We start from the raw sequence: 57,671 nt of genomic DNA, 5'->3' as shown, positions 1-57,671 counted from the left end.
ACCACCGCGAACGTCATGCCGATCGCCGCACACCCGAAGCCCAGGTGGTAGTTGATGTGCTGGCCGATCCAGCCGGCGGTCAGCGGCGCCAGGAAGGCGCCCATGTTGATCGCCATGTAGAACACCGTGAAGCCGGCGTCCCGCCGCTTGTCGTGCTCGTGGTAGAGCCCGCCGACCTGCGCGGAGATGTTCGGCTTGAGCAGTCCGGTGCCCAGCACGATCAGCCCCAGCCCGAGGAACGCCGTCGCCGAGGTCGGGACGGCCATCACGTAGTGGCCCAGCGCGATGATGATGCCGCCCCACAGCACCGAGCGTCTGGCGCCCCAGATCCGGTCGGCGATCCAGCCGCCGGGCACCGCCATCAGGTAGACGAGGCTGTTGTAGATGCCGTAGAAGCTGTTGCCGGCCTCCTGGGAGAGTCCCAGGCCGTGGTGGGCCGCGGTGTCGGTGAGGAACAGCACCAGCAGCCCGCGCATGCCGTAGAAGCTGTACCGCTCCCAGAACTCGGTGGCGAACAGCGTCTGCAGACCTTTGGGGTGACCGAAGAACGCTCGGTCCTCATCCTGCGGGGGCAAGCCCTGGGCGGGGGACGGAACGTTGTGGGTCGTCATGCGTTCGGTGCTTCCCGGACCAGATCGCAGCATTACAGACAATGCTCCGGATGGGGGAGCGACAGCCGGTCCACCCCGATTACCATCACACTCATGACCCGAGTACTGCTCGCCGAGGACGACGCCGCCATTTCCGAACCGCTGGCGCGGGCGCTTCGACGTGAGGGCTACGAGGTCACCGTCCGCGCCGACGGTCCCGGGGCCCTGTTGGCCGGTCAGAGCGGCGTCGACCTGGTGGTTCTCGACCTCGGCCTGCCCGGCATGGACGGCCTGGAGGTCTGCCGCCGGCTGCGCGCCGACGGCCACACCTTCCCGGTGCTGGTGCTGACAGCACGCGCCGACGAGGTTGACACCGTCGTCGGTCTGGACGCCGGCGCCGACGACTACGTCACCAAGCCGTTCCGCCTGGCCGAACTGCTGGCCCGGGTCCGCGCGCTGCTCCGGCGCGGCACCCCGGACCTGGGCAACGGCGTGCACGGCGTCCGGATAGACATCGAGTCGCACCGCGCCTACCTGGGCGACCAGGAGCTGAACCTGACCGCCAAGGAGTTCGACCTGCTGCGGGTGCTGGTGCGGGAGGTCGGCCGGGTGGTCACCCGGGACCAGCTGATGCGCGAGGTCTGGGACACCACGTGGTGGTCCTCCACCAAGACCCTGGACATGCACATCTCCTGGCTGCGCAAGAAGCTCGGCGACGAGGCCTCGCGCCCCCGGTTCATCACCACGGTGCGGGGCGTCGGCTTCCGCTTCGAGCGCGGTTAGCGCGCGGGCCCGCCTGCTGTGCGCCGCCGCCTGGTCTCCTCCACGTTCCTCGTGGTGATGATGGTCGTCATCCTGCTCGGCGTGCCGCTGGCCGTGCTGGAGGTGCGCTCGGTCGACACCAGCACCAAGACCGTGCTGGCCACCGAGGCCCGCATGCTCGCCCGGACGGTGTCCATGCAGGTCAGCAAGGCCAGCCTGGACGGCACCAACTCCGGGCCGCTGGGCAACTACGTCTCGAACATGCAGCAGATGGTCGCCGCCGACCACACCGCCACGATCAACGTCGACGGCCAGAGCCCGATGCAGGTCAACCCGCTGGCGATCGCGCCGGGCGCGCCGACCTTCACCGCCACCTTCAACGAGGACGGCGTGCTGCGCAACGTCGGCGTGCACGTCACCGTGCGGGCCCCGCGCGAGCCGGCCGACAAGCAGATCCGCAGCTCGATGTACCTGATCGGGGGCGTGGCGCTGGCCGTGCTGGTCGCCGCGACCGGGCTGGCCTACCTGCAGGCCCGCCGCCTGACCAAGCCGCTGGAGGAGCTGGCCGCCACCGCCGAGCGCCTGGGCTCCGGCGACCCGCGGCCCCGGCACCGCCGCTACGGCATCAGCGAGCTGGACCGGGTCGCCGAGGTCATCGACAGCTCGGCGGACCGGATCTCCACGATGCTGGGCTCGGAGCGCCGGCTGGCCGCCGAGGCCTCGCACGAGCTGCGCACCCCGCTGGCCGCGCTGTCCATGCGGCTGGAGGAGATCATCACCCTGGCCGACGACCCGCAGACCGTGCGCGACGAGGCCGAGGTGGCGCTGTCGCAGGTGGAGCGGCTGACCGACGTGGTGCAGCGGCTGCTCACCACGGTGCGCACGCACCGCCGCTCGGACCTGGCGGTGCCGATCGAGGTGGACACCGTGATCCGCCAGCAGGTCCACGAGTGGCGCCCGGCCTACCAGTCCATGCGCCGCGGGATCGTGGTCTCCGGCGAGCGGCGGCTGATGGCCATGGCCACGCCCGGGGCGTTCTCCCAGATCCTGTCCACGCTGCTGGAGAACTCGCTGATCCACGGCGCCGGCACGGTCACCGTGCACACCCGCGCGGTCGGCGGCTCGGTGGTGATCGAGGTCGGCGACGAGGGCGATGGCATAGCGCCGGACCTGGAGGCGAAGCTGTTCGAGCGAGGAGCCTCCTCTCGCGGGTCCACCGGGCTGGGCCTGGCGGTGGCGCGGGAGTTGGCCGAGGCCGACGGCGGCCGGCTGAACCTGGTGCTTCAGCGGCCGGCGGTGTTCGCCGTGTTCCTCACGGAGCACTCGCCGTTGTCGGTGATTGCGCGCTGAAGCCGTCGTCGGGGTCGGCGCCCTGGTTGGGGAGGGCGTCGTCGCCGTTGCTCGGCGTGGAGCCCGCGGGAGTCTCCGCAGCGGTCCCGGCGGCCCCGGCAGCCTCGGGGAACACGAACAGGTGCGAGGTCGTGAACCGGAACACCCCGGCGACCGGCAGGCCCAGCACGAACTTCGCGACGTTGGCCGCGGCGATGCTGTGGAAGCCCAGCACCCGGTCCCCGACGAACACGAAGCTGTTCTCGATGATCAGGCCTATCAGGCTGATCAACGCGAACATCGCCATCTCGCGGCGGCGGGCGTCGGCCGGGCGGTCGCGGAAGACCCAGTAGCGGTTGCCGATGTAGGCGGTGACGGTGGCCGCACAGGTGCCGCCGACGGAGGCGACGGTGTGGCTCAGCCCGGTGTACTTCCACAGCAGGTTCGAACTGCCGACGTCGGAGGCCACCCCGATCGCGCCGACCACGCCGAACTTGAGCATCTCGGCGTAGAGCTTGCGGACTGTCGAGGTGACCTTGGCAACGAGCACAGGAGGATTATCTACGCGTGAGGCGGGAGCGTACTCAGCGGCTCGCGGTCTCCGGGATCGGGCGCTGGTGGACGTGCGCCTGCTGCACATGTGCCTGCTGGACATGGGCCTGAGGGGTGTGCGCCGGGTAGCCGTTCTGCACCGGGTGGCCGGCCGGGTACAGCGGCGCGGTGGCGGCGGCCGGGACGACCTCGGGCTCGGCACCCTCGGGGAAGACGAAAGTCCGGTAGCAGTACAACCGGAACAGCATTCCGATCGGCATACCGAAGACGTACTTGGCGATGTTGACCGCCAGCGTGCTGTCCTCGCCCAGGCCGTACTTCGCGATGAAGACGAACATCACTTCGATGACCGCGGCGACGCCGTTGATCAGAAAGAAGAAAAGCATCTCCCGGTGACGGTCGATCTTGTCGCGGTCCTTGTACGTCCAGTAGCGGTTTCCGACGTACGCCACGCAGGTGGCCACCACGGTGGAGACGATGGTGGCGACGATCTGCTTGTCCTTGACGGCGAGCAGCATCCCGTTCAGCACGGCGATGTTGACCAAGAGGGCTGCCGCGCCCACGACTCCGAACTTCGACAGCTCGTGGACGAGGTGTTCGAAGCGGTTGTACAGAGAACGCACGACCGTCACGCCTGCCACCTGTCTTCCATCGGTTTTCTCCTAGCGACCCGAGGGTACCGTCCCTTTCTGAGCCACTTCGACAGCTGAGTGGGAAACCTCCGTTAAATCTACTCATCGCGACGTAGCTGTGACATCGGGCCGCACCCATTCGTGGAGTTTGGCCGGATTTCCGCCACCGATTGTGTCCAGGTGTGCAACCGAATCGGCGCAGGCCGCGTCAAAGGCGCCGCCGCTCCCGCCTTAGACTCAGGTGGTGAGCTTTCCGGTGGTAGGAGTCGTGGGCGGCGGCCAGTTGGCGCGCATGATGCAACAGGCCGCGATCGGCCTCGGGGTCGAGCTGCGCGTCTTGGCGCAGCAGCCGGACGATCCCGCGGCGCAGGTCACGCCGGGCACCGTGATCGGCGACCATCACGACTTCGAGGCGCTGAAGTCCTTCGCCCTCGGCTGCGACGTGCTGACCTTCGACCACGAGCACGTCCCCACCGACTTCCTGCACGAGCTGGAGGCCGCCGGCGTCGCCGTCCGCCCCGGCCCGGACGCGCTCGTCCACGCACAGGACAAGGGCCTGATGCGGCAGCGGCTGTCGGCGCTGGGGCTGCCGTGCCCCGAGTGGGCCCTGATCGCCACCGACGCCGACCTCGCCGACTTTGGCGCCACAGTCGGCTTCCCCTACGTGCTGAAGGCCACCCGCGGCGGCTACGACGGCCGCGGCGTGTGGATGGTCGACGACCTGGCCGCGGCGCGGGCGGTGCTGGCCGGCGCCGCCGAGCGCGGCGTGCGCCTGCTGGCCGAGGCCAAGGTGCCGTTCGTCCGCGAGCTCTCGGCCCAGGTCGCGCGCTCGCCGCACGGCCAGGCCGCGGCCTACCCGGTGGTCGAGTCGCTGCAGATCGACGGCGTCTGCCGCGAGGTCTACGTGCCGGCCCCGGGGCTGTCCGAGGAGGCGGCGCTGGACGCGCAGCGGATCGCGCTGACCGTCGCCAAGGAACTCGGCGTCACCGGGATGCTGGCGGTGGAGATGTTCGAGACCGCCGACGGCGCGGTGTTGATCAACGAGCTGGCGATGCGGCCGCACAACTCCGGGCACTGGAGCATGGACGGCGCGGTCACCGGCCAGTTCGAGCAGCACCTGCGGGCCGTGCTGGACCTGCCGCTGGGGCAGGTGAAGCCGGTGGCGCCGGTGGTGGTCATGGCGAACGTGCTGGGCCTGGACCTGCCCGAGGTCTACCCGGCGTACAAGCACGTCATGGCGCACGACCCCGGGGTCAAGGTGCACATGTACGGCAAGGCTGTGAAGCCGGGCCGCAAGATCGGGCACGTGAATGTCCTGGGTCTGCCGGGCAGGTCGTTCGAGGACACCGTCGAACGCGCCCGGCACGCCGCCGCTTACCTGCGAGGAGAGATCGATGAGTGAGGCGGCCGCGGGCCCCCTGGTGGGCGTCGTCATGGGCTCGGACTCCGACTGGCCGGTGATGAAGCTGGCGGCCGAGGCGCTGGAGGAGTTCGGGATCGCCTACGAGGCGGACGTGGTCTCGGCCCACCGCATGCCCCGCGAGATGATCGCCTACGGCGAGAAGGCGGCCGGCCGCGGCCTGAAGGTGATCATCGCCGGCGCCGGCGGCGCGGCCCACCTGCCCGGCATGCTCGCCTCGGTCACCCCGCTGCCGGTGATCGGCGTCCCGGTCCCGCTGAAGTACCTGGACGGCATGGACTCGCTGCTGTCGATCGTGCAGATGCCGGCCGGCGTCCCGGTCGCGACGGTGTCCGTGGGCGGCGCCCGCAACGCCGGCCTGCTCGCCGCCCGGATCCTGGCGTCCCACGACTTGGAACTGCTCGGCGCCATGCGCGCCTTCCAGGATGACCTCAACGCCCAGGCCACAGCCAAGGGTGCGGTCCTGCGTGCGGTTAGGGCAGAGTAGGCCGGGCGCATAGCGGGGCACACTCGTCTGGTATCCGTTGTCCATGCCCTACGTGGGTGACTACCGTCCGCTGAAGAGAGGACAATCACCTCACGCGCGCGACGACAATGGGGGAGCAGTTCAGTGGAGGCCAACCGACCCGCTCCGGGGCCCGGCGGCTACGGCGGCCTCGGTGCCGGGAGCATCGTCTCGAAGAACATCCAGCCGCTGCTGGAGGCCGACCCGCGGCAGATCGGGCCGTACGCGGTGCGCGGGCGGCTGGGTCAGGGGGCGATGGGCAGCGTCTACCTCGGGTTCGCGCCGACCGGGCAGGCTTTCGCGCTGAAGGTGCTGCGGCAGGACTTCGCCGCCGACCGGGACTTCCGCAAGCGCTTCGCCCGCGAGATCGCGGCGGCGCGGGCGGTGCACTCGCCGTTCGTGAACGCGGTGACGGACGCGGATCCGAACGCCGCGACGCCGTGGTTGGCGTCGTACTTCATACCGGGGCCGCCGCTGAGCGCCGCCGTGCAGCTCGCGGGGCCCTTCTCGCCGCGGTCGGTGGCGCATCTCGGGGTCGGTATCGGGCTGGCGTTGCAGGCCATCCACACCGCGGGGATCGTGCACCGGGACCTGAAGCCGGCGAACGTGCTGGTGGCCTCGGACGGGCCGCGGGTCATCGACTTCGGGATCGCCCGCGCGACGGACGCGAGCATGCTCACCGCCACCGGCATGCGGCTGGGCACGCCCAGTTTCATGGCCCCCGAGCAGGTGGCGGGGGCGGATGTGGACGCCCCGGCCGACGTCTGGGCGGTCGGCGGAATGCTGATCTACGCCGCGACCGGCCGCACGCCGTTCGGCCTCGGCGACGCGATGGCGATCCTGTACCGCGTCGAGCATCACGAGCCGGACCTTGAGGGGCTCGAACCGGCGTTGGCGTACATCGCCGCGCGGTGTCTGACGAAGGATGCTGCTGCGCGTCCCACTCCGACGCAGCTGGTTGAGATGTGCCGGGCCGCGCTCGACGGCGGTTTGCAGGGGCATCCGGCACTGCGGGGGTCGGACGTCACGGGGTGGCTGCCGTCCGCGGTGTCGCGCGATCTGGCGGCGCGGGCGGTGGAGCTGGCGAACGTGGGGCAGGTGGTTCCGGGGCCCGGGCCCGCGCCGGCTCCGATAGCTTCGCCGACGGCCGGGGCCGGCGACACCGGCCTGGGCACCGGCGCCGGCGGCAAGACCGGCGGGCTCGGCGGATTCTTGCGACGGAAAGGCGGAGGGCAGGCGACGAACGCCGGCTCCGCGACGGGGGCGGCTTACAGCGGGCAGCCCATTGGTCAATACAGTCAGGGGACTGCGATGAGTGGCGGGCAGGGTCAGTACGGGCAGCCGGGCGGCCAGACCGGCGGCGGACAGTACGGGCCTGCGCCGGGGCAGGGGCAACCGCAGGGCGTCCCGGAGCCGGACGAGCAGGACCCGAACGGGACTGGTGGGCAGTACGGCGCCGGCGCGGGTCAGACACCGCCGGGGCAGGTGCCGCCAGGGCAGGTGCCGCCGGGACAGTACGGCGGCCAGCAGCACGGGGCACCTGGCCAGTTCGGCGGGCAGCAGTACGGTGCGTCGGCTCCGCAGGGTTACGTCCAGGCCGGCGGCGGTGCGCAGCAGCCCGGGCCTCCGGCGTGGGGGCCGTCCGGGCCCTCGGGCAGCGACATGCCGACCATCATCACGCCGGCTCCGGCTGCGGCGCCGGCTCCGGCCCCGGCGCCCGAGCCGCAGGAACCGGCTTGGCGTGCCGCAACGTCGTCGCACGCGCCTGTTCCGGCGCAGGAGCCGACGCCCGAGCCGGATTCGGCAGGGCTGGCCGGGCTGCCGGCGGGGTTCACGCCGATCGGTGAGGAGGCCAAGCGGCTTGCCGCAGCGGCCGAAGCAGCGGATTCGATAGCCGCGGCCACCAATGCGCCGGACGAGAACTCGGGTTCTGGGCAGCAGCCGTCTGCCGAACCTGCTCCCGAGCCCGAGCCCGCCACGCCCGAATCCGCCGCGTCCGACGTCGATGCCGCCTTCGGCCCGCCGAAGCCGGCCAATCCCGGCGTCCCGCAGATCGCCGAGCCGACGTTCGCGACCAACTTCAACATCCCCGCCGTCACCCCGCAGTCCGAGGCCGGGGCCGCGCCGCCGGCGGCGGCGCCCAAGCCGTCGATCGGGATCCCGCAGATCGCCGAGCCCACGTTCGCCACGAACTTCAACATGCCGGTTGTCACCGCGGCGTCCGGCGCCGGCGACTCCGAGGAATCCGAGGGCGGCGCACCCGCGCCGGCGTCGAGCGGGGTCACGGTCCCGCAGATCGCGGAGCCGACGTTCGCGACCAACTTCAACATCCCGGTGGTCACCGCCACCGACCCGAACGCCGATGGCGATGACGCGCCCGCCCCGCGCACCGGCCCGCCGCAGGTCAGCGTCCCGTCCATCGCCGAGCCCGGCTGGGCGACCGGCTTCGGCATGCCCGCGGTCACCCCCGGGGCTCCGCCGCCGGACGCCGCGCCCTCCGCCGACGAAGACGCGGCCCCCAAGCCGATCACGCACGCCCCGCCGATCCCGCCGCACCTCCAGCAGCCGATGACGCCGCCTCCCGGCTTCGGCGGCCCGGCCACGGCGGCGAACCGCCAGCAGCCTCCTGCCGCGCCGGGCCAGCAGCAGGGCCAGCAGCCGGGTCAGCAGCCGTTCGCGCCGTCGCAGCCTTCGACGCCGAGCTCGCCGTTCGCGCAGACCCAGATCCAGAGTCCGCAGGGTCAGCAGCCGTTCGGCTCCCCGCCGCAGCCGCAGGGCGCGCAGGGCCCGCAGGCTTTTGGTTCCGCGCAGCCGCAGGGTCAGGCTCAGGGCGCGCAGGGTCAGCCTTCCTTCGGCTCCGCGCCGCAGCCGCAGGGCCAGCAGTCCCACCAGCCCTTCGGTTCCGCCCCGCAGTCGCCCTTCGCCGGACCCCAGGGCCAGGCTCAGCAGCCCTATGCAGCGCAGCAGCAGGCGCCTTACGCCCAGCAGCAGCCGCCGCAGGGCTATCAGCAGCCACCCCAGGCCGGCTACCAGCAGCCCCCCGCGCAGGGTTACCAGCAAGCCCCGCAAGGCTTTCAGCAGCAAGGCTTCCAGCAGCCGCCCCAGGGCTTCCAGCAGCAGCCTCCCGCCGGCCAGCACCAGGCCTACCAGCACCCGCAATCCCAGCCCCAGCCGCAGGGCCAGCCCAACCCCCAGTTCGGCTACGCACAGCAGCCCCCCGCACCGCTCCAACAGCACAACCCCCAAGTCGGCGGCATGACGATCGTCCCCCTCCCGCCGTCGATGGAGTCCCCGTACGGCGTCCCCGAACGCCCGCACGGCCCCACCCCGACCCTCCTCGACACCAGCGTCCACAAGGGCTGGTCCTCCTGGTCCGGCACCAAGCGCATCATCGTCCTCGCGGTCGCGGGCATCGTCGTCATCGGCGTCGTCGTGGGCGCGATCCTCGCGCTGTCCGGCGGCAGCTCCTCCAAGTCCGGGGCCGGCGCCCCGCCCGCCGCCGCTGTCGGCGACGCCGCCGCCACGACCGCGGCGGCGGCCGGGCCGATCGGTGCGCAGCAGGGGGCGCCGGGCGCGCGCGATGTCGTTCTGCGCGGGCTCTACGGTGCCGCCGCAGCGCACGACTTCCAGACCGTCTGCGCCTCCCAGACCGTCGGGGCGCAGCAGGGTGCCGCCAAGAGCGCGGGCTGGAACGGGCAGGGCGACCCGATGCCGCAGTGTGAGAAGTACTTCCAGGACCACTGGTCGAACATCAGCGCCGACTACCTGCGCGGCCGCCAGGTGACCGACGTGAAGCCCGGCTCGACTCCGACGACCATGACCGTCACCGTGAACGATCCTCCGGCTTCCGGCAGCGGCACCACCCGCAGCTTCACCGTGGTCTGGCAGGACCCGCACTGGCTGCTGGAGGCGGCCAGCGCCTGATCCACGCCGCGGACGGACGTCGGTCCACCAGTCCACTGGACGGCGCCGTGCTCAACGCAGCCCGGCCGGACCACTAACCTGTCAGTCATGACAGGGCATGGACCGGCCGTCGCAGCGGTCGGAAACGCGGCGGGCACAGGGAGTAATGGTACGTACTTCAGTGCCTACTCCGTGGTCGGGATCCTCCTGCTCCTGGGAGTGGCCTTCGTGGCGACGGCGTTCGGGGCCAACCGCTTGTTAAGCCCCCACGCGCCGACCCCCGAGAAACTCCTCACCTACGAATGCGGCGTCGACCCGGTCGGCGAGGGGTGGGCCCATACGCAGGTCCGCTATTACGTATATGCGTTCCTATACGCCATCTTCGCTGTAGACGCCGTATATCTGTTCCCCTGGGCGACCATCTTCGCGGCGCCCGGTTTCAAGGGGACGACGCTCGTGGAGATGTTCGTCTTCCTCGGCTTCCTGGCGGTCGGCTTGCTGTACGCCTACAAGAAGGGTGTGCTCGCATGGCTGTAGACCTCCCCATTCCGCGCGTGGGCGCCCCTGCGCAGAGCTCTGCAGAGGGAACCGGAGCGGCTCTGGGACTCCTCAACAGTGCCGCCCCGGCGCCGATGCGTGTCGTCCTCAACTGGGGACGCCGCTACTCCCTCTGGGTCTTCAACTTCGGCCTGGCCTGCTGCGCGATCGAGTTCATCGCCACCTCCATGGCCCGCCACGACTTCATCCGTTTGGGCGTCATCCCCTTCGCGCCGGGACCGCGCCAGGCGGACCTGATGGTCGTCTCCGGCACGGTCTCGGACAAGATGGCCCCGGCCGTGAAGCGCTTGTACGACCAGATGCCCGAACCCAAGTACGTGATCTCCTTCGGGTCCTGCTCCAACTGCGGGGGCCCGTACTGGGACTCCTACTGCGTTACCAAGGGCGTCGATCAGGTCATCCCGGTGGACGTCTACGTACCGGGCTGCCCTCCGCGTCCTGAAGCGTTGCTTCAAGGAATCATTAAGCTGCAGGAAAAGATTGCAGCCGAAGATCTCTCGGCGCGCTATAGCGGACGCGACCCCCGGAACGCTCCGCGGCTTCCCTTTATGCGTCGCTCTCCTAAGCATCTCTCCGCAGGGGCCATAGGGTCTACCGACGCTAAGGGATCCCCAACCGTCGCCGACACGAAGACCATCGCGGACATCCTCGCGACGGCCCAGGCGCCGGTCTCTCTGCTCCCTCCGCGCGAGGACGCCCCGACGGTCCTGCTCCCGATCGTGGAGAAGCCGAAGCCGCCGAAGCTCTTCTACCGGCGCTACCCGAAGGAGCTGCGGCGCTCCCGCGACATCGGCCTCAACATCCTCAACCAGAAGCCGGACGCCGACGATGACTGAGACCGAGACCTGGGACGACGTCCAGGAGACCTTCGGCGAACGGACCGTCACGGTCGCCTCTGAGAACTGGCTGGCCACCCTGGAGCGGGCCCACGGGCTCGGGTACACGTTCTTCGACTGGCTGACCGCCGTCGACGAGGAAGCCGCCGGATTCGACGTCTTCGCGCACGTCGCCAAGGTCGAGGGCGACGACCGGGCGACCCGCCTGCTGATCAGGACCCGCATTCCGAAGGACAAACCCGAGCTGCCCTCGGCCGTGCACGTCTATCGCGGCGCGAACTGGCACGAGCGCGAGACGTTCGAGATGTTCGGCATCACGTTCACCGACCACCCGAACCTGGTCCCGCTGCTCCTGCCCGACGGTTTCGACGGGCATCCGCTGCGCAAGGACTTCGTGCTGGCCGCGCGGGTCGCCAAGGAGTGGCCGGGGGTCAAGGAGCCGGGGGAGGGCGGGCCTTCGCACGCGGCTCCGGCCGGGCGCGCGACGCGCCGCCGGATGGTTCCGCCGGGCGTTCCGGACGGTTGGCTGAAGCCGTTGCCAGAGGACGGGGTCGACGAGTCCGGCGAGTCCGCGGGATCTGCCGAATCTGCCGCGTCCGCCGAATCCGAGACTCCCGGGCAGGAAGGCGGAGCATGACCGTCACCGACGCCGTCGTCCGGCTGGCCGTCATCCTGGGCTTCTTCCTGGTCGTGCCACTGGTCGTCGGGCAGATGGAGCACAAGGCCATGGCGCACATGCAGTCCCGCGTGGGGCCGATGTACGCCGGCGGCTTCCACGGCTGGGCGCAGCTCGTCGCGGACGGCGTGAAGTTCGCCCAGAAGGAGGACGTGGTCCCGGCAGCCGCCGACCGCCGCGTGTTCCAGCTGGCGCCCGCCGTCGCGCTGATCCCGTACCTGGTCGTGCTGGTGACGATCCCGATCGGGCCGGGCACGCAGGTCGGGCGGAACCTGGACGCCGGGCTGTTCTTCGTGCTGGCGGTGCTGGGCGTCGCCGTGCTGGGCTCGCTGATGGCAGGCTGGGCCAGCGCGAACAAGTACTCGCTGCTCGGCGGCATCCGCAGCGCGGCGCAGCTGATGGCGTACGAGCTGCCGATGATCCTGGCGGCGTCCTCGGTGGCGATGGCGGCCGGGACCCTGTCGCTGACCGGCATCGCCGAGGCCTGGCACTGGTACTGGCTGCCGTGGCAGCTGATGGGCCTGTTCGTGTTCTTCGTCTCGGGCCTGGCCGAACTCCAGCGGCCGCCCTTCGACATGCCGGTGGCTGACTCCGAGATCATCTTCGGGGCCTACACCGAGTACACCGGCATCCGCTTCGCCCTGTTCCTGCTGGCCGAGTACGCGGGCATCGTCGTGCTGTCCCTGCTGACCGCCGTGCTGTTCCTCGGCGGCTGGAAGGGCCCGTTCTACTTCGGGCTCGGCGAGGCCGGCTTCGGCTGGTTCTGGACCCTGGCGAAGACCCTGGTGCTGGCCTTCCTGGTGATCTGGCTCCGGGTGAGCTACCCGCGCCTGCGCGAGGACCAGCTGCAGAAACTGGCGTGGACGACCCTGATCCCGCTGGCGTTGGCGCAGATCGCGCTGACCGGAATCCTGAAGGTGGTCTGAACCAGATGAGCGCGGACAAGCGCGCCCTGCCCGGCGCCGGCCTGGCCAAGGGCCTGGCCACGACCCTGAAGACGATGACCCACCGCTCCGTCACGGCGCAGTACCCGGACGTGAAACCGGAGCTCCCCCCGCGTTCCCGAGGCGTGATCGCCCTGCTGGAGGAGAACTGCACCTCCTGCATGCTCTGCGCCCGCGAATGCCCCGACTGGTGCATCTACATCGACTCCCACAAGGAAGTCGTCCCGGCCACCGAGCCGGGCCAACGCGACCGCACCCGCAACGTCCTCGACCGCTTCGCGATCGACTACAGCCTGTGCATGTACTGCGGCATCTGCATCGAAGCCTGCCCCTTCGACGCCCTGTTCTGGTCCCCGGAATTCGAGTACGCCGAATTCGACATCGTCGACCTCCTCCACGAGAAGGACCGCCTCCGCGACTGGATGTGGACGGTCCCACCACCCCCCTCGCACGCCGCGAACGCCGAGCCGCCGAAGGAGATCGCCGCCGCCCAGAAGACGGTCGAGAAGCAGGCCGCGGCCGAGGCCAAGGCGGCAGCCGACCGCGCGGCGGCGGAGGCGACGGCGGTCGCGACGGCCCCAGCTGCCAAGCCGGCCACCCCCGCGTCGGCGCGGACCCAGCCGCTGCCGCGTCCCGAGGCGCCCGCGCCGAAGCCGGACGGAACGGTGCCGCTGCCGAAGCCGGAGGTCGACGACACTGCCGAGATCCCGAAGATCACGGCCCCCGACGCGTTGACGGACACGACGGAACTGCCGAAGGTCGAGTCGGCGGAGCCTCGCGCGCAGGCTGGGGACGACTCGAAGCTTTCGGCGACGCTGGCCGCTGAGATCGCGGCCGCTGAGGCTGCGGGCAAGGCCGAGCCGGAACCGACTCCTGCGGCTGCCGAGGCCAAGACCCAGCCGATGCCACTGATCGAGTCGGCCGCCGGGCCTGCCGTTGAAGCGCCGGCTGCCGAGGCCAGGACTCAGCCGCTGCCTCCGATCGAGTCGGCTGCCGAGCCTGCCGCTGAAGCGCCGACTGCCAAGGCCAAGACCCAACCGCTGCCTCCGGTCGAGCCCGCTGCCGGGCCTGCCGTTGAAGCGCCGGCTGCCGAGGCCAAGACCCAACCGCTGCCTCCGATCGAGCCGGCCGCCGAGCCTGCCGCCGAAGCTCCGCAAGAAGCTGCCGCCGAAGCTGAGGCTGAGTCGCCGGCTTCGAGCGAGCCAGCTGCTCAAGCCGAGCCGGCCGAGGCCAAGACCGAGCCGCTGCCTCCGATAGAGCCTGCTGCCGAAGCCGCGCCAGAAGCTGCGGCCGAAGTGCCAGCTCCGAGCGTGCCTGCTGCCGAGGCCGAGTCTGCTGCTGAAGCTGAGCCGGAAGCTCCCGCCGAAGCATCAGCATCGGCATCGAGCGAGCCCGCCGCCGAAGCAGCTCCCGAGCCGGCAGCCAAGCCCGCGGCCCGCTCGCGCAAAACCGCCGCATCCAAGACCACGAAGTCCACCGCCAAAACCACACCCCGCCGCCCCCGCAAGACAGCATCATCCGACTCCACCGACTCCACCGAGTCTCCCGACTCCACCGAGCCCAAGCCCCAACGCCCCCGCAAATCCGCCGCCCCCAAGCCCGCGGCACCAGCCCCAGCGCCCGACTCGGACCCGGCCCCCGACTCCGCCCCCGACACCCCGGAGGCCGCCGGATGACCACCACCCGCGCCCTGAGTTCCACCACCGGTGTGGAGATCACCTTCGTGCTCGTCGGGTTGCTGACCTTCGGTGCCGCGATCCTCACCGTGACCGTGCGCAACCTTGTGCACGCCGCGCTCTGGCTCGTCGTCTCGCTCGGCGGGCTCGCCGGGTGCTATCTGCTGCTCGCCGCCGAGTTCGTGGCGTGGGTGCAGGTGCTGATCTACGTCGGGGCCGTCGCCGTGCTGCTGCTCTTCGGGTTGATGCTCACGCGGGCGCCGATCGGGCGTACCACCGAGCTGGATTCCGGGAATCGGTGGGCTGCGGCGGTGGTGGGGTTGGCGACCGCCGGGGTGTTGGTCAGTGTCGTCGGCGACGCTGTGCGGACGACGTGGTTCGATCCGCGCCAGGCGGTCGTCAACGGCACCGCGAAGGCCGTCGGCTCCAGCCTGTTCCGCTACTGGGTGCTGCCCTTCGAGCTCCTGTCGGTGCTCCTGCTGGCCGCGCTGGTCGGGGCGATCGTCCTGTCCCGGCGGGACGTGTCCGCGGACGCCGAGTTCGCCATGGATGCCGCCGACGCCGAGACGGAGGCCGAAGCCTGACATGCACGCCATCTACCCCCTCACCCTCGCCGCGCTGCTCTTCGCGGTCGGCGTCTACGGCGTCCTCGCACGCCGCAACGCGGTGGCCGTCCTCATGGCGATCGAACTCCTCCTGAACGCGGTCAACCTCAACCTCGTCACGTTCTCCAGCCTCCTGCGCGACCAGTACGGCATGGGCCAGGTCTTCACGATCTTCCTCATCACCGTCGCCGCCGCCGAGACCGGCCTGGGCCTGGCCATCGTCCTGCTCCTCTACCGCAACCGCGGCACCGCGGCCATCGACGACGCCCGCGAACTCGGCGAGGACGGCGCCCTGGGCCTCAAGCGGGTCCCGCCGCAAGCAGACGGTGACGGCAACGGCAACGCCGACGCCGCCAACACCGCCACCGCGACAGCCGCCCGAACCCCCAAGGCGGTGACCAAATGAGCACCCTGGCCCTCTGGATCCCCCTCCTCCCCCTGCTCTCCGCCGCGGCCCTCGCGGCGGTCTCGCTGTCCGGCCGGGGCCGCCGAACGGTCCCCGCCCTGGCCGTCCTCCCCATCGCCGCCGCGGCCGTCCTCACCTTCGTCGTCCTGGTCGGCCACGGCACCGGCGCCGCCACCGAGTCCCGCATCCGCTACGCCGCGACCGGCGGCCCCGAGCTCTGGCTCGGCGCCCGCGTCGACGGCCTGGCCGCCCTGATCGCGGTCCTGGTCGGCGTCGTGGCCACCGCGGTCCAGCTCTACTCGGTCAGCTACATGGCCCACGAGGAGCGCTACACCTCCTACTCCGCCCTCATCTCGCTGTTCACGGCGGCGATGCTGGTCGTCGTCTACTCCACCGACCTGCTCGTCCTGCTGGTCGGCTGGGAGGTCATGGGCGCCTGCTCCTACTTCCTCATCGGCCACCACTGGGAACGCCCCGAGGCCCGCGGCGCCAGCATCAAGGCCTTCCTCGTCACCAAGTTCGGCGACGTCCCCTTCCTGCTGGGCATCCTGTTCCTGGCGCACGGCGCGGGCACCTTCCGCGTCCAGCCGATCCTGCAGCACGCGATCCAGCAGGGCGGCCACGGCTACACCGCCGCCGGCGCGATCCTGCTGATCGGCGGCGTCATGGGCAAGAGCGCGCAGGTCCCGCTCCAGACCTGGCTCCCGGACGCGATGGCCGGCCCGACCCCCATCAGTGCCCTGATCCACGCGGCCACCATGGTCGCCGCCGGCGTCTACGTCGTGGCCCGCCTCTACCCGGTGTTCCTGGTGACGCCGGCGGCCTTGTGGATCCTCGCGATCGCGGCGACCCTCACCACCGTGACCGCCGCGCTCTCCGCCTTCGCGCAGCGCGACCTCAAACGCATCCTCGCCTACTCCACGGTCAGCCAGCTCGCGCTGATGGTCGCGGCGCTCGCGGCCGGCGGCCGGGACGCGGCGGTCTTCCACCTGATGTCGCACGGCGGATTCAAAGCCCTGCTGTTCCTCGGCGCCGGCGTCATCATCCACAAGGCCGGCACAGGCGATGTGGACGAGCTCAACACCCAGGACCTGCGCCGCAAACTGCCGGTCACGTTCATCACCATGACGATCGGCCTCGCCGCGCTCGCCGGCGTCCCGCCCTTCTCAGGGTTCTTCTCCAAGGAGTCGATCGCCGGCGCGGCCTACGACACCGCGACGCACAGCGGCCCGACCAAGTCCCTCCTCGGCCTCACGCCACCAGCCGGCATCGGCTGGTTGGTCCTCGTCGCCACGCTCCTGACCGGCTTCCTCACCGCCGCCTACGCCCTGCGCACCTGGCTGATGCTCTTCGGCCCGCTGGAACGCGGCTGGTTCCGGTCGGCCGTCGAGCTCTCGCAGCGCCAGCCCCAGGCTCCGGCACCGTCCGGCGTGAGCATGGCTGAGGCCGAGGCCAAGGCCGAAACTGAAGTCGCGCCCCCGACGGCAGCCGATGCCGCCGCAGGCAGTGAGTGGGCCCTGGAAGCACTTGTCGCGGAATCCATCCGCGAGAAGACGGCCGCCGAGGTCGCCGCGGCCGCCGACGCCAGCGCATCCGCCGAGGCCGCGAAAGCCACCAAGGCCAAGACCAAGGTCAGGACCGGCCCCGAAGCACCACGCGCCGAACTCCTCCCGCTCGTCGTCCTCGCCGCGGTCACCACCGTGTTCGGCTTCGCCGGCCTGAACCTCGGCTGGTTCGCCTCGTGGCTCGGCGACGCGGACGGCAACGCCTACCACGCCAAGGCAGCCGAAGCGGGCAAGCTCATCCAGCCCGCCGACGCCTACCACCTGGGCCCGGGCCTGCTGTCGATCCTCTTGGCGCTGCTCGCCCTGGCCCTCGGCCTCGGCGTGGTCCTCGTCGCCGCCCGCGCCAAGCCCGGCACGGATCCGAACCACGTCCTCGGCTTCCTGCGCAAACCCGCCTTCCTCGGCTTCCGCGCCGACGACCTCCAGGACGCGGTCGTGGTCCGCCCGACCCAGGCCGCCGCGGACGCCGTCGGCTTCCTCGACACCGAAGTCGTGGACGCCTACGTGCGCGGCAGTGGGCACGCGGCCCGCCTGCTCGGCGAGGGGCTGCGCCGGATCCAGACCGGCAACGTCCAGCTCTACCTGACCGGGGTGCTGACCGGAGTCGTCGTCATCGCCGCCGCCCTCGGATTCGGAAGGTAGGGAAAGGGATGAAGGCCCTTCTGCTGGCGATGCTGCTGGTCCCGCTGGCCGGTATCGCAGTGCTCTACCTCCTGCCGCGGGACGTCGCCGAACGCTCCGCAACACGCGTCGGCTTCTACGCCGGCGGTGCCGTGCTGGTGCTCGCCGCCGCACTGGCCTGCGTCTTCGACTACACGAAGACCGGATACCAGGCGGGCGTCAACTGGAACTGGATCCCGGCTCTGCACATCCGGTTCCAGCTCGGCGTCGACGGCATCTCGCTGCCGCTGGTACTGCTCACCGCGCTGCTGTCGGCGCTGTGCTTCTTCTACTCGATCCGGCACATGCCCGACGGCGGAAGTCAGAGGTCGTACACGGCCCTGCTGCTCCTGCTCGAAATCGGCATGCTCGGGACCTTCCTGGCCGCCGACCTGATCCTGTTCTTCGTCTTCTTCGAGATCGTGCTGCTGCCGATGTGGGCGCTGATCGCCTACTGGGGCACCGACGGGGCGAAGGCGGCGGCGAACAAGTTCATCCTGTACACGCTGCTCGGCTCGGCGGTGATGGTCGTCGGCTTCCTGGTGCTCTTCGCCTACGCCGACAGCTTCGACATGGCGTGGCTGACCGCGCACGCCCGGGGCGACGTACCGAAGGGCGCCGCCCTGACGGCTTTCGCCTTGATCGCGCTCGGATTCGCGGTGAAGACGCCGATGTTCCCGCTGCACACCTGGCTCCCCGACGCGCACACCGCCGCACCGACCACCGGATCGGTGCTGCTGGCCGGAGTGCTGCTGAAGATGGGGACGTACGGGTTCGTCCGCATCGCGGTGCCGATCCTGCCGCAGGCCGCGCCGACGTACGCGCCGGCACTGGCGGCGTTCGGCGTCGTGGGCGTCATCTACGGCTCGCTCGCCTGCCTGTCGATCGCGCGCAAGCCCGACGGGGATCTGAAGCGGCTGATCGCCTACTCCTCGATCGGCCACATGGGCTTCGTACTGCTCGGCATCGGTTCACTGACCACGGTCGGCATGAACGCGGCCCTGTTCGCCTCGGTGGCGCACGGCCTGATCACCGGCTTGCTGTTCTTCCTCGTCGGCGGCCTCAAGGTGCGCGTGCACTCGGCGAAACTCGACGACATCGGACGGGCCCTGTACCGGCGGGCACCGAAGTACGGCGTGCTGATCGCCTTCGCGGCCATGGCTTCGCTGGGCCTGCCCGGACTCGCCGGATTCTGGGGCGAGGTCCTGGCATTGTTCTCGGCGACCAGGCCGGGCACCGGACTGACGCAGGGCTCGTACATCGCGATGGCCTCGATCGCGGCGGTCGGCCTGGTGCTGACGGCGACGTATCTGCTGGCCGTGGTGCGGCGGGTGTGCATGGGCCCGGCCGCGACGCCGAGCGAGCAGCCGGTGACCGAGCTGACCGCGGTGGAGACCGCGACCTGGACGCCGCTGGTCCTGTTGACACTGCTCGCCGGCCTGTGGCCGGCGCTGCTGTTGGGCATCACCAATCCCGCTGTCCGCGTCCTGATGAAGGGAGTCTGACGTGACGATCTCCTCCCTGGTCCAGAACGTCTCGTACGCGCAGATCGCCGCCCCGCTGATCGTCGCGGCGGGAGCGGTGGCGGTGCTGGTGGCGGAGGTCTTCCTGCCGCCGAAGCGGAAGCCGCTGGTGTCGTGGCTGTCGTTGCTGGTGCTCGCCGGGGCCGCAGCCCCGGACATCGCCTTGTGGCCGGGGCGCACGATCGGCACGTTCTGCATGCCGCAGAGCGCCGCCGGCCTGTACTCACTGGGGATCGGCGAGCCGCACGGCATGCCGAGCACGTGTTCTTACGTCGCCGACCGCTTCACGCTCATCTTCCAGTTCATCGCCCTGGCCGGCGCGTTCATCGTGGTCCTGATGTCTGCCGCCTCGATGAAGCGGGACCGGATCCCGACGGGGGAGTACCACTTCCTGCTGCTGTCCTCAGTGGCAGGCGTGCTTGTCCTCGCCGCCTCCCGGGACCTGATCACGCTGACCATCGCGCTGGAGACGGTGTCGCTGCCGGCGTTCGCACTGGTCGGGCTGAAGCGCTGGAGCGGCCGGTCCTCCGAGGCGGCCCTGAAGTTCTTCCTGGTATCGGTGGCCTCGACAGCGGTGATGCTGTTCGGCATCAGCCTGGTCTACGGCGCGACGGGCAACGTGCACTTCGGCCCGGTCGCACTGCACCTGCACGCGCTGACGGGCGCGACCGGCGGGACCAGCGGCCCGATCCGGCACCTGGCCTACCTCGGAGCAGGGATGACGCTGGTCGGGTTCGGCTTCAAGGTGTCAGCGGTCCCGTTCCACTTCTGGACGCCGGACACCTACGCCGGCGCACCGGTACCGGTCGCGGCGTACCTCTCGGTGGTCTCGAAGGCGGCGGGCTTCGCCGGACTGATCCTGTTGACCGGCACGGCTTTCAGCCCCCTGCTGAACAAGACCGGCCCCCTGCTGGCGGTGCTGGCCGCGCTGACGATGTCACTCGGGAACCTGGTCGCACTACGCCAGCGCGACGCGGTGCGACTACTGGCCTGGTCCACGATCGGGCAAGCGGGATACATCCTGGTACCACTGGCGGCGCACGATCCGACGTCGTACACGAAGCACATCAACGCCTCGGTGGCCTACATCATCATGTACGCCGCGATGAACCTCGGCGCATTCGCGGTAGTGCACTCGGTGCACAGCACGAGCCTGGACGCCTACCGCGGTCTGGCGAAGACACGGCCACTGGCCTCAGCGGCGCTGGCCTTCTTCCTACTCTGCCTCGCCGGCCTGCCCCCGGGCTTGATGGGACTGTTCGCGAAGGTGGCAGTGTTCGGCGCCGCAGCCGGCTCGCACCTGGTGTGGCTGGCGGTGGTGATGGCAGTGAACGTGGTGATCGCGCTGTACTACTACCTGAGCTGGACCGCGCGCCTGTTCGCGACTCCGGACGCTGCCACGGCGGCCGTCGGCCGCTCGCCGGCCACACTGCGGTTCGCGATCGGGCTGACGGTGCTGGCAGCGCTGCTGTTCTCGGTCTGGCCGCAGTCGGCGCTGGGGGCGTTTTAGGGCGGCGCTGCTCGGACCGGCGATGTGGTGAGTCGTGTCCGACCGGACCATGCGGGGTGTTGGTTCTGGGTCCCTCGCCGCGTCGGCGGGCTCTGCCAACCTGGCCGGTTTGGCGGTGTCAAGCCGGGCGCGGCTGGACCACAGCAGCAGGGGTGCGGCTTGATTCCGCCAAACCGGGCTGGTTCCGTTTACGGCGACGACGCGGCGAGGGACCCAGAACCTCGGTGACCACAAGCAGCGACCACCGCCGACCAGCGCAACGCAGGCAACAGCGGATAGGAAGCCGAACAGTCGCGGGCCGCCGCCGAACCGCCGGACGCGCGGGTCGCCCCCTCGCTGTAGAGCGCCCGCCGGAGGCCTCAAGGTGCCCACCACGCCCAACGATTGCCGCCTACGACATGCGCAGTGACTCGGACCGGCGCGCGGTCGTGGACACGAAAACCGGCAGCCGCCGACGTGAACCAGTGTGCGAGTCGGGCATGCCGCCATTTTGTTATGGAATTATCCCCCCTTATACGTAGATATAGCACGCGCCGCCGACACCGACACCGACACCGCCGCCGACACCGACACCAAAACCGCCAGCCGCCAGCGCAACCAGCGGGGCACAACCGAACTGCGTCCCCCTGCGAGGTCATCAAACCATGCGCGAAGCCGTAAAAAGCCTTAAAACCCACCAAGCAAACCGCACCAGCCCACCTGCACCAGCCCCCCAAACGAGCCCCCCGCACCACCCACCACCCCCCACCCCCACCCCCCTACCGCAAACTCTCCCCAGCAATCTCCTCCAACCGCCGCACCCGCTCCGGAATCGCCGGATGCGTCGAAAACAACCGCGACATCCCCGCCCCCCGAAACGGATTCGCAATCATCATCGAACTAGCAATCATCAGCTCCGGCTCCGGCGCCAACGGCCGCGCCTGCGTCCCCCGCTCCAGCTTCACCAGCGCCGAAGCCAGCGCCAGCGGATCGTTCGTCAGCCGCGCGCCCGAAGCATCGGCCTGGTACTCACGCGACCGCCCGATGGCCAGCTGGATCATCGACGCCGCCAGCGGCCCCAGGAACATGATCGCGAGCATCCCGACCAGCCCGGGCCCGTCGTCGTCCTCGGAGCGCCCGACCGGGATCAGCCAGGCCAAATTCACCAGCCACATGACTGCGCTGGCCAGCGCGCCGGCGATGGAGGCGATGAGGATGTCGCGGTTGTAGACATGCGACAGTTCGTGGCCCAGGACGCCGCGTAGCTCGCGCTCGTTGAGGAGGTCCAGGATGCCCGTCGTGCAGCACACGGCGGCGTGCTGGGGGTTGCGGCCGGTGGCGAAGGCGTTCGGGGCGTCGGTGTGGGAGATGTACAAGCGCGGCATGGGCTGGCGGGACTGCGTCGACAGTTCGCGGACGATGCGGTACATCGCCGGCTGCTCGACCTCGCTGACCGGCTGGGCACGCATGGAGCGCAGCGCCATCTTGTCGCTGTTCCAGTACGCGTAGGCGTTGGTGCCCACCGCGATGAGCAGGGCGAATGTGACACCGGTCCGACCCCAGAAGCTGCCGATCCCGACGATGATCGCCGACAGCAGGCCCATCAGTGCCGCGGTTTTCACGGCGTTGTGGCGCCCATGGAGATGCGTGGTCGATGTCATCGACGTCCTTGCCCGTTTTCCCTCGTCCTTGCCCTTCCCCTTCAGTCCAACGTAGGTGAAGATCTCCGGGGTTCCCGGGCGGTCGGCCGGGCGGTGGGCCGGGCGGGTGAGGCGGGAGGGGTGGGAGCGGCTAAACCGCCAGATCCCGGGAGGTGAAACGGGCCCAGGCCAGGCAGATGGCGACCACGGCGTAGCCCGCCTGGAGCCACAGGCTGTGCGAGATCGTGCCCCAGTAGACGGGGGTGCGCAGCAGGTCGGCGAAGGCCAGCCAGTCGAACGAGAACAGCCACGGCTGTACCGAGGTCAGCTGCGGGATCGAGCCGGCGATCTCGGCGACGACGATCAGCCCGATCGTCCCGGCCAGCGCAGTGGCGGGGGAGTCGGTCAGCGTCGAGATCGTCAGCCCGAGGACCGCCACCCCGGCCATGCAGCAGGTCACGACCCCCGCGATGAGCACCGCACGCCCGAACGCCGCGCCCAGCGGGATCGTCGCCCCGCTAAGCATCGTCACGTCCCGCATCGGGAACAGCACCGCGCCGGTCGCCAGCGCCGACAGCGTCACCGTGCACGTCGCAGCCACCGCGTACACGACCGCCGCGATGAGCTTGGCCGCGAGCAGCCGAGTCCGGCCCACCGGCCACGCCAGCACAGTCCGCAGCGTCCCGTCGGCGGCGTCCCCGGCCACCTGGTCCGCGGCGACCACGCCGACCGCCACCGGCAGGAACAGCGGGACCATCAGCGCCAGCGACGCGAAGACCAGGAACAGGCCGTTGCCGGCCACCTGGTTCAGCATCCCGGTGCCGGTCCCGGACCCGAGCCCGGACACCCGGATCGAGACCCCGAGCAGCACCGGCACCACCGCGAGGACCGCGAGGATCAGCAGATTGCGACGCCGGCGGAAGGTCAGGGCCAGCTCGATGCTAGGAATGGCTCCCCACCTCCGAGACAGAAACAGATTTCGACGGTGTCCCCGGTGTCCCCGGTGTCGCGGCGACCGTCGCCTCCAGCGACTCCGGTGTCGCGAAGGCGACGAACAGCCGCTGGTCCGGCGTGAACACCAGACTGACCAACCGGCTGCTCCAGACCAGCCCGACCGGAGTCTTGTCCCCGGCCGCCATCATCATCCGCAGATAGCTCTGCAGCGGCGTTCCCGGAGTCCCGGCCAACGCCGCCAACACCGCAGCCGCTCCCTCCGGTGCCGGCTGCTGGGCGTCATGGCCGGCGCCGAGCCCCGCAATCAGCTTCGTCGGGTCGAAGCCGCCGATCGCCACCGCCGCAGTCCAGCCCTTCCCGGCGCCGAGCACCGGATTCACCGTCGTGTCCAGCGCCGGTGCGGGCTCGTCGACCACCTTCGCGCCGGGCGGTGGCGTGAAACGCAGCTCCGAGGTGTCGGCGGCGAAGCTCACCGTCTCGAACTCCGCCCGGATCGCAGGGCTCGACGATCCCGTCGGATAGATCGCGACGCTCAGCGGTACCCCGGTCGCCGCGTCGACCGCGACCTGTACCGAACCGACGGTGGTCCCGTCCGAATGCGGGGTGATCTGCAGGACGTAGCAGTCCCGCCCCGCGACCTGCGTCGTCTGCCGGGCCGAGTACGCGGTGTCGAACAACAGCGTCTGGACCGCCGTCGGCCCCGTGAACGTCTTCGCCAACTCCGACGGCGAGGCGAACGAAAGCAGCGCCGCGGTCAGAGCGTTGACCGTGCTGTGCCGCGCCGTCTGGTGCGACGAGTCCCACGCCCACAGATCACTGCCGTCGCGGTACAGGTCGTACTCCGACAGCGTGTCCTGCACCCCGATCCGCTCGCGCGGTTCGGGGCCGGAGTTGTCAGTGGCGACCCGCACGAAGTGGACCCCCGACAGCAGCCGCATCGGATCCGCCCCGCCGTCGCCGCCGAGCTTGGGCAGCTTCGGCAGCCCCACATCGACCGTCAGCTGCACGGTCCCGGACACCGTCGGCGTCTGCGGCTTCCCGATTTTCTGCAGCAGCGACAAGGTGGATATACCGGGCAGACGCGGCGAATCCGACGCGCCGAGGCCGTGCGAGACGGCGGCGACGACCACCACGGCCGCCGCCGCCACGAGCGGAACGAGCATGCGCCGGTGCATCCGGTGCGCCTCCCCCGGACTAAGCCCGCGACGCCGACGCCGACGCCGACGACGCCGACCGTGCCGACCGCGCCGACGACGCCGACGACGCCGACAGCGCCGGCGCCGTCCGGCTCACCGGCTCACCGGTAGTTGGTGAACTGGATCGCGAAATCGTAGTCCTGCTCCTTGAGCAGCGACTGCGTGGCCTGCAGGTCGTCGCGCGACTTCGAGGACACGCGCAGCTCCTCGCCGATGATCTGCGCCTTGACGCTCTTGGGCGCCTCGTCGCGGATCAGCTTGGAGATCTTCTTCGCGTTCTCCGAGGAGATCCCCTCCTTGATCGCGACGCTGATCCGGTACTCCTTGCCCGACACCCGCGGGTCCGAGGCGTCCAGCACCTTCAGCGAGATCTTGCGCTTGACCAGCTTGTCCTTGAACACGTCGAGCACCGCCGCGACCCGCTCCTCGGAGCTCGCCTTCATCTCGATGCCCTCGCCGGACCACCGGATCTCGGCGTCCACCCCGCGGAAGTCGAAGCGCTGGGCGATCTCCTTCGACGCCTGGTTCAGCGCGTTGTCGATCTCCTGCCTCTCGACCTTGCTCACCACGTCGAACGACGACTCCGAAGCCACAGTCCGGTCCTCTTTTCTACTCAGCTCTCCTCGGCGGAGCATGTCCGCCGCGCTGAACGATCCTAGACGCGTCGCTACTTCCACGAACGCAAGTAGGACCGAGAAGGCGAGCCAAGACCGGTGACGTCGTCGTAGCCGGTACCGGTGGCCAGCAATCCGTCGTCACCGAGCTGGTACAGCCGCGCCTGGTGCGCTCCCTTGCCGTCCAGGCCCAGGTCGACCACCGTGGCCGGCGGCGTGCCCGGGCGCGGGGAGTCCGCGCCGAGCGAGGTCGGGGTCACGTCGTGGAACGCGCCGCCGGCCGCCAGGCTGTACAGGGCCGGGTTGAGGAAGCCGAATGGATGACCGGCGGCCTGTTCGGCGTCGGCCATTACGCCGGCGAACAGCGGGGCGGCCAGTGAGGTGCCGCCGATCGTCGACTCCGCGTAGCCGACCGTGCCGTTCGGCAGCTTCTGCGTGACCCCGGTCAGGAAGCCGGTCATGGGATCGGCGTCCATCGCCACGTCCGGCACCGTGCGCATCGGCTGCGTCGCCGGCTTGCCGCTGAGCAGTGTCGTGGCCAGCGCCTGCGGGACGACCCCGGCCTGGTAGCTCGGCTGCGGCACGTCCTCGCTCGTCCCGCCGCCACCCCCGAACCGCCACTGGCCGGTCCCCGCCGAGGGCGCCCACGCGCTCCCGCCAGACGCCAGCGACGACCGCCGGTCGCCCCAGCCGACCTCCCCGACGTACTGGTCCCAGGGCCCGATCGCCAGGCTGGTCCCGCCGACCGCGGTCACCCACGGATCCTGCGCGGGGTACTCGGTCTGCGGCCGGGCCGAGCCGCTCGCGCACTGCGCCGAAGGATCCTCGGCGCCGCAGTCCCCGGTCGAGAACAGGAAGCTGACGCCCTGCTGCCCGCCGCGTTGGAACAGGGCCGAATACCCGGCCATCGTCGCGGGATCCTCGTCGCCGTAGGTGCTGTGCGGGATGCCGCCCCAGGAGTCGGAGACGATCGTCGCGAGGTGGTTGTCGACGACGGTCTGCAACGCCGCCATCAGATCGGTGTCGTCGCAGGAGGCGGCCGCGACGTAGACGATGTTCGCCTGCGGGGCCATGGCGTGCACGGCCTCCACGTCCAGCGCCTGCTCCACGGCCCAGTCCGCCGGCGCCTCGCATTCGCCGTCCGTGAGGTGGTGGTACGCCGGGGGAGTGACCTCCCGGTACTGGCTCGGGTTCAGCAGCCGCTCGTCGTGGTTCATCGCGTAGCGGTTCGCGTCGGAGAGCATCGTGGGGGAGGCGTACGCGTCGACGATAGCGACGGTGACGCCCTTGCCGCGCTCGCGGGACTGGGTGACGCCGTAGGCGTAGCGCAGCTGCTCGGGGGTGTAGCCGCAGACGGCCAGCGGATTGCGGCCGCCGAAGGCGTTCGGGACGGTTCTGGCGGTGAGTTCGCCGTAGTAGTCGGAGCACTTCTCGGGACCGATGTAGTCGGTGCTGTCGTCGGTCAGCCGTATGTGGTTCGTGCGCATCGCCAGATGGCGGGCTATGTGCTGCGCCGGGGCCGGCGACGGCGCTGGAGTCGGTGTCGGCGTCGAGGCCGTCTCCGAGACAGCGCCCTGTGACACTGCTGTGAACGCGGCGGCCGCCAGAGTGGCAGCCCACGTGGAACGACGGACTAAGCGTCCGAACATGAACCCTCCCGTATCGGTACGTATGTCGGGTTCGTACCGTCTCGGGAGTGTGCGGAAGCGCGGCCGCCCCGAAAGGGTGACCGCGCGTCCTGACTTCTAGTGTTTGAACGAGTTCAGATACTCCTCACGGGGGGATCCCAAGCCGGTCGCGAGGTCGTAGCCGGGTCCGGCGGGCAGACCCTGATCGTGTCCGAGCTCGAACAGCCGCACCTGGTGCCGGCCCTGGGCGTCGGTGCCGAGGTCGAGGACTGTGGAGATGTCCGCGGGCGCTCCGGCCGGCTGCGCGACCACGTCGGTGAACGTGGCGGAGGTCGCGCGCTTGTAGAGGTCCGGGTTCGCGAAGCCGATCGGCTTGCCGCCCGCCGCGACCTGCGCCTGCTGCGCGTCGGCCTGCGTCGCGGCGAACATCGGCGCGGCGGCCGAGGTGCCGCCGACCGCGATCTCGCCGTACTGGCCGGTGGTGGCGTCCGTGACGCCGACCTGGACCGCGGTCAGCAGGTCGCCGTCCATGGCGGCGTCCGGCAGGGTGCGCATCGGCGTCGCGGTCTTCGCCCCGGTGCCGAGGGTGTGCGCGAGGGCGTCGGGGACCACGCCCTTCTGGTAGTCGGGCTGCTGGAAGTCCTCGCTGGTCCCGCCGCCTCCGCCGAAGTAGAAGTCGCCGGGGAACGGGACCCAGCTCTTGCCGTCGTCGGACAGCGCCGAGCGCCGGTCGCCCATCGAGGCCTGCCACAGCGGACCGCCGTCGGGGCCGAGCGCCAGCGCGGTGCCGCCGACTCCGGTCACCCACGGCGAGGAGACCGGCCACTCGGTCTGCGCCCGCGCCGACCCCGGGTCGCAGCCGGGTCCGGTCCGCGCCGAGTCGTCGCCGCAGTCGCCGGTCGCGAAGTACAGGCCGATGCCCTCGGTCGCGGCGTACTGGAACACCTGCGTGGCCTGCGAGATCAGCGCCGGGTCGAGGTTGCCGGACAGCCGGTGCATGGTCTCGCCGAAGGACGAGGAGATGATGTCCGCGGCGTGGGTGTCGACGATGGTCGCCAGGGTGGCGTTGATGTCCTGGTCCGCGCAGGAGTTCGCGCCGAAGTAGTGGACGGTCGCGCCGGGGGCGGTGCCGTGGACGGTCTCGACGTCCAGCGCCTCCTCGCCGGCCCAGTCGCCGGGGGTCTGGCAGACCCCGTCGGTGGTGTGCGTCCACTGGCTCGCGGTGACGCTCTCCTGGTACTGGTTGCCGGCGAACGGGGCGTCGCCGTGGTTCTGCGCGAAGCGGTTCGCGTCGGTGAGCATCGTCGGGGAGCCGTAGGCGTCGATGACCGCGACGGTGACGCCGGAGCCGGTCAGGCCGGAGGCGCTGACGCCGTACGCGGCGCGCAGCTGGCTGGGGACATAGCCGCAGACGTCGATCGGCTCGGGGGTGTTGTAGCCGCGCGGCAGGCCCGGGTCCGCGGTGAGCGCGCCCCAACTGGGGGAGCAGGACGGGAGCGCCGCCGTCCGCGCGCGGGGCGTTGCTCCGGCGGAGTGACCGGCGTCGGGATGTTCCGGCAGGTCGGCGGGCAGGGGGGTGCCGCCGTTGGAGTGAGGCGCGGTGGGATTGCCGATGCCGGTGTAGGCCGGGGTGGCGGAGTCGGCCTGGCCGAAGCCCGCGGCGCCTTGGCCGCTGGCCGCGATCCTGAGCGTGCTTGCGCCGACCGGGTGAGCGCTCATCCCGCGCCGGGCCGTGATGGCCGCGGTCGCCCCCTCCCGCATGCCGCGCACCTGCGTTTGCCCGAGCCGCGCCACGTTCGCCACGGCCCGTGCGACCTCCGGCGGCGCGGTCAGCCCCAGCGTCCGGGTCCCGCCGCCGAACGCCGCCCGCACGGCTCCGGCGGTCCCGGTCGCGTCGATCCAGTGCGGGTCCTGGCCCGTGACCTGCATCCCGGCCGCCTTGAGCCACTTTCGCACGGCCTTGACCTGCGTCTGCGTCGCCCCGAACCGCGCCTGGGCCTGGGCCGGTGTCAGGTAGTGGCCGTACTGCGCACTGCCCGGCGTGGACACCGCCCGCGCGTACGCCTCCAGGCCCGCCGGATCCTGCCCGGCCAGCCCGATCCGCACGCTCACCGGCGCGCCGTGCTCCTGCGCGCCGGCCGTGGCATCGGCGTCGGCCGCCCCGGCGGCCAGCAGCACGACCGCCATCGCACATCCCAGGTATCGAAACATGAATCGGTGTTATCCAGCACAAACAGATTCATGTCTGGTGATTCAAGGTGTGGCAATATTCTCATCAAGTTTTCCACCCGCGGGCATTCGAACATTGACGCTGTCTGTCATGCCCCTTACGTTCCAGCCGTGTCCGTCAAACGAGTGCGTACCGTGTTCATGTCGCTCGCACTGCTGACCTCCGCGCTGCTGCCGGGACCGGCGCACGCCGCCAAGGCCGTCGCCACTACCGGCACGGCTTCGCTCGCCGCGTCCTGGACCGGCCCGCTGAGCACCAGCGGCCGCTACGTCGTGGACGCGACCGGCGACCGCTTCAAGCTCGTCGGCGGCAACTGGGACGGCGCGCAGGGCCACTGGACCGGCAGCGGCTCCCCGACCGATCCGGCGCAGAACCACGCCGGCGAGGTCTCCTACGACGTGCCGCTGGCCCTGGACCGCGCGCCGATCGCGCGGATCCTGGCGGACTTCCACGGCCTGGGGATCAACACCATCCGGCTGCCGTTCGCCGACGCGATGATCCACGACACCTCGACCGTCCCGGACGCCGCGGTCGCCGCCAACCCGCAGCTGCGCGGACGGACACCGCTGCAGGTCTACGACGCCGTCGTCAGTGCCCTGACGAACGACGGCTTCGCGGTGATCCTCAACAACCACACCACGAGCTACCGCTGGTGCTGCGGCCTGGACGGGAACGAGCGCTGGAACAGCGGGCAGACCACGCAGCAGTGGGAGTCCGACTGGCTGTTCATGGTGAACCGCTACAAGGACGACAAGCGCGTGGTCGGCGCCGACCTGCGCAACGAGGTCCGCCGCGACACCTGGGACGACCCGAACTGGGGCCGGTACGACGACCACGACGAGTACGCCGCCTTCGAGGAGGCCGGCAACCAGATCCTGGCCGCCGACCCGGACATGCTGATCATCATGGAAGGCATCAACTGGTACGGCATCCCGGCCGCCGGCTTCTCCCACGGCCGCCCGATGCTCACCCCGGTCCAGAACCTGTCCAACACCCTGATCACCTCGGACAAGCTGGTCTACGCGGCGCACTTCTACAGCTACACCGGCCCGAACAACTCTGGCGCTGCGGCCGGCAGCGCGGGCGCCACCAGCGACCCCCGCTACGAGGACTTCACCCCGGACCAGCTCGCCTCGGTGGTGAACCAGGAGGCGCTGTTCGTCACGCAGGCCGGCCAGCACTTCACAGCCCCGGTCTGGGTGAGCGAGTTCGGCGCGGCCGGCCGCGGCTCGACCGATGCCAAGGAACAGGCCTGGTTCGACAACTTCACCAATATTCTTGCCGCCGACGACACGGACTTCGCCATCTGGCCGCTCATCGGCTACACCGCCGCCGACGGATCGCTTCAGGACAACTGGGCCCTGCTGTCGTACGACACGTCCGGCAACCGCGTCAGCATCACCGATCCCGGTGACTGGCGTCTCGCTGACTGGCAGAAGCTGACCTCAGCCCCCGCCGTCACCGGCCCGGTCCCCGCCTCGCCGCACTGGAACATGCTCGACCTCGACCACGCCGACTACGACGTCTCCACGACCATGCTGGCGCAGTCCGACTGGTCCTCCGGCAACCGCAAGGGCGACTGTCCCGACACCGAGCGGCTGATGGCCCTGGGGCGTGGCAGCAGCCGCGGACTGTGCACGGACTCCTCCGAACCGGCGAAGGGCGCCGGCGCCTGGACCGTCGTCACCGACGAGCGCTATGTGACCGAAGGCGACTGGGCTTCCGGCTACAGCAAGCTCCAGTGCCCCGACAACGCCTTCGCCGTCGGCTACAGCGTCCACAACAACGCGATGGCCGCCCTGCTGTGCGCGCCGTCGGCCACCGCGCTGCCGACCGCCGGCCGCGACGTCTGGTTCAACCAGGGCGACAACCGCCCCTCCGGCGGCGGCTCCACGGCCTCGGACTGGGCACCCGGCTCTTACAAGGGCCAGTGCGCGGACAACGAGTACGTGGCCGGCGTCGCCTACACCTGGCAATGGGCCGAAGGTGGCGTTCCGGATGCGCTTCTGTGCCGGCCGCTGGTCTGATCTGAACTGTGACTCTATGTCGGTATTCACCACTTCTGGGACGTGAACACAATCACGAAAATTTCTGTGACTCACGCGCTCGGCTAGGGTCTCCCCCTACGTCCGAACAAAAAAGCTCGGGTGTGGAGGCCTGACGATGGTGACGGAAACAGACGCGAATTTGGTGTCCGCGGCGGCGGCGGGGGATCCGGCTGCCTTGGAGCGCCTGGTCTCCGACTACCTGCCGCTGGTCTACAACATCGTGGGGCGCGCGCTGCCGGTGGCCGCCGACGTCGACGACGTGGTGCAGGAGACCATGCTGCGGGTGGTGCGGTCGCTGCCGACGCTGCGCGACCCGCGGGTGTTCCGGTCCTGGCTGGTCGCGGTGGCGATGAACCAGGTGCGGGACCACGCGCGGGCCTATCAGGGCCGGCCGCGGTCGCTGGACGAGGCGCCGGAGCCGGCCGACCCCGGTGCGGACTTCGCCGACCTGATGCTCACCGAGCTCGGGCTGACCGGGCAGCGGCGCGAGGTCGCGATGGCCACCTCGTGGCTGGACGACGACGACCGCGAGCTGCTGTCCCTGTGGTGGCTGGTCGAGGCCGGGCACCTGACGCGCGGCGATCTGGTCAGCGCGCTCGGGCTGGAGCCGCACCACGTCACGGTGCGGATCGCGCGGATGAAGGCGCAGCTGGAGGTCTCGCGGGCGGTGGTGCGCGCGCTGTGCGCCGCGCCGATCTGCCTGGAGCTCTCGGACCTGGCCATGAACTGGCACGGTCGGCCGGAACCCCTGTGGCGCAAGCGGTTCGCGCGTCACGTCCGGCAGTGCCCGACCTGCGCGGGGCTGGCGACCGACTTCGTGCCCGCCGAGCGGTTGCTGGTGCGGCTGCCGCTCGTGCCGCTGCCGTTCGGGCTGGCCGAGGCCGTGCATCGCGCGGTGCCCTCGGCGTTCCACCCCGCGGCGGCTGCCGCTCAGCAGCCGCTTCCGGGCGGGCCGGGGCAGGGGCCGGGACAGGGACAGGGGCCGCGGCCGACCAGGCACTCCCACCGCCGAATACACAGGGCGGGAGCGCGGTCCGCGGCCTCGCACTTCGCCGCCAAGGCCGCTGTCGCCCTGGCCGCGACGACGGCGGTCGTCGGGGCCGTGGTGGTGACGACCGGGGCGACCGACTCCAAGGCCGACTCCCAGCCCGGCAGTGCCGTGACGTCGCTAAGCTCTGTTGACGGAAGCTCCACTTCCGCCGCCGCCACGCCCACGCCGTCGGATTCCCAGACGTCCACGTCCGCGTCGACCACTTCGGCGCCGCCGTCGTCCAGCCCGGACTCCGCCAAGCCGACTCCGAGTACTTCGAAGAGCTCCATGAAGCCCCCCACACAATCCACGGCCAGCTCGTCCGTGTCGCAGAGTTCTCATCCGGCCTCGACCGGCGCGCCGTCCACTTCGTCGTCCTCGTCCAGCTCGTCGTCGCAGGCGTCGCCGGCCGACCAGGTGCTTGCCGTGATCAACCAGGCGCGGGCCGGCCAGGGCCTGCCGCCGTTGACGATCAGCGCCGGGCTCAACAAGAGTGCCGCCGCGCACACGTCGGTGATGTCGTCCGGCTGCGGCTTGTCGCACCAGTGCCCCGGTGAGCCGGCGCTCGGTGACCGCGAGACCGCCGCGGGCGTGTCGTGGTCGGCGGCCGGCGAGAACATCGGCGACGGCGGACCGGTGTCGGACACGAACGCCGCCATCGCCTCGATGGCCGTCGGCCTGACCAACAGCATGCTGGCCGAGCAGCCGCCGGACGACGGGCACCGTCGCAACATCCTGAGTACCGACTACCACCACATCGGGATCTCGGTGTTCCGGGACAGCAGCGGCACGGTCTGGATGACGCAGGACTTCTCGGACTGAGAGTCTTGTCGCATGCAGGCCGACAAGACTGACGAGCTGACGCCCGATCTGCTTCCGCCGAGCAGTCAGGCACTCCGCAGTGAGCCCTTGACCGGAGGCGTGGCGCACACCGCCTGGCGCGTCGCGTTGGCCGACGGTCGCGAGGTCGTGGTGAAGGGCGGTCATTCCGTAGCCGAAGGCTTCTTCGGTCAGGAAGCCGAAAGTCTGGAGGCGCTGCGGGACATCGGCGGCCTGCCCACGCCGCAGATCCTGCACGTCGGTCCCCATTCGCTGGTCCTGGAAGCCCTGAACTCCGAACTGCCGGACACGCCGCAGTTCTGGGAGGCCGCCGGCCGCGCCGTCGCCGCGCTGCACGGCCACGGTTCGGACCGCCACGGCTGGCACCACGACGGCATGCTCGGTCTGCTGCCGCAGGAGAACGCCTGGGACGAGGACGGGTTCCGGTTCTTCGCCGAACACCGGATCCTGCGCTATCTGCGTGAGCCGAAGGTCGAGGCGGCTTTCGAGACCGCGGACCTGCGTGCGCTGGAGCGCTTGGCCGAGCGTCTTCCCAGCCTGCTTCCGGAGGCGCCCGCGGTGTTGGTCCACGGCGACCTGTGGCGCGCCAACATCATCGCCGACTTCGACGACCTGCCGGTCTTCATCGACCCGGCGGTGTACTACGGCTGGGCCGAGATCGACGTGAGCATGATGTATTGCACCGGCGGCGTGCCGGAGGAGTTCTTCGCCGCGTACTACGAGGTGCGTCCGCCGGTCGGCGACTGGCGGGAGCGCATGACGCTGCTGAACCTTCGCGAGTGGCTGTGTGTCGTCGCGCACTTCGGGGCGGAGGAGAGGTATGTGAGGCTCATCCGTGAAGTGCTGAAGCGGTTCTCATAGGCTCTGACCGATATACGTCTATGAGAGGAGCCGCGCTATGGCGACCATGCGGGCCGCACGTCTGAACCTGTCGAACCCTTCCAGCCCGACGCTGAGCGTCGAGGACGTTGAGAAGCCGACGCCGGGGGCCGGAGAGGTGCTGGTCAAGGTCGAGGCGGCGGGGGTCTGCCTGTCGGACGTGCATCTGGTGCGCGGTTACTTCGCCAAGCCGCGGCTGCTGGTCGGGGACACAGTCACGCTCGGTCACGAGATCGCCGGGACGGTCGCCGAGGCCGGGCCCGGCGTCACCGCCTGGAAGCCCGGCGACCGCGTGGTGCTCCAGGCCGGCGAGGTCCGCGACGGCCAGGTGTGGACCCGCGGCGTCGACTACGACGGCGGCTGGGCCGAGTACACGCCGGCGCGGCAGGACACGCTGGTGGCGCTGCCGGACTCCATCCCCTTCGAGCAGGGCGCGATCATCCCGGACGCGGTGTCGACGCCGTGGGGCGCCATCACCGCGACGGCGCACGTCGGCCCGGCGCAGGCGGTCGGCGTGTGGGGCATCGGCGGGCTCGGCGCGCACGCCGTGCAGCTGCTGCGCGCCATCGGCGCCTGCCCGATCATCGCGATCGACCCTTCCCAGGCGGCCCGCGAACGTGCCCTGGCCTTCGGCGCGGACCTGGCGCTGGACTCCGCCGACCCGGACCTCCGGACCACGATCCGCTCCGCGACCGGCGGCCTCGGCCTGGAGCACGCCTTCGACTTCGCCGGCGTGACCCCCGTCCGCGACCAGGCACTGCGGCAGCTGGCGCCCGGCGGGAAGCTGATCCTGGTCGGCCTGAGCGGCCAGCCGATCACGATCGAGAACAGCACCCGCTTCCAGTCCGCGCAGTACCAACTCCTGGGGCACTACGGCTCACCGGAGGAATCGGTCGCCCAGCTGATCCGCCTGGAGGCCGGCGGCCGACTGAACTTCGCGCGCTCCATCTCCGGCGTGATGAGCCTGGAGGAGGCCGCCGAGGCGGTCGAGCGGCTGGAGAAGAAGGTCGGGGATCCGATTCGGATTGTTCTGCGGCCGTCGCTTTAGGGGCTCGCCGCTAGGCGCCTCTATAGGATCACTTTTATAGGAACTCGCTAAAGAGCTCCTAAGGATCCCCGCAACGGCGCGCTGCGCAGAGGCACAGTGCGCGGGTGCTCCATAAACTGGCCAGGTCAGGACATTCGGCCCGGCCGGTGCGGGGCCTCGACAATCGGGAAGCACTCTGTTCGCCTACGTACTGGCCGCGCTGTTCGCGCTTCTGTTCGTCGACTCGGTGATGCGTGACCCACGGGGGTTCCGCAATGCGGTGTTCCTCGGGCTGACGCTGTCGTTCCTGGGGTTGGGCCTGCTCTACGGAGTGACGCGGACGTCCGGGGACGGACGGGTGCTGGCCGTCGTGGCGGTGGGTTTGCTGCCGACGCTGGGGCTGATGGCGTTGGTGACATTCCTGATCCTCAACGGCATGACGATGCTCCGTAAGGAGGGGCGGACTGCCGCGAACCTTCTGTCCCTCGCTTGTGGGGTCGGCATCATCGCGCTGGTGCTGTTGTTGGTGGCGGCCGTGGTGGCGCGGCGGCATGTGCTCATCGGTCTGGCCGCCGCCGCGGTGCTCGTCGTCTGTTACTTGGCGTTCCTGTTCTTCTGTTACCTCACCTATGGGTTCCTCTATAGGCGGATGCCTATAAGGCGCGCCGCCGACTTCGTCGTGGTGCTCGGCGCGGGCCTGATGGGAGGACGGTGGGTGTCGCCGCTGTTGGCGAGCCGGTTGGAGCGCGGGCGCTCTGTATACGAATCGCTTGATGCGCAGAACGGACCGATGCTCATCGTGTCCGGCGGTAAGGGATCGGACGAGCGGCTGTCTGAGGCCGAGGCGATGGAGAACTATCTAGTAGAGGGTGGGTTCCCTGCCGATCGGATCCTTAGAGAGGATCAGTCGCGGACGACGGAGGAAAACCTCATCTATAGCGCGGCGCTTATGCGGCAGTCCCGGCCAGAGGGCTACCGCTGCGTGGTCGTCACCAACGACTTCCACAGCTATCGCGCGGCGTTGATCGCGCGGGACCTCGGAGTGCCCGCTCAGGTGGTCGGCTCGCCGACCGCCGCGTACTTTCTGCCGAGCGCGACGATCAGAGAGTTCATCGCCGTGTTCGTGCGCTACTGGAAGGTGAACCTGCCGATCTGTGCATTTCTGGCGGCGCCCGCTCTGGTGATGCTGCCGCGCTGAGGCGCGCCTTCGACACAGACGTGTGTCCGCCCTCGAAGATGGGTTGGTGAACGGATACGCGGTTGTCGATGTCGAGACGTCAGGGTTCCAACCTCCGATCGCTGAGATCGTGGAGGTCGCGATCGTGCATGTGGACGTCGCCGGGCAGGTGACGGGAAGTTGGGACAGTCTGCTGCGACCGGAGGGCGGGGTCGGGGCGACGCGGGTGCACGGGATCACGCGCGAGATGGTGGAGCCGGCGCCGCGCTTCGAGGACGTCGGGCTCGACCTGCACGCGCTGCTCGCCGACCGGATCGTGGTCGCGCACAACCTGGCCTTCGACGCCAAGTTCCTGGTGACGCAGTTCGCGCGGATCGGCGTGCACTCCCCGGAGATCGCCGGCGGCGCCTGCACGCTGCGGACGTCGCAGGCGCTGCTGCCCGGGCCCTCCTACAAGCTGTTGGACTGCTGCGAGGCGGTCGGGGTCCAGCTGACCGACGCGCACAGCGCACTCGGCGACGCGCTGGCGACCGCGCGGCTGCTCGGGTTCTTCCTGCAGCGCGGGGTCAACGTCGGCGGAATGGCGGTGCGACCGCAGGCGGCGGTGCCGCAGCCTCGTGCCGAGCTCAGTGAGCTGTTCCTGTCCAGGTCGCGCTAGACGCGCTAGGTCGGGCTACGCGATGGACGCGAGCGTCGGGCAGGGCTACGGCTCGAACACCCCGTCGTAGTAGCCGGCCGCGGCGACGAGGACGGACTCGAAGTAGAGCGGCAACCCGTCCGTGTCGTCGGGAACCTCGTGCGCGGCGTCGCGGCTGAAGCCGAGTGCGAGGTCCGGCGCGTAGGCGAACCGGTCGCCGGCCTGACGCACGGTGCGGTGTCCGCGGGACTCCAGCTCCGTGAGCAGCTTGCTCCAAGGCGTACGGAAGACATCGATGCCTTCGAACGTCACCGTCGCGTCGTATCCGGGGTCCGGCGGCCGCCACACCTCGACGGTGTCCGCGTTCCCGCCCTCGTCGAGGGTCAGCGCGAAGTTGAACTCCGGACCGCCGGCGACCATCTTCGTCGGGATGACAAACGGCTCCCCGGCAATCTGGATCTGCGCACCGCGAGCAACGCTGACCGGGCCGAACCGCTCGGCCGCGCGCACCGTCTCCTCCTCGGAACGGCCCAGGACCATGCCGGTGAAACCGGTGGGCGGCAGCAACTCGATGTCCACGCCCCAGAACCTACAGCGCCTATAGCGCCCACAGCGGCCGTGGCGGACGCCCGAAGCGCCCGCCACGGCCGGCTCGGCGACCGAACGCCGACGCTGAATCAGCCCTCTGCGGCCCGCTTCTGCTTCCGATAGTGCTCACGCCAGATCAGCCGGTACACCGGAACCAACCGTGGTACCGACCGAAGCCCCGGAATGAACGGTACGAACACCAGCACCGCCCCGACCAGCCCCATCGTCCCCCACACCAGCGCGTCGCCGTTGCCGGAGGTCTTGTACGGCGAGATCTGGTACCAGAACGTGTACGGCGCCAGCCAAGGCTGCCCCGGGAAGTTGCCGACCTCGTTCATCATCCCCCACTGCGTTCCGGTCAGGTGCTGCGTCTGCGCCTCGGCGGCGAGGTCGCTGCCGTCGGCGAGGAACATCAGCGGGAGTGTGTAGTCCGAGTGGTAGAAGCCGTTCTCAGACATCAGCTGGCCCTCCAGCGAGCCGGCCTGCGCCTGGTTCAGCAACTGCGCCAGCATCAGCGGCACCGGGCCGTAGGTACCCGGGGTGACCTTGGTCGGATCGCCGCCGGCCTTGCCCAGCGCGGTGGAGTAGGCGCTGGTCCAGGCCGCGTGCTGGTCGTCGTTCGCCGAGTTCCACGCGCCGATCGCGGCGACCACCTCAGGGTTCTGCGGCACCGACGCCAGCGGCTTCAGGACGAACGCGTCCACGGTGTCGATCGGATGCGTGACCCCGGCCGTCTTGGCGATCGCCAGCGGCCCGAGCTTCTGCCCCTGGGCGGCGGAGTTGTACGGCGGGCCGTAGCCGGCGGTCGTGCTGCTGCTGTCGAGTTCGGCCAGCGCGGTGGTCGTGAAGTCGCCCGGGTCGTTGGTCGCCCAGGCGGCGATGGTCATCGCCTTCACGTCCGGCGAGGAGAACGCCGCGGCCAGCACGACGGTCAGCACCACGACCGCGACCAGCGCGATCACGAACTCCTTCACCAGGTCGTAGGGCCGCGAGCCGAACGAGTACGGGTCCGGTTCGGCGTGCGCGCGGCGGCTCATGCCCGCACCTCCGGAGCCGGAGTATCGGCCTCATCCCGCGCCCGCACCGGCAACGGCGGCACCACGCCCCGTCGGCGCACCAGCAGGATGTGCAGCACCACGATCACCGACACGACCAACGGCAGCAGCGCCACGTGCCAGATCAGCATCTGCCCGAAGTCCATCGGGTTGAAGTACGCGCCGACGCCGATCGAGTTCAGGCCGTCCTTGGCCTGCGTCGCGATCCACTGCGAGTCGAAGTTCTGCTGCACCAGGTACCCGGTCAGCGCGGTGAACGCCGAGGCGCCCAGCGCGATCACGCCGGTGATCCACGTCAGCGCGCGCTTCCCGCGCCAGGCCGCCATGAAGAACTTGGCGATCAGGTGCACCGACATGAACGTCATGAACAGCTCCACCGACCACAGGTGCAGGCTGTTGACGTAGTGCCCGGTCCCCGACACGTGCCACCAGGCCGCGCCCTTGAGCGCGAGCACGGTGCCGGTGCCGACGACGGTCAGGAACGCGGTCAGGGTCAGCACCCCGAAGACGTAGATCCACGACGCGACATACGCGGGTTGGGTGTCGGGGAGCAGCTGCTCCGGGGGCATGGTCTCGAAGATGCGGCGCCGCAGCGCGCCGGTCCATCCGCCGGCGGGCTCCGGATCCGGAGTCGGCTCCGGCAGGGTCGTCGTCTCGATCAGGTCGGTCATTTCCCGTCCCGTCCCTTCGGCTTCGGGAACGGCAGGAACAGCGCGGCGAGGAACACCGCGCCGATGAGCGCGATCATCACGATGTTGGCGGCGGAGATCTGGACGAATCCCCAGTGCAGGTAGTGCCCGTGGCCGCTGAGGTTCACGGGTGGGGCGAAGACGAGATGGGGGGTGGCAGGTGTGGCGGTCACTGGTGTCCTCATCGGGTGCGAGCCGTCCGGTGGGGCGGCTGGGGCAGGGGCGGGTCCCCGGGGTGGGTGGTCCGGGGAGGTGTGAAGACGGCCGTCGCGGCGTGAGTCTTGTAAAGTAAGAACGCTCATGTCAATGATCTGGCGGTAAACAAGCACTACCCGAAGGTGGACGCGACACCAATTACGAGTAAGTGCGTTGTTACCGTCTTCTCACGTCCCGCACCTCACACCATGGTTCGGCTGTTACGGACCGGTAGAGCATGACCGACATCTACGACCCGCGGCCGTAGTGCCGTGGTCTGGCGGATTTGCCGCATTCGGCCGCTGACCTCGTGGTCAGCGGGGTGAGCCGGTCGGACGTTTAGGGTTGGAGCCGTGGAGACGATCGCAAGCGAAGCCGGAGCCCGCATCCTGGTGGTCGAGGACGACGCCGGGATCGCCCAGTCGCTGGTCCGCGGCCTGGCGCGGGCCGGGTACGTCGTCGACACCGCGAGCAGCGGCGCGGACGCGCTCGTCGCGCCGCCGGCCGACGTCGTGCTGCTCGACCTGGGGCTGCCGGACGTGGACGGGGTCGAGGTGTGCCGGCGGCTGCGGCGGCGCGGCGACGTCGCGATCATCGTGGTCACCGCGCGCGGCGAGGAGAGCGACCGGGTCGCGACGCTGGACGAGGGCGCGGACGACTACCTGGTGAAGCCGTTCGGGCTGGCCGAGCTGCTGGCGCGGGTGCGTGCGGTGCTGCGGCGGGTGCGGCCGGCCGGCCCGGTGACGTACGTGTACGGGCCGCTGTCGGTGGATCCGCGCACGCGGCGCGTCGCGGTATCCGGGGTCGAGGTGATGCTCACGCCGAAGGAGTTCGACATCATCGAGTGCCTGGCCGCCGACCCGGGACGGGTGGTGTCGCGGCAGGAGCTGCTGGAGCGGGCCTGGGACGCGAACTGGTACGGGCCGACGAAGGTGCTCGACGTGCATGTCGCCGCGCTGCGGCGGAAGCTCGGGGTCGAGGGGCTGGTCGAGACGGTCTATGGGCGGGGGTTCCGGCTCGGGCGTGTTGCGGCGACGGAGTCCGGGACGGGGTCGGGGTCGGTGGCGCCGGAGACGCCGGTGGCGCTGCCGGTTCCGCCGGTTCCGCCCGCGCCGCCGACGCCGTCAGAGGACTGACTCGGTGCGCCGCCGCATCGCCCTCGCCTTCGTCGCGCTGGTCGCGGTGCTGCTGGTGGCCGCCGTCCTGCCGCTGGGCGCGGCGATGCAGTCCCGCGAGGACGCGTCGTTCCGCTTCACGACGATCTCGGCGGCCCGCCAGGTCTCCGCCGCCGCCGAGGAGACGCTGGTCGACCACCACCCGCCGGACGCGATGAACGAGGCCGTCGCCGAGGCCGGGCGGCACGGCGACTGCGTGGCGGTCTTCGCCGGCACCGGCGAACTCGTGACCGCGACAGCGTGCGGCACCGCGAAGGACGCCGCCGCGATCACCCTGGCCACCCGCGCGATGACGACGAAGACCGAGACCACCGCCCGCGCCGACGACTGGCTCCGAGCCGCGATCCCGGTAGGCGACGAGGACGACTCCGGTGCGGTGGTCCTGGCCCGCTCAGCGGAGTCGCTCGACCATCACGTCGCCGTGATGTGGGGCTGGCTGGCCCTGACCGCGGCGGCGGCCCTCGCCCTCGGCATCGCCCTGGCCTTCGCCCTGGCCCGCTGGGTCGCCCGCCCCCTCCTGGCCCTCGACACGGCCGCCGCCCGCCTCGGCGAAGGCGCCCTCGACGTCCGCGCCCCGACCGAAACCGGCCCCCCGGAAGTCCGCCGCCTGGCCAGCACCTTCAACCGCATGGCCGAGCGCACCGAGACCCTGATCCACGCCCACCGAGGCTGGGTCGCAGACGTCTCGCACCAGCTGCGCACACCGCTGACCGCCCTGCGGCTCCGGCTGGACGTGCTGGCCGGCGAGGCTGCGGAGGCGCAGGCAGACCGCGCTGCTCCCGAGGCGCTGCCAGCCGGCTCGCGAGGAGAGCTCGCCGATGGGCCGACGCACCGCGCCGACGGGCCGACGCACCTCGCCGCTGCCGAGGGCCTTGGTCTGGCCGCCGATGCGTCGGCGCACGCGTCAGCCTGGCCGGGTGCCGACTTCGCCGCCGAGCTGGCTGGCGTCCAGGAGGAGATCGAGCGCCTGTCCCGCCTGGTCGATGGGCTCCTCGCCATTGCTCGTGCTGAGTCTGTCGTTGCGCGGCGGGAGGCGGTGGGTGTCGCCGAGGTTGTCGCGGAGCGGGTTGCGGCGTGGGAGCCGTTGGCGCGTGAGCATGGCCAGGGGCTGAGTGCTGTCGGGCGTCCGGCTTCTGCCTCGCTTGCGCCGGGCGATCTGGAGCAGATTCTTGACAACCTGATCGCCAATGCGCTGGCCGCTATTCCGTCCGGCGGCGAGGTGCGGGTCGAGAGTGTCGCGGGCCGCGAGCAGGACCGTGTCGTGCTGCGCGTTGTCGATGACGGGCCCGGGATGAGCGATGCGGCTAAGCGGACTGCGTTTCGGCGCTTCGGGGCCAGCAGTGGTTCGGGCAGTGGCCTGGGGCTGGCGATCGTGGATCGCCTGGTCTCGGCGAACGGCGGCGAGGTTCGGTTGGCGGATACCGTCGGCGGCGGGCTCACCGTGGTTGTGGAGCTGCCCGCGGCGTCCTCAGCAGGGGCTTCGGGCGACTGATCGCCCTCGGCGCCGACACCTTATATATGTACCGCGTTTTTCTTTGCCTTTTCTGAAGGACCGACGCGCCATGCTGGGTCGCGACCACCCCTGTGACCGCCGCACCGGAGGACCCCGCGTGACCGCGTCTGCGCCGACTCAGCACCGACGTCGTGCCCGGGCTGAAGCTGAAGCTCAAGCAGATACAGGCGCCGAAGGCAACGAACGCCTCACCGCGATCACCGGAGCGCTCCTGCTCGTCCTGTTCGCCGTCGAGGGCGTCACCATCCTCCAACTCGGCGGCCTGCTCTACTGGCACTACTTCTTCGGCTTCCTGCTGGTCGGCCCGGTGTGCGTGAAGATCTGTGCGACGCTCTACCGCTTCGCGCGCTACTACACCCGCGAACCGGCGTACGTCCGCAAGGGACCCCCGATGATCGTGCTGCGCGTCTTGGGCCCGTTCGTCGTCCTGACCTCCTGCGCCGTCCTGCTGACCGGCATCCTGCTCGGCTTCGCCAAGTCCGAGACAGTCCTCGGCCTGCCGATGCTCTTCCTGCACAAGGGCTTCTTCATCGTCTGGGCCGGAGCCATGACGATCCACGTCCTCGCCTACCTCTGGCGCCTCCCGAGCCTGGTCGCCTCCGACCTCCCCGGCGCACGTCGGATGCACGGCGCCGCGACCGCCGTCGGCGGAAGCGCCCTGCGCTGGTCGGTGACGCTCGCGGGCCTGGCCGGCGGCCTGGTGTTCGCGATGCTCGCCGCGCACCTGTCATCCGCATGGCGGTGAGACGGACCCCGGTCCGGTCCCCGATGCCCTTCCTGAGCTGCGGCTTTCGCCACGGTGAAGATCTTTACCTTCTCTGAAGGACTTCCGAACCTGTTTCTCATGTCCGCGGGTGAGTCTGGTCGCAGGTGGAATGGCACGATCCAGCCGCGCGGCAGGACAGCCCGGCGGCGGACAGGGTCCGATGGGAGCCGAGCTGATGGATGCCAGAACGCGCAAAGCCGTCGCCGCCCGCGACCGGGCGGTCGGACGGGTCAGTCACCTGACCTGGCGGATCGGGAGCTTCGCGGCCGTCGGGGCGGTGGTGCTCGGCGCCGGGTTCGCACATCTCCTGCCGACGCATCTGCCGCACTTCAGCTCCAACGGCGGCTCCGGCAACTCGGGATCCTCCGGTACCTCAGGCTCCAACTCCGGCTCCACCAACATCCAAGGCCCCGGAACCGCTCCCCAACAAGGCTCCGGCAGTGGCAGCCACGTCACCTCCGGCGGGTCCTGACACCATGCGCACCCGCACAGCAGCAGCGGCGGCCACAACAGTCGGCCGAGCCGGCTTCACCGCACTCGGCGGCCTAGCGGTCGTCCTCACCGCGGATCCCGACGCCATCGAACCCGCAGCCGAGGCCGTCCGCGCCGAAGTCGCGGCCATCGACCAGGCCTGCAGCCGCTTCCGCGACGACTCCGACCTCTCCCGAGTGAACGCCCACGCGGGGGAGTACGTCGAGGTCGGCCCCCTGTTCGCCGAAGCGCTGAGCGCCGCGCTCTGGGCCGCCCACATCACCGACGGCGACGTCGACCCGACTTGCGGCGCGTCCGTCCGCGCGCTCGGCTACGACATCGACTTCGCCGACCTCGCGACCGGCCCCCTGCGCTCGGCCGTGACCCGCCCCGGCGCCGGCTGGACCTCCGTCGAGTGGGACCAATCACGGTCAGAAGTCCGGATCCCGGCCGGCACCGCACTGGATTTCGGCGCCACCGCCAAGGCGCTCGCGGCGGACCGAGCCGCGGGACGCGCCGCCACCGCCGCCGACTGTGGCGTCCTCGTCAGCCTGAGCGGGGACATCGCCGTGTGCGGCCCCGCGCCCGAGGGCGGCTGGCGCGTGCGCGTCACCGACGACCACCGCAGCGGCGACGACGTCCCCGGCCAGACCGTCGTCGTCACCGAGGGCGGGCTCGCCACGTCGAGCACCACGGTCCGGGCCTGGCAGGTCTGGTCGGACGAGACCGTCCCGCAGCGCATCACGGTCCACCACATCGTCGACCCCCGCACCGGCCGCCCCACCGACGGATCCTGGCGCACCGCCTCGGTCGCGGCCGCCACCTGCCTGGACGCCAACGTCGCCGCCACCGCGGCGATCGTCCGCGGTCACACCGCCGCGCGCTGGCTCGCCGGGCTGGGCCTCCCGGCACGGCTGGTACACGCGGACGGCACGGCGCTGACGGTCGCCGGCTGGCCCGAGGACGAGGACCCCGAGACCGCCGCACCAGCAGTCAGTGCCCTGCCAAGGTTCGGTGTCGCGACCGGCCGTCGCACGGCTCCACGCCCCCACCCCGGCAGCCGGCGATGATCCTCGCCTCCAACGTCGTCTCCTCGAACAGCTGGCTCTGGTACGCGACCCGCGCCACCGGTGTCATAGCCCTGATTCTGCTCACCAGCAGCGTGGTCCTCGGCATCGTCGTGCGGGTCCGCGCGGCCTCGGAGCGGTGGCCGAGGCTGGTGACGCTCGGGGTGCACCGGAATCTTTCGCTGCTGGTGCTGGCCTTCCTCGGGCTGCACATCCTTACCGCGGTCGTCGACAGCTACGCGCCGGTCGGCTGGCTGTCGGTCGTCGTGCCGTTCGCCTCGTCGTACCGGCCGCTGTGGCTCGGCTTCGGGACCGTCGCGTTCGACCTGCTCATCGCCGTGACCGTCACCAGCTTGCTGCGCACGCGAATCAGTGCCCGGTTATGGCGGTTGGTGCACTGGACCACCTATGCGTGCTGGCCGTCGGCCGTCATCCACAGCCTGGGGACGGGATCGGACACGAAGCAGCCCTTCACCCTCGGCGTGACGATCGCCTGCGTGGTGGCCGTGCTCGCCGCGGGTGTCTGGCGGTTGGCCTCCGGCTGGCCCACGCACGCGGGCGCGCGGCTGGCCGCCGGTGCGACCGGAGCGGCGCTGGTGATCGGCGTCGCGGTCTGGACGATCTTGGGTCCGTTGCATCCCGGGTGGGCCGCACGGTCCGGTACCCCGGCTGCACTTCTGGCCCGGGCGCAGGCGCCCGCCGACAACGTGTCGGCGCAGACATCCTCTCAGCTCCCTGCGTTGCCCTTCACGACCACCATCACCGGAACCTCCGCTACCGCCTCGTCGGATTCCGGTACGACCACCGTCACCCTCAGCGGCCAGGGCTCTGATTCGGTCGCGTTCCAGGTCGTCATCAGCGGTCCGGCGGCCTCCGGGGGAGGAGTGCGGATGACCAGCAGCCAGGTCTCCTTCGGCCCGGCGTCGAACACGCGCCAGTACACGGGGCATGTGGCGTCGCTGAACGGGAGCACCATTGTGGCGACCGTGACGGACAGTTCCGGTTCCGGTTCCGGTCCCAACGTCACGCTCAGCTTCGACGTCTCCCTGTCCGGCTCCGCGCTGAGCGGCTCGCTGACGGCGAGCTCGGCGTGAGCACCGCGCAGCGCGTCACGCGCCTCACGGCGACCGGCGCCGGCTACGCCGACCTGGCGGCGCACGTCCGGTGCCACGGCCCGCTCCCCACGGTCGACGCCGCGCACATCATCGACGTCGTCGAGCGCTCGGGCCTGACGGGACGCGGCGGCGCGGCGTTCCCGACCGGCCGGAAGCTGCAGACCGTGGCTGGCAACGCGCGCCGGTCCGGGGCGGTGGTGATCGCGAACGGCTGCGAGGGCGAACCGGCGAGCGGCAAGGATCGCAGTCTCCTGATGAACGCGCCGCACTTGATCCTCGACGGCATCGTGCTCGGCGCGCGGGCCGTCGGTGCTGCGCAGGCGTATCTGTGTGTCCACGAAGGCCAGGACGACCTTCTCAGCACCTTGCGACGCGCGCAGTCTGAACGCAGAACGGCAGGGCTGCCGGACGTGGACATCACGGTCGTCGAGGTCCCGAACCGTTACGTGGCCAGCGAAGAGAGTTCGCTCGTCCACCTGCTCAACGGCGGTCCGGCGGTGCCGCTCTCCACCCCACCGCGTCCTTTCGAACGCGGGGTGCGAGGGCGGCCGACGCTGGTCGACAACGTCGAGACGCTGGCTCACATCGCTTTGGCGACCAGGCACGGCGCTGACTGGTTTCGAGCGGCCGGTACGCCGGACGCCCCGGGCACGGCGCTGGTCACCGTCGGCGGAGCCGTCGCGGTGCCGGGCGTGTACGAGGTCGAACTCGGTCTCTCTGGCGCGGACTTGCTGGCAGTCGCCGGCGGTCCCGCCGAACCGGTGGGCGCGGTCCTCGCCGGCGGCTACTTCGGCGCTTGGCTGCGTGCCGATCGCTTCGCCACGGCGCCGATCACGCCGCTCGGGCTGCGAGGCGTCGGTGCCGCGATGGGTGCCGGGATCTTCCTCGCGCTGCCAGCGACATCGTGCGGCCTGGCTGAGACCGCGAGGGTGGCCAGGTACTTGGCGGACCAAAGCGCCAGCCAGTGCGGGCCGTGCCTCAACGGCCTTCCCGCACTTGCCGACGCCCTGGCCACCCTTGCGCTTCGCGGCGGTGGCAAGGCCTCAGGGACCATCACTTCCCTGTCGCCCTACGTCACCGGCCGCGGCGCCTGCCGTCATCCCGACGGCGCGGTCAGGCTGATCAACAGTGCCCTGACGACGTTCGCGGACGACGTGCGCTCTCATGCTCAGCGCGGACCGTGCCAAGGCCTGCGCCGTACGCCGATCCTCCCGATCCCGGTGAAGGTGTGACATGCCCAGACGTCACCACGACCGCACCCTGCGCGTGGACCCGATCACGTGCGAGGGCCACGCTCTGTGCATCGAGGCCTTCCCCGAGATGATCACGGCCGATCCGTGGAACTACCCCGTCCTCAATCCCCATCCCATTCCGGACCACCTGCTCCGCCACGCCGAGCACGCGGTGAAGGTGTGTCCGGTGCTGGCGCTGCGGATCGTGACGAGCTTGCGAGACCCGACGTAGAGCTGATTCCCCGTGCTACGCGGGTTTTCCAGCCTCGATCCAGCGCGCGAAGACGTCCGTCTTCTCCGACGGCCAGGCGCCGTCGCACGGCATCGACCCCTGCCGCAGGCGGCCGAGGATCGCGGCGGCGTGCCGGCTGACGTCCTCGTGCGACCACAGGTCGAAGACGAAGGTCATCGACTGGCGGTCCATCGGGCGGAACAGGGTCTTGATATGCGCTTCGAAGCTGAGTGGCTCGTCGGCGGCGGGCAGCGTCATGACAGGTCCTTCCGGGTCGGTCTGGACGGCGAGTGCGGAGACTCGGGAGTCGGGCGTCGCGTTGCACACCCACCACCAGCGGGGGACGGGCATGTGCGGCGGCGGGTGCGCGCCCGGCTGGGAGTTCTCCACCGCGATGCGCGAGCCCCACTCGATGTAGGCGACGAAGGCGGCGCGGAACTCGGGGTCGCTGGGCAGGCCGGCCTCGCCCGCGGACTGGATGATGAGCTGGGCCCAGCGGGCGCGCTGCGGTTCGGTGAGTGCGCGGCCGGCGTGCTGGCCGACCATGTGGTCATAGCCGCCGTAGGTGTCGGTGTACTGCTTGGGGCCGCCGAAGGTTTCGCCGAGCCAGGCCGCGACGCGCTCGGGGTGGTCCGGCGACATGTCCGCGAAGATCGGCGCGAGCAGGGGGTCCGAGGGGACGTGCTTCTCGTAGAAGAGCCGCGTCATCCTGGTCAGCGCCGGCAGACCGCCGGCCCACTGGAAGAGCGTCGGTTCGGCGGGCATGGGCGGGTCCTGGAAGTCGACGTTCCAGTGCATGCCGCTGCAGAAGGGCTTGTTCTGGGACTGGCCGCAGCGGCACAGGCTGTAGTGCTCGGTCGAGGCGCCTTCGTTCCGGGGTTCCGGCTCGCCGTCGGGACCGGTCAGCGGGATCGAGCCGGTGACGCGGTACGGGCCGTCCTTGGAGACCTCGATGGCCGGCGGCCGGTCCCGGTCGACCTGCTCCCGGGCCTCGCGGCCGTCGACCGCGAAGCTCAGGGCGCCCGACGGGCAGGCGCGGACGGCCCGGACGATCTCGTCCATGCGGCCGCCGCTCGGTGCGACGAACGGCTCCTCGCCCTGGCGGAAGACGGTGGGGAGGCGGTCGGTGCACATGCCGGAGTGCGCGCAGATCCCGCGGTTGTCGAAGACGGTGACCTGCTGGCCGGGGTGGGTGTCGCGGCGGTCGGGGACGCGGGAGGGGCTTTTGGCGCCGGTGAAGCCGTTCTTCGCGTGGGTGCCGTCGCAGAAGGGTTTGGTCGCCGAGGCGCCGCACCGGCACAGCGCCAGCTGCGGGCGGACCGGGAGCGGTTCGCCGAGCCAGGTGGTGAGGTCGGTGGCGTTGGTGACGAGGTAGGGGCCGTCGGGCGCGGCTTGGATGCTGGTGGGGAGGCTGCTCTGGAGCTCGGTCAGCCGGGCGGTTCGGGCCTCGGCGGTTTCCGGGTCCGGCGCCGATCGGCAGGCGAGGTCCTGGAGCGTGGCGGCGGCTTCGATGAGGAGCGCGGGGGCGCTGGCGCCGACGTCGGCACGCAGGCGGGTGGCGACCTGCGCGATTCGCCAGAGTTCGGAGTCGATCGAAGCGTCCTCGCCGAGGCGAATCCCTTCTTCCACCAGGTCGTTCCCGTCATTCGCGGCGAGCATCGACAGTGGTCTGGCAACGGAATCCGTCAGCCGCGCCGCGACATCGCTCCCGGGCTCGGCATCTGCGATGTGGCGCTCAAGTCTCAGGACCTCTGCCAGCAATCTGGTCGCCGACACCGAGCCCGTCTCGTTGTTCGTAGTCATCCCACCACCGAGGTGCGCTCGTAGTGCCGCATCTCCTGGATGTCGGTGAAATACGGCTTCACCTCGGCGAAGAACGCCCCGAAGTGCGGGCCGGAACGGAACCCGACGGTGTGGTCGTCCGCGGAGGTCCAGGTGATGCGCAGGATGTACTGCTCCGGCGCCTCGACGCAGCGGGTGAGTTCGTAGTCCAGGCACTGCGGCGCCGCCGCCAGCGATCCGGCGGCCCGGGCGTACGCGGCCTCGAAGTCCGCGGCGCGGTCCTCCGCGACCTGGTAGCGGATGTATTCAACGATCATGGTGGATCCCTCAAGCCTTCGTCCGGGGACACGCGACTCATCAATACGGTACAGGTGTGTATTGGATAGATACAATCCAGAGGTGCACCGGAAGACGACGCCACAGGTCGGAGCCCGATCCGCGGGCCAGGGCAGGGCGCGTGACGGCGGGATCGACACCCGGATCCTGGCCGCCGCCAAGCGTCAGCTCGCGGTGCTGGGCTACGAGGGCATGTCCATCGCCGCGGTCGCCTCCGAGGCTGGCACCACCCGCCAGGCGCTTTACCGGCGCTGGCCGACCAAGGCCGCCCTTGCCGATGCCGCTGTCGCCACCGTCGACGACACACCCCCGGCGCCCCAGCGGGGCGACGCCCCGGCCGTCGCGGACCCGCTGGCCGCTCTGATCGCCGAGCTCACCGACTTCCAACGCAAGGTCACGCGCCCCGGTCGGCTCTCCCTGGTCGGCACCATGCTCCAGGAGAACACCGACCCCCAGGCCCGCGATCGGTACCGCACACAGGTGATCCACCCGCGCCGTCGCCGCATCAAGGCCATCCTCGAAGCCGCGCAAAGCCTCGACCTGATCGACCAGGACGCCGACCTCACCGTCGCCGTCACGATGTGCACCGGCGCCTGGTACGGCCGCGCGCTGGCCGGCGAGCCCGTGCCGCCGGAGTGGCCTACGCGGACCGCCATGCTTGTGTGGCGCGCGCTCGGTGGTCGCGATCCCGCCGGTGCGGGGGCCTGAGAGCACCGGACCGGCAAGCGAGAGACAATGACCCGGCGGCAGCCGGACAGTATCGGTGTCCGGCTGCCGCGTCGGCAGCGCCGGCCGTGGCCGCCGTCCCAGCTGTGGCGGCCGTGACGGCCATGCCGTCCGTCAGCCGAAGCGCCCGTTGACGTAGTCCGCCGTCCGCTGGTCCCGGGGCCGGGAGAACATCGCCTCCGTGGGTCCGTGCTCCACGATGCGTCCCGGCGTTCCCGCGGAGGCGAGGAAGAAGGCGCAGCGGTCGGAGACGCGGGACGCCTGCTGCATGTTGTGCGTCACGATCACGATCGTCACCTCCGACGCCAGTTCGCGGATCGTCTCCTCGATGCGGTTGGTGGAGGTCGGGTCGAGGGCCGAGCACGGCTCGTCCATCAGCAGCACTTCCGGGCGGACCGCGAGGGAGCGGGCGATGCACAGGCGCTGCTGCTGGCCACCGGACAGCGCGCCGCCGGGTTGCTTGAGGCGGTCCGACACCTCGTTCCACAGGCCGGCGCGGGTGAGGCAGGACTCGACGATGTCGTCCTGTTCGGACCTGGAGCGGCGGGTGCCGGTGAGTTTCAGCCCGGCCGTGACGTTGTCGTAGATCGACATGCCCGGGAAGGGGTTCGGCTTCTGGAACACCATGCCGATGCGTGCTCTGGCCTCGGTGAGACGGACCGCCGGGTCGTAGATGTCGCTGCCGTCCAGCAGGACCTCGCCGGCCAGGGTGGCCGACGCCACCAGTTCGTGCATGCGGTTCAGGATGCGCAGGAAGGTCGACTTACCGCAGCCCGAAGGCCCGATCAGAGCCGTGACCCGGCCGCCGGGCATGGTCAGGGAGACCCGGTCGAGGACTTTGCGGTCGCCGAACCAGGCTGAGATCGCGCGGGCCTCCAGGGTGCCGGGGCCGGTCCCGGCCCGCGTCGGGGCATCCGGCTCGGTGCGGCCGGCGGGTCCGGGCCAAGCGCCGATCGGGCCGTCCTCGGCAGTGTCGATGGGGCTTTCAGCCATCTCGGTCATCGGGCTCGCTCCAATAATGCTTCGGTCGCATCGGATGCGTCCGGGACGGATCAGGTCAGGTTGGGCAGCAGCAGGGCGATCCGGTCCGCGAGCGTCAGCCCCAGGACCAGCAGCACCGGCACGGCGACCAGCCACGTCTTGGACCGGCCCCAGCGCGGCCCGGCCCAGAACGCCAGGACCGTCGTGGCCACCAGCACGGCCATCCAGGCGGCCACGTCGAGCCGGGCGTACGGGTCCCGGGCCATCGGCCCCTCGTCGCGGGCGAAGACCGGCACCACGCCCAGCGGGGTGGGCTGAACCGGCGAGACCAGGTCGGCGTCGACGTAGAGCGCGTCGTCCGGGGTGTACGCGGGGCCGGTGGCGGTGATCAGGGTCAGGCGGCCCAGCTGGCCGTGCAGGCGCGCGGGTTCGGGGTCGCCTCTGCGCCGGGTGTCGGAGACCTGGTACACCGCGACGCCCTGGCCGGTCGTCACCTCGATGCGGTCGCCGGGCTGCAGCTGGTCGAGGTAGTGGAACGGGCCGCCGTAGCCGAAGGCGCGCGCCAGGACGAAGCTCGTGCCCACCTGGCCCGGCAGCACGCTGCCGCGCAGCAGGCCGGGCCCCGATTCCAGGATCGCCCCGGAGGTGCCCTCGGCGACGACCTCGTCGACGCCGATGCTCGGGATCGACAGCAGCGCGACCGGGGCGCCCGGACTCAGCAGCACGCCGCGGTAGTCCCGCGCGCCGATCGGGGCGGTGCCCGCGGCGAGTTCGGCGCGGAGGGCCGCGTATTCGACCTGCTGGTCGTGCCGGTGCTCGAAGCGGCCGAACACCGCCACCTCGGCCACGAACGTGGACATGACGACCCCGAAGGTGCAGATCGCGACGCCGGCCGCCCGCAGCAGCCACGGCTTGGCCAGCCAGTCGGGAATCAGGGGACGGATTCGCCGGACCAGCCAGCCGGGAACCAGGGGACGGAGCAGCCTGGCCAGCAGCAGGACGAGCCCGAGCGCGGGCACCAGTACCACGGGAGCGGCTATGAGACGCTGCTTGAGGGCGGAGCCAAGGCTGGGGCCGGGTTCCTCGGCATCCGACTCGTCTTCGCCTGCGTCTTCATCTACGTCTTCGACATCGGCCTCGACGTCGGCACCGGCCTCGGCATCCGCATCCGCATCGGTCTCGACGTCGGTCTCGACATCGACGTCGGCATCGGTCTCGGCGTCGGCATCGGCATCGAAGTCATCCGCGTTCTGTCTGGTCACGGTCGGCCAGGCCTCTTCTTCAGTACCGGCGAATTCAGTACCGGCGAAAGGGGTGGCAGCCAAGCGGTATCGACGCCCGGCTGCCACCCGGTCGGGAAGCTCGGAGCACTCATCAGATCGCGGTGAGCGTGAAGGTGGCGGCGGGACCGGCGGCGCTCGGGGTGTCCAGTGACAGCGCGGCGTCCAGACGCGCCGTCCCCAGGCTCGCCCCCGGGGCGGCTGACGCCAGGATCCGCGGCTGGTCCAGGCCCAGGTCCGGCCGCACGGTGATCCCCGGGCCGAGCACGATCGCCTCCCCGGGGGCGGCGTCCAGCAGGTTGGGCTTCCAGCCGAGCCCGCCGGTGGGCTGGTCGGTGAGGATCGCGGTCACCGTCCACCCCGGATCCCCGGTGCGGTTGTCCGTCACGACGATCGGTTGGAGCCGGCCCGCCAGCGGCGCCTCCTTGAGCGGCACGCTGATGACGAGCGAGCCGGGCGCCATCGCCGTGGACACGGTGATGTCCCCGCCGCCGAGCACCGTACCCGGGCCGGCGGTGGTGCCGGCGGAGTTGCCGGCGGCCTCGGCCGGCGAGGCCGCGCCCAGAACGTAAGCCGTCACCGCGATCACCACGAAGACCGGGACCCGCGCCACGGCCGGGAAGGACGAATCAGCTGTCTCCGTCACGGGTTCTCCGCCTTTCCGGACCCCGTAGAAGAACCGGTCGAAGACCCGGTTGAAGACCCGGCCGAAGGCGCGGCCGCGGACACCGTGGTCTTCTTGGGCGCGGCCGTCTTGGCGGAAGCCGTCTTCTTGGCGGCAGTCGTCTTTGCCGCAGCCGTCTTGCCAGCCGCCTTCTTCGCCGCGGGCGTCCCGGGCTTCGGCGTCGCGCCCCGCCGCTTCCGCGCCTGCCGCTGCCACACCCACACCCCGCCGAGCGCGCCCAGCATCAGGACGAGCAGCATCATCGTCCACGGGATCGTCGTCAGGGAGAAGTTCTCATCCATGGCCGCCATCACCGGGTCGACGTCGCCGGGGACCGGCTGCGGCACCACCGAGATGCGTACCGTGGAGGCGAACGAGGGCAGCACCCCCTTCACCGTCGCGGTCACCTGCTCCTGGTCTCCGGGCAGCAGTTCCTTGACGTCGGCGATCGGCAGGCTCGGCCGCGAACCGCCGATCAGGCTGCTGACGTGGATGCTCTGCGTCGCGGACATCCGGACGTTGCCCGTGTTCTGCACGGTGTAGGACACGGTCACCGTGCCGCCGCCGAACGGGTTCGCCGAGCCGTGGTAGATCGCCCTCACGTGGGTCACCATCAGCTGCGGCTTCAGCGCGCCGGGGACCCGCACCTGCAGCCGGGTACCGACCCGGGACTCGACCGCGATCTGGCCGCCCTTGCCGTCGGCCGCCTGGGTGGTCAGGGAGAGCATGATGCCCCCGACGTGGTCGCCGGGCCGGGCGTTCGCCGGGACCTGCAGGGTGAAGGGCAGGATCTGCGAGGACTTCGCGGGCAGCGTGACGGTCGTGGCGGCGAACGACACCCACAGGCCGACGTCCCGGGCCTTGGTCTCCAGGGGCAGGACCGTGAAGCCGCCGTCCGCGGTGTTGTAGGCGTCGGTGGCGTAGATCCGGAGCTTGAGCGGGCTGGTGCTGTAGTTGGAGACCGCGACGTAGTCGGTCTTCTTCGCGCCCGGGGTCGCCTGGTAGGTGAACGAGTCGCGGGTCTTGTCGCGCGCGGTGGCGGTGGCCGGCTGGATGCCGAACGTCGCGGCGGCGCCGCCGGGCGCCGGGGCGGGGGTCGGGTCGGTCCTGGGCGCGGTCCCGGCCGACGCCGGAGTCGTCAGGACCGGGCTCGTCAGGAGCACACCGGCCACGGCCGTCGCGGCCAGGGCCTTGATCAGGGAACGGAGACGGGGCATCGCCTGGTCCTACTCTCGACGGGGGTGCGGGGGCTGTACTTGTCGCTGCGGGGGAGCGGCAGCCGGGCGGTATCGGTGCCCGGCTGCCGCTCCTCACTCATCGGTGAACGTGACAGCGCTCCATCCGATGGTTCAGATGACCGTCAGCGTCAGCGTGCTCTGATACGTGCCGGCCGTGGTGGTGGTCGGGACGTTCAGCGCCAGCGACGCGCCGATCTTGGCCGTGCCCAGTCCCGCGCCGGAGGCGGCGGAGACCAGGGTCCGGGACTGCGACAGGCCGGCGGTGCCGTTGTCGGAGGCCGGGACACCGTTCGCCGGGGCGACGGCCGGGCCGATGGTCAGGGTCTGGCCGGCCGAGCCGGTGGGCTGGCCGGGCGTCCACCCGAGGTTCTCCGCGCTGATCTGGCCGGCGCCGCCGGTCTGGGAGAACGCCGTGGCCAGGCCGGAGGCGGTCCAGCCCGGGTTGCCCGCGCGGTTGTCGGTGACGGTCACCGTCTCCAGCGAGCCGGAGGTGGTGAACAGGGTGCCGTTGCTGTTCAGCGCCGGGTCCGGCAGGGAGACCTGGCCGGTCGGCACGCTGATGTTGAGCGACCCGGCGTCGACCGTCGTGGTGATGGTCTCGGTCGTGGTCGGCGGGACGTACTTGGTGATCGTGAACGGCACCGCCTGCGAGGCGGAGGCGCCGAACGCGGTCGTGTTGGTGGGCACGAACGAGGCCGTGAGGCTGTGCGTGCCCAGGGCGAGGGAGGTGGTGTTGAACGCGGCCGAGCCGTTCGTCAGCGCGACCGTGCCCAGCGTGGTGGTGCCGTCCATGAACGCGATCGAACCGGCGGCGGTCGCCGGCTGGACGCTCGCGGTCAGGTTGACGTTGCCGCCCTGCACCTGGCCCGAGCCCGGGGTGGCGATCAGCGACGTGGTGGTGGCGACCGGACCGACCTGGTTGACGACGTACGAGGACGCCGCCGAGGTCGAGCTGGAGAAGTTCGCGTCGGTGGAGGTGAACGCGGCGGTGATGGAGTGCGTCCCGACCGCCAGCGAGCTGGTCTGGTAGGTGGCGACGCCGTTGGCCACCGCGACCGGGGTCGCGTTGAGCGCGGTCGTGCCGTCCAGGAAGGTGACGGTGCCCGCCGCCGCCGGGTTGACGGTCGCGGTCAGCGTGACCTGCGAGCCGAAGCTCACCGGGCTGGCCGGGGCCAGGCCCAGCGTGGTCGTCGTCGACTTGCTCGACGCCGAGCTCCACGCGGTCTCACTGGAGAACGTGATCTGGCCGGAGAAGTCCCCGCCGACCGTGGTGCCCAGCGCCGGGACGCACTGGATGTCGATCGTGTACGGCGTCGTGCCCGACGCGTTCGGGTCCAGCTTGGTGACCGAGTACGAGGTCGCCAGCGTCCGCAGGTCGTTGGAGATGGCGATCGCGTAGCCGGCGTTGTTCGGGCCGACCGGGAGCACGGAGACCGGCTCCTTCTTGACGGCCACGGCCCCGGCGGGGAAGTTGCCGCCGCTGATGATGCCGACGATGTCCGGGTCCGCCGCGGGGCAGACGTCCGAGGTGTTGATGTTGAACACCTGGGAGTCGGCGCCCGAGCTGGGCGAGAACGTCAGCGTGCCGGTGGCGGCCGACGCGGTGGCGGCGCCCAGCACCGTCATCGCACCGACCGCTGTGGCGGTCGCAACCGCGGCCGCCGCAAAGCGGACGAACCTGTTGCTGAACAAGGTGCTTCTCCTCATCTGTTCACGTGGAGCGGGAGGTGAGCGGCCGGACGGCCGTCACTACGGGGCGGTAACGTTGGTGGTGCTACCGCAGTCGGGGGCGACGGTGAAGCCGAACTTCGTGATCGTCGCGGTGTCGGCGCAGACCAGCGAGGAGCCGCCGACGAAGGTGGTGCTCCACGGCGCGGTGGCGGTGTCGGTCGTCGGGATGACGTTGTAGACCTCGCGCGTGACCGGGAAGGCCGAGTTGATCTGCTGCGCGGCGACCCCGGCGATGGCACCCAGGACAGCCTGGCCGCGCACGTCCTGGATGGCCTGCGACTCCTCGGCGTCGTAGGACGCGATGGAGAACGGGATGAGCGAGGTGTCGGTCAGCACGCGGCCGTCCTGCTCCTCGATCGGCTGCCCGTTGGACTTGTCGGTGATGCAGGGGTACTTGCCGGCGACCACGTCGGCGTCCGTGATGCCCATCTTGCCCTCCCAGAACGAGCGGGTGCCCGATCCGGCCTGCGGCAGCATCGCGGTGATGGCGAAGTTCGGGGCGCTGCCCACGACCGCCGGGTTGCAGGTGTAGATGGACTGCAGCGTGGCCAGGTCCAGGTTGCGCGGGATCGTGACGTCGTTGCCGGTGATGGCGTAGGTCACGCCGTCCAGCGCGAACGGCACGTAGGTCAGCTGCGCGCCGCCGGTGGCGGCCAGGTTCAGGCTGGAGGAGCGGGAGAACTGCAGGCAGCCGTTGTTCGCGGCCAGCGACTGCAGCAGCGCGGTGCGGCCGGCGCCGGAGCCGTTCGGACGGGCGATCGACTGGCAGGCCGCGGCGGCCTGGGTCGCGATCGTCGCCGAGCCGGTGGCGTCGTAGGAGCCGATGACCTTGCTGCCGCCGATCGTGATGTCGTTCGACAGGCCGTTCATCACCGGGGTGGTGGTGTCCGAGCCGACGCCGGCCAGCGGCCGGTACTGCGGCGTGCCGCTCGGGTCGGCCTGGGCCGAGTTCGCCGCGCCCAGCACGAACAACGCCACGGCGCTGACGACGCTGAGGCCGGCGAGCTTCTTCGCCTTCTGGTTCACTGTCCTGTTCCCTTCGAGGGGGACGGTTCCTGGGACGGGTTCGTCTCAGGACTCTCAGGTGCCGGGTCATCCGAGTCGTCTGAGCCATCCGGGTCGGCCGGGTCATCCGGGTCGACCGGGGCTTCAGGATCGTCGGGATCATCCGGGTCGTCGCCGTCCACCGCGCCGTCCACCGCATCGTCCGCATCGTCCGCCGCGCTGTCCGCCGCACCCGCCGCCGCTTCGGTCCGCCGCGCGACGCGCAGCAGTCCGGGGCCGGCCAGGACGCTCACCCCCGCCGCCAGCAGGCAGACCAGCACCAGGAAGCGGATCGTGCCGATCGCCAGGGCGGGCGTGGGCCCGGCCGACACCGTCACGTCGGCGGCCGGCATGGTGCCCTGCACGACGACCGGAGGACCAGGACCCGTCGGTTTCGGAAGCGGCGGGTGCTGCACCGGCACGTTGCGGGGCGGCGGCGTCGAGGGCGGATGCGGGGCGGAAGCCGGCGCGTGGTGGCTGGACGGCGGGGCGGACGGCGGAAGCCCGATCGGGGCCGCGTCCGGCACGCCGGCGGCGGTCCGCAGATACTTCGCGGCGGCGGCCGTCTGCGCCGCCAGCGCGGCCGGCAGGGGCGCGTAGCCGGGCGGCAGGTCGCCCGGGTCCAGCCCCTGGACCTGCCCGGCCCCGGCGATGTAGTCCAGCAGGTCGGCGTAGTGCCCGCCGTCGGCCTTCGTCAGCTTGCTGGGCGCGGTGGCCGCGTAGGTGAGCGTGGTCAACGGATACGCGCCGAGGTCGATCGCGTTGGGATTCGCGACCAGCATCGTCGGCGCGGCCGGGCTCGGCGGCGCGGCCGCGGCCCCCTTCAACAGCGCGTCCGTGGTCGGCGCGACGCAGTGCGCGTCGAGGTCCGCCTGCGGGTGCTGCTGCCCGGGCGCTAGGAGCGGATCCGGTACGCCAGCCCTGTCGTCGCAGAGCTCTGCGGTCGGCAGGCCGTAGCGGGCCGCGGTCGGCGCGTCGGCCAGCACCAGGATGGCGACCTGGCCGTCCGGCTGCGGCGGGGTCGGGCCCCAGGAGCCGATGTCCGCGCTGTTCGGGCTCCACGTGACGCGCAGGCCCAGGCTGCCCTTGGTGGCGTTGAGGACCCCGTCGTGCATGGTGACCGGGTACGGGTGCAGCGCCAGGCCGCACAGTGCGGCCTGCTGGTTGTGCGTGCCGGCGTGCGAAGGGTCCTGATACACCGTGGGCCGGCAGTAGGGGTCGGTGGTCGGGAAGTCCTCGATCGGGAACTGCGTCCTGAGG

At 70.7% G+C, this 57,671-nt stretch carries 50 protein-coding genes and 2 pseudogenes (2 of these 52 cut by a window edge); 30 read left to right on the top strand and 22 right to left on the bottom strand.

Features of this window, described 5'->3' with window-relative positions:
* On the bottom strand, positions 1 to 611 hold the 5' portion of the coding sequence (locus ABH935_RS04595; RefSeq protein WP_370376473.1) for a peptide MFS transporter. 889 nt of this gene lie to the left of the window's left edge; only the first 611 of its 1,500 coding nucleotides appear in the window; it begins with the start codon at positions 609 to 611; the stop codon falls past the left edge of the window.
* A 93-nt stretch (positions 612 to 704) separates the two neighbouring features.
* Between ABH935_RS04595 and ABH935_RS04590 the strand changes: the two genes are divergently transcribed.
* Positions 705 to 1,373: a response regulator transcription factor gene (locus ABH935_RS04590; protein ID WP_012785064.1), complete on the top strand. Its 669-nt coding sequence runs from the start codon at positions 705 to 707 to the stop codon at positions 1,371 to 1,373.
* A gap of 18 nt (positions 1,374 to 1,391) precedes the next feature.
* Positions 1,392 to 2,702 carry a sensor histidine kinase gene (locus ABH935_RS04585; RefSeq protein ID WP_370376472.1) on the top strand — a complete coding sequence of 437 codons (1,311 nt, stop codon included), beginning with the start codon at positions 1,392 to 1,394 and terminating at the stop codon, positions 2,700 to 2,702.
* On the opposite strand, the gene ABH935_RS04580 is transcribed toward ABH935_RS04585, so the two are convergent.
* On the bottom strand, positions 2,665 to 3,231 hold the full coding sequence (locus tag ABH935_RS04580; RefSeq protein ID WP_370376471.1) for a GtrA family protein: 567 nt from the start codon (positions 3,229 to 3,231) through the stop codon (positions 2,665 to 2,667). The genes ABH935_RS04585 and ABH935_RS04580 overlap by 38 nt on opposite strands.
* 34 nt (positions 3,232 to 3,265) lie before the next feature.
* Positions 3,266 to 3,874 carry a GtrA family protein gene (locus ABH935_RS04575; protein ID WP_370376470.1) on the bottom strand — a complete coding sequence of 203 codons (609 nt, stop codon included), beginning with the start codon at positions 3,872 to 3,874 and terminating at the stop codon, positions 3,266 to 3,268.
* A gap of 235 nt (positions 3,875 to 4,109) precedes the next feature.
* Between ABH935_RS04575 and ABH935_RS04570 the strand changes: the two genes are divergently transcribed.
* The 13 genes and pseudogenes from ABH935_RS04570 to ABH935_RS04510 all read left to right on the top strand — a co-directional run bounded on the left by ABH935_RS04570 (position 4,110) and on the right by ABH935_RS04510 (position 20,652).
* A complete protein-coding gene (locus tag ABH935_RS04570; RefSeq protein WP_370376469.1) occupies positions 4,110 to 5,267 on the top strand; it encodes a 5-(carboxyamino)imidazole ribonucleotide synthase in 1,158 nt (385 codons plus the stop codon).
* Positions 5,260 to 5,772 carry a 5-(carboxyamino)imidazole ribonucleotide mutase gene (purE, locus tag ABH935_RS04565; RefSeq protein ID WP_370376468.1) on the top strand — a complete coding sequence of 171 codons (513 nt, stop codon included), beginning with the start codon at positions 5,260 to 5,262 and terminating at the stop codon, positions 5,770 to 5,772. The genes ABH935_RS04570 and purE overlap by 8 nt, the downstream gene beginning before the upstream one ends.
* 123 nt (positions 5,773 to 5,895) lie before the next feature.
* Positions 5,896 to 9,714 carry a protein kinase gene (locus ABH935_RS04560; protein ID WP_370376467.1) on the top strand — a complete coding sequence of 1,273 codons (3,819 nt, stop codon included), beginning with the start codon at positions 5,896 to 5,898 and terminating at the stop codon, positions 9,712 to 9,714.
* An 87-nt stretch (positions 9,715 to 9,801) separates the two neighbouring features.
* Positions 9,802 to 10,230, top strand: coding sequence for an NADH-quinone oxidoreductase subunit A (locus ABH935_RS04555; RefSeq protein ID WP_194922195.1), 429 nt, complete (start codon positions 9,802 to 9,804; stop codon positions 10,228 to 10,230).
* A pseudogene (locus ABH935_RS04550) lies at positions 10,221 to 10,769 on the top strand (NADH-quinone oxidoreductase subunit B); the annotation flags it as partial. The gene ABH935_RS04555 and the pseudogene ABH935_RS04550, both read left to right, overlap by 10 nt.
* Before the next feature lie 310 nt (positions 10,770 to 11,079).
* A complete protein-coding gene (locus tag ABH935_RS04545; RefSeq protein WP_370376466.1) occupies positions 11,080 to 11,724 on the top strand; it encodes an NADH-quinone oxidoreductase subunit C in 645 nt (214 codons plus the stop codon).
* Entirely contained in the window at positions 11,721 to 12,689 is a 969-nt protein-coding gene (locus ABH935_RS04540) for an NADH-quinone oxidoreductase subunit H (protein WP_370376465.1), read from the top strand. The genes ABH935_RS04545 and ABH935_RS04540 overlap by 4 nt, the downstream gene beginning before the upstream one ends.
* A 5-nt stretch (positions 12,690 to 12,694) precedes the next feature.
* The gene (locus tag ABH935_RS04535; RefSeq protein ID WP_370376464.1) at positions 12,695 to 14,383 is read left to right on the top strand and encodes an NADH-quinone oxidoreductase subunit I; all 1,689 of its coding nucleotides are present in this window, start codon (positions 12,695 to 12,697) and stop codon (positions 14,381 to 14,383) included.
* Positions 14,380 to 14,967: an NADH-quinone oxidoreductase subunit J gene (locus ABH935_RS04530; protein WP_370376463.1), complete on the top strand. Its 588-nt coding sequence runs from the start codon at positions 14,380 to 14,382 to the stop codon at positions 14,965 to 14,967. The genes ABH935_RS04535 and ABH935_RS04530 overlap by 4 nt, the downstream gene beginning before the upstream one ends.
* Position 14,968: 1 nt before the next feature.
* Positions 14,969 to 15,394, top strand: coding sequence for an NADH-quinone oxidoreductase subunit NuoK (nuoK, locus tag ABH935_RS04525; protein WP_370376462.1), 426 nt, complete (start codon positions 14,969 to 14,971; stop codon positions 15,392 to 15,394).
* Positions 15,391 to 17,601, top strand: coding sequence for an NADH-quinone oxidoreductase subunit L (locus ABH935_RS04520; RefSeq protein ID WP_370376461.1), 2,211 nt, complete (start codon positions 15,391 to 15,393; stop codon positions 17,599 to 17,601). Before nuoK ends, ABH935_RS04520 begins: the two co-directional genes overlap by 4 nt.
* A gap of 8 nt (positions 17,602 to 17,609) precedes the next feature.
* Entirely contained in the window at positions 17,610 to 19,124 is a 1,515-nt protein-coding gene (locus tag ABH935_RS04515) for a NuoM family protein (protein WP_370376460.1), read from the top strand.
* Position 19,125: 1 nt separating this feature from the next.
* The gene (locus ABH935_RS04510) at positions 19,126 to 20,652 is read left to right on the top strand and encodes an NADH-quinone oxidoreductase subunit N (RefSeq protein ID WP_370376459.1); all 1,527 of its coding nucleotides are present in this window, start codon (positions 19,126 to 19,128) and stop codon (positions 20,650 to 20,652) included.
* 758 nt (positions 20,653 to 21,410) lie between these two features.
* On the opposite strand, the gene htpX is transcribed toward ABH935_RS04510, so the two are convergent.
* The 6 genes from htpX to ABH935_RS04480 all read right to left on the bottom strand — a co-directional run bounded on the left by htpX (position 21,411) and on the right by ABH935_RS04480 (position 28,850).
* Positions 21,411 to 22,292: a zinc metalloprotease HtpX gene (htpX, locus tag ABH935_RS04505; protein WP_370376458.1), complete on the bottom strand. Its 882-nt coding sequence runs from the start codon at positions 22,290 to 22,292 to the stop codon at positions 21,411 to 21,413.
* Positions 22,293 to 22,422: 130 nt separating this feature from the next.
* Positions 22,423 to 23,199, bottom strand: coding sequence for an ABC transporter permease (locus ABH935_RS04500; RefSeq protein WP_370376566.1), 777 nt, complete (start codon positions 23,197 to 23,199; stop codon positions 22,423 to 22,425).
* A 13-nt stretch (positions 23,200 to 23,212) separates the two neighbouring features.
* Positions 23,213 to 24,388, bottom strand: a complete 1,176-nt coding sequence (locus ABH935_RS04495) for an outer membrane lipoprotein carrier protein LolA (RefSeq protein ID WP_370376457.1) — start codon at positions 24,386 to 24,388, stop codon at positions 23,213 to 23,215.
* Positions 24,389 to 24,522: 134 nt separating this feature from the next.
* Complete coding sequence (locus tag ABH935_RS04490) at positions 24,523 to 25,014, bottom strand: YajQ family cyclic di-GMP-binding protein (protein ID WP_370376456.1); 492 nt, start codon at positions 25,012 to 25,014, stop codon at positions 24,523 to 24,525.
* A gap of 74 nt (positions 25,015 to 25,088) precedes the next feature.
* Positions 25,089 to 26,522: a S8 family serine peptidase gene (locus ABH935_RS04485; protein WP_370376455.1), complete on the bottom strand. Its 1,434-nt coding sequence runs from the start codon at positions 26,520 to 26,522 to the stop codon at positions 25,089 to 25,091.
* Positions 26,523 to 26,780: 258 nt separating this feature from the next.
* Positions 26,781 to 28,850 (bottom strand): protease pro-enzyme activation domain-containing protein, encoded by a 2,070-nt coding sequence (locus ABH935_RS04480; RefSeq protein ID WP_370376454.1) that lies wholly within the window; start codon positions 28,848 to 28,850, stop codon positions 26,781 to 26,783.
* Positions 28,851 to 29,033: 183 nt separating this feature from the next.
* Here ABH935_RS04480 and ABH935_RS04475 point away from each other — a divergent pair, with 183 nt between their 5' ends.
* The 6 genes from ABH935_RS04475 (at position 29,034) to ABH935_RS04450 (ending at position 36,552) form a co-directional block, all read left to right on the top strand.
* Entirely contained in the window at positions 29,034 to 30,920 is a 1,887-nt protein-coding gene (locus ABH935_RS04475) for a glycoside hydrolase family 5 protein (protein WP_370376565.1), read from the top strand.
* A 136-nt stretch (positions 30,921 to 31,056) separates the two neighbouring features.
* Positions 31,057 to 32,793 (top strand): sigma-70 family RNA polymerase sigma factor, encoded by a 1,737-nt coding sequence (locus ABH935_RS04470; RefSeq protein WP_370376453.1) that lies wholly within the window; start codon positions 31,057 to 31,059, stop codon positions 32,791 to 32,793.
* Positions 32,794 to 32,805: 12 nt separating this feature from the next.
* Positions 32,806 to 33,672: a fructosamine kinase family protein gene (locus tag ABH935_RS04465; RefSeq protein WP_370376452.1), complete on the top strand. Its 867-nt coding sequence runs from the start codon at positions 32,806 to 32,808 to the stop codon at positions 33,670 to 33,672.
* A gap of 37 nt (positions 33,673 to 33,709) precedes the next feature.
* A complete protein-coding gene (locus tag ABH935_RS04460) occupies positions 33,710 to 34,738 on the top strand; it encodes a zinc-binding dehydrogenase (RefSeq protein WP_370376451.1) in 1,029 nt (342 codons plus the stop codon).
* Positions 34,739 to 34,997: 259 nt separating this feature from the next.
* Positions 34,998 to 35,915: a YdcF family protein gene (locus ABH935_RS04455; protein ID WP_370376450.1), complete on the top strand. Its 918-nt coding sequence runs from the start codon at positions 34,998 to 35,000 to the stop codon at positions 35,913 to 35,915.
* Between the two features lie 46 nt (positions 35,916 to 35,961).
* Positions 35,962 to 36,552, top strand: coding sequence for a PolC-type DNA polymerase III (locus tag ABH935_RS04450; RefSeq protein ID WP_194921644.1), 591 nt, complete (start codon positions 35,962 to 35,964; stop codon positions 36,550 to 36,552).
* 45 nt (positions 36,553 to 36,597) lie between these two features.
* On the opposite strand, the gene ABH935_RS04445 is transcribed toward ABH935_RS04450, so the two are convergent.
* The 4 genes from ABH935_RS04445 to ABH935_RS04430 form a co-directional block, all read right to left on the bottom strand.
* Positions 36,598 to 37,110 carry a hypothetical protein gene (locus ABH935_RS04445; protein WP_370376449.1) on the bottom strand — a complete coding sequence of 171 codons (513 nt, stop codon included), beginning with the start codon at positions 37,108 to 37,110 and terminating at the stop codon, positions 36,598 to 36,600.
* A gap of 98 nt (positions 37,111 to 37,208) precedes the next feature.
* On the bottom strand, positions 37,209 to 38,156 hold the full coding sequence (locus ABH935_RS04440) for a hypothetical protein (protein WP_370376448.1): 948 nt from the start codon (positions 38,154 to 38,156) through the stop codon (positions 37,209 to 37,211).
* Positions 38,153 to 38,845 carry a cytochrome b N-terminal domain-containing protein gene (locus ABH935_RS04435; protein ID WP_370376447.1) on the bottom strand — a complete coding sequence of 231 codons (693 nt, stop codon included), beginning with the start codon at positions 38,843 to 38,845 and terminating at the stop codon, positions 38,153 to 38,155. The genes ABH935_RS04440 and ABH935_RS04435 overlap by 4 nt, the downstream gene beginning before the upstream one ends.
* The gene (locus tag ABH935_RS04430; protein WP_370376446.1) at positions 38,842 to 39,036 is read right to left on the bottom strand and encodes a hypothetical protein; all 195 of its coding nucleotides are present in this window, start codon (positions 39,034 to 39,036) and stop codon (positions 38,842 to 38,844) included. The genes ABH935_RS04435 and ABH935_RS04430 overlap by 4 nt, the downstream gene beginning before the upstream one ends.
* 375 nt (positions 39,037 to 39,411) lie before the next feature.
* Here ABH935_RS04430 and ABH935_RS04425 point away from each other — a divergent pair, with 375 nt between their 5' ends.
* The 8 genes from ABH935_RS04425 (at position 39,412) to ABH935_RS04390 (ending at position 46,629) form a co-directional block, all read left to right on the top strand.
* Positions 39,412 to 40,194, top strand: coding sequence for a response regulator transcription factor (locus ABH935_RS04425; protein ID WP_370376445.1), 783 nt, complete (start codon positions 39,412 to 39,414; stop codon positions 40,192 to 40,194).
* A 4-nt stretch (positions 40,195 to 40,198) separates the two neighbouring features.
* A complete protein-coding gene (locus ABH935_RS04420) occupies positions 40,199 to 41,725 on the top strand; it encodes an ATP-binding protein (protein ID WP_370376444.1) in 1,527 nt (508 codons plus the stop codon).
* A 118-nt stretch (positions 41,726 to 41,843) separates the two neighbouring features.
* Complete coding sequence (locus ABH935_RS04415) at positions 41,844 to 42,491, top strand: hypothetical protein (RefSeq protein WP_370376443.1); 648 nt, start codon at positions 41,844 to 41,846, stop codon at positions 42,489 to 42,491.
* Positions 42,492 to 42,687: 196 nt separating this feature from the next.
* Positions 42,688 to 42,984: a hypothetical protein gene (locus tag ABH935_RS04410; RefSeq protein ID WP_370376442.1), complete on the top strand. Its 297-nt coding sequence runs from the start codon at positions 42,688 to 42,690 to the stop codon at positions 42,982 to 42,984.
* Positions 42,985 to 42,988: 4 nt separating this feature from the next.
* A complete protein-coding gene (locus tag ABH935_RS04405) occupies positions 42,989 to 44,053 on the top strand; it encodes an FAD:protein FMN transferase (protein WP_370376441.1) in 1,065 nt (354 codons plus the stop codon).
* Entirely contained in the window at positions 44,050 to 45,144 is a 1,095-nt protein-coding gene (locus ABH935_RS04400; protein ID WP_370376440.1) for a ferric reductase-like transmembrane domain-containing protein, read from the top strand. The genes ABH935_RS04405 and ABH935_RS04400 overlap by 4 nt, the downstream gene beginning before the upstream one ends.
* Positions 45,141 to 46,397, top strand: a complete 1,257-nt coding sequence (locus ABH935_RS04395; protein ID WP_370376439.1) for an NADH-ubiquinone oxidoreductase-F iron-sulfur binding region domain-containing protein — start codon at positions 45,141 to 45,143, stop codon at positions 46,395 to 46,397. Before ABH935_RS04400 ends, ABH935_RS04395 begins: the two co-directional genes overlap by 4 nt.
* A gap of 1 nt (position 46,398) precedes the next feature.
* Positions 46,399 to 46,629 (top strand): ferredoxin, encoded by a 231-nt coding sequence (locus ABH935_RS04390; RefSeq protein WP_370376438.1) that lies wholly within the window; start codon positions 46,399 to 46,401, stop codon positions 46,627 to 46,629.
* A gap of 15 nt (positions 46,630 to 46,644) precedes the next feature.
* Here the strand turns inward: ABH935_RS04390 and ABH935_RS04385 are convergent, their stop codons facing one another.
* Together ABH935_RS04385 and ABH935_RS04380 are read right to left on the bottom strand one after the other, a co-directional pair.
* On the bottom strand, positions 46,645 to 48,432 hold the full coding sequence (locus ABH935_RS04385; protein ID WP_370376437.1) for a CDGSH iron-sulfur domain-containing protein: 1,788 nt from the start codon (positions 48,430 to 48,432) through the stop codon (positions 46,645 to 46,647).
* Positions 48,432 to 48,728: pseudogene (locus ABH935_RS04380) on the bottom strand (putative quinol monooxygenase); the annotation flags it as partial. The pseudogene ABH935_RS04380 and the gene ABH935_RS04385, both read right to left, overlap by 1 nt.
* 82 nt (positions 48,729 to 48,810) lie before the next feature.
* Here ABH935_RS04380 and ABH935_RS04375 point away from each other — a divergent pair.
* Positions 48,811 to 49,455, top strand: coding sequence for a TetR/AcrR family transcriptional regulator (locus ABH935_RS04375; RefSeq protein ID WP_370376436.1), 645 nt, complete (start codon positions 48,811 to 48,813; stop codon positions 49,453 to 49,455).
* 132 nt (positions 49,456 to 49,587) lie between these two features.
* Here ABH935_RS04375 and pstB read toward each other — a convergent pair whose 3' ends face one another.
* The 7 genes from pstB to ABH935_RS04340 all read right to left on the bottom strand — a co-directional run.
* Positions 49,588 to 50,475 (bottom strand): phosphate ABC transporter ATP-binding protein PstB, encoded by an 888-nt coding sequence (pstB, locus tag ABH935_RS04370; RefSeq protein ID WP_370376435.1) that lies wholly within the window; start codon positions 50,473 to 50,475, stop codon positions 49,588 to 49,590.
* A gap of 50 nt (positions 50,476 to 50,525) precedes the next feature.
* The gene (locus tag ABH935_RS04365; protein WP_370376434.1) at positions 50,526 to 51,716 is read right to left on the bottom strand and encodes a sortase; all 1,191 of its coding nucleotides are present in this window, start codon (positions 51,714 to 51,716) and stop codon (positions 50,526 to 50,528) included.
* 112 nt (positions 51,717 to 51,828) lie between these two features.
* Positions 51,829 to 52,380, bottom strand: coding sequence for a hypothetical protein (locus tag ABH935_RS04360; protein ID WP_370376433.1), 552 nt, complete (start codon positions 52,378 to 52,380; stop codon positions 51,829 to 51,831).
* The gene (locus tag ABH935_RS04355) at positions 52,377 to 53,615 is read right to left on the bottom strand and encodes a WxL protein peptidoglycan domain-containing protein (protein ID WP_370376432.1); all 1,239 of its coding nucleotides are present in this window, start codon (positions 53,613 to 53,615) and stop codon (positions 52,377 to 52,379) included. Before ABH935_RS04355 ends, ABH935_RS04360 begins: the two co-directional genes overlap by 4 nt.
* A 132-nt stretch (positions 53,616 to 53,747) precedes the next feature.
* Positions 53,748 to 55,328, bottom strand: coding sequence for an Ig-like domain repeat protein (locus tag ABH935_RS04350; protein WP_370376431.1), 1,581 nt, complete (start codon positions 55,326 to 55,328; stop codon positions 53,748 to 53,750).
* A gap of 57 nt (positions 55,329 to 55,385) precedes the next feature.
* Positions 55,386 to 56,393, bottom strand: coding sequence for a hypothetical protein (locus ABH935_RS04345; RefSeq protein WP_370376430.1), 1,008 nt, complete (start codon positions 56,391 to 56,393; stop codon positions 55,386 to 55,388).
* Positions 56,390 to 57,671 carry the final stretch of a hypothetical protein gene (locus tag ABH935_RS04340; RefSeq protein WP_370376429.1) on the bottom strand. Its footprint extends 1,568 nt past the window's final position, so the window shows 1,282 of its 2,850 coding nt (coding positions 1,569-2,850); its start codon lies beyond the right edge, outside the window; its stop codon occupies positions 56,390 to 56,392. Before ABH935_RS04340 ends, ABH935_RS04345 begins: the two co-directional genes overlap by 4 nt.

Origin of the sequence: Catenulispora sp. GAS73, assembly GCF_041262085.1 — a bacterium.
In the GTDB taxonomy this organism is placed as follows: domain Bacteria; phylum Actinomycetota; class Actinomycetes; order Streptomycetales; family Catenulisporaceae; genus Catenulispora.
The sequence above is the reverse complement of the archived record's forward strand: the minus strand, read 5'-3'. Positions and strand labels throughout refer to the sequence as shown.

What these genes read in the sequence shown, in the direction of transcription:
- ABH935_RS04590 (WP_012785064.1), top strand. Translation starts at nt 705, where the DNA reads ATGACCCGAGTACTGCTCGCCGAGGACGACGCCGCCATTTCCGAACCG.
- purE (WP_370376468.1), top strand. Translation starts at nt 5,260, where the DNA reads ATGAGTGAGGCGGCCGCGGGCCCCCTGGTGGGCGTCGTCATGGGCTCG.
- ABH935_RS04555 (WP_194922195.1), top strand. Translation starts at nt 9,802, where the DNA reads ATGACAGGGCATGGACCGGCCGTCGCAGCGGTCGGAAACGCGGCGGGC.
- ABH935_RS04545 (WP_370376466.1), top strand. Translation starts at nt 11,080, where the DNA reads ATGACTGAGACCGAGACCTGGGACGACGTCCAGGAGACCTTCGGCGAA.
- ABH935_RS04540 (WP_370376465.1), top strand. Translation starts at nt 11,721, where the DNA reads ATGACCGTCACCGACGCCGTCGTCCGGCTGGCCGTCATCCTGGGCTTC.
- ABH935_RS04535 (WP_370376464.1), top strand. Translation starts at nt 12,695, where the DNA reads ATGAGCGCGGACAAGCGCGCCCTGCCCGGCGCCGGCCTGGCCAAGGGC.
- ABH935_RS04530 (WP_370376463.1), top strand. Translation starts at nt 14,380, where the DNA reads ATGACCACCACCCGCGCCCTGAGTTCCACCACCGGTGTGGAGATCACC.
- nuoK (WP_370376462.1), top strand. Translation starts at nt 14,969, where the DNA reads ATGCACGCCATCTACCCCCTCACCCTCGCCGCGCTGCTCTTCGCGGTC.
- ABH935_RS04520 (WP_370376461.1), top strand. Translation starts at nt 15,391, where the DNA reads ATGAGCACCCTGGCCCTCTGGATCCCCCTCCTCCCCCTGCTCTCCGCC.
- ABH935_RS04515 (WP_370376460.1), top strand. Translation starts at nt 17,610, where the DNA reads ATGAAGGCCCTTCTGCTGGCGATGCTGCTGGTCCCGCTGGCCGGTATC.
- htpX (WP_370376458.1), bottom strand. Translation starts at nt 22,292, where the DNA reads ATGACATCGACCACGCATCTCCATGGGCGCCACAACGCCGTGAAAACC.
- ABH935_RS04495 (WP_370376457.1), bottom strand. Translation starts at nt 24,388, where the DNA reads ATGCTCGTTCCGCTCGTGGCGGCGGCGGCCGTGGTGGTCGTCGCCGCC.
- ABH935_RS04485 (WP_370376455.1), bottom strand. Translation starts at nt 26,522, where the DNA reads ATGCGCACGAACCACATACGGCTGACCGACGACAGCACCGACTACATC.
- ABH935_RS04480 (WP_370376454.1), bottom strand. Translation starts at nt 28,850, where the DNA reads ATGGCGGTCGTGCTGCTGGCCGCCGGGGCGGCCGACGCCGATGCCACG.
- ABH935_RS04475 (WP_370376565.1), top strand. Translation starts at nt 29,034, where the DNA reads ATGTCGCTCGCACTGCTGACCTCCGCGCTGCTGCCGGGACCGGCGCAC.
- ABH935_RS04470 (WP_370376453.1), top strand. Translation starts at nt 31,057, where the DNA reads ATGGTGACGGAAACAGACGCGAATTTGGTGTCCGCGGCGGCGGCGGGG.
- ABH935_RS04465 (WP_370376452.1), top strand. Translation starts at nt 32,806, where the DNA reads ATGCAGGCCGACAAGACTGACGAGCTGACGCCCGATCTGCTTCCGCCG.
- ABH935_RS04460 (WP_370376451.1), top strand. Translation starts at nt 33,710, where the DNA reads ATGGCGACCATGCGGGCCGCACGTCTGAACCTGTCGAACCCTTCCAGC.
- ABH935_RS04440 (WP_370376448.1), bottom strand. Translation starts at nt 38,156, where the DNA reads ATGAGCCGCCGCGCGCACGCCGAACCGGACCCGTACTCGTTCGGCTCG.
- ABH935_RS04435 (WP_370376447.1), bottom strand. Translation starts at nt 38,845, where the DNA reads ATGACCGACCTGATCGAGACGACGACCCTGCCGGAGCCGACTCCGGAT.
- ABH935_RS04410 (WP_370376442.1), top strand. Translation starts at nt 42,688, where the DNA reads ATGGATGCCAGAACGCGCAAAGCCGTCGCCGCCCGCGACCGGGCGGTC.
- ABH935_RS04405 (WP_370376441.1), top strand. Translation starts at nt 42,989, where the DNA reads ATGCGCACCCGCACAGCAGCAGCGGCGGCCACAACAGTCGGCCGAGCC.
- ABH935_RS04400 (WP_370376440.1), top strand. Translation starts at nt 44,050, where the DNA reads ATGATCCTCGCCTCCAACGTCGTCTCCTCGAACAGCTGGCTCTGGTAC.
- ABH935_RS04390 (WP_370376438.1), top strand. Translation starts at nt 46,399, where the DNA reads ATGCCCAGACGTCACCACGACCGCACCCTGCGCGTGGACCCGATCACG.
- ABH935_RS04385 (WP_370376437.1), bottom strand. Translation starts at nt 48,432, where the DNA reads ATGACTACGAACAACGAGACGGGCTCGGTGTCGGCGACCAGATTGCTG.
- pstB (WP_370376435.1), bottom strand. Translation starts at nt 50,475, where the DNA reads ATGACCGAGATGGCTGAAAGCCCCATCGACACTGCCGAGGACGGCCCG.
- ABH935_RS04355 (WP_370376432.1), bottom strand. Translation starts at nt 53,615, where the DNA reads ATGCCCCGTCTCCGTTCCCTGATCAAGGCCCTGGCCGCGACGGCCGTG.